Origin of the sequence: Ectopseudomonas chengduensis (assembly GCF_900102635.1) — a bacterium.
GTDB lineage: Bacteria > Pseudomonadota > Gammaproteobacteria > Pseudomonadales > Pseudomonadaceae > Aquipseudomonas > Aquipseudomonas chengduensis.
In genome coordinates, this window is the sequence record NZ_FMZQ01000019.1 from 1 (window position 1) to 56793 (window position 56793).

51 protein-coding genes and 1 pseudogene (1 of these 52 only partly in view) are annotated in these 56793 nt (G+C 63.3%); 24 read left to right on the plus strand and 28 right to left on the minus strand.

What is annotated here, in order from left to right:
* Together BLS08_RS23005 and BLS08_RS23010 are read right to left on the minus strand one after the other, a co-directional pair.
* Nucleotides 1-238: pseudogene (locus tag BLS08_RS23005) on the minus strand (IS21 family transposase); the annotation flags it as partial.
* A 93-nt stretch (nucleotides 239-331) separates the two neighbouring features.
* Nucleotides 332-1501, minus strand: a complete 1170-nt coding sequence (locus BLS08_RS23010; protein ID WP_169886861.1) for a tyrosine-type recombinase/integrase — start codon at nucleotides 1499-1501, stop codon at nucleotides 332-334.
* Between the two features lie 458 nt (nucleotides 1502-1959).
* On the opposite strand from BLS08_RS23010, the gene BLS08_RS23015 reads away from it, so the two are divergent.
* The 7 genes from BLS08_RS23015 (at nucleotide 1960) to egtD (ending at nucleotide 10106) form a co-directional block, all read left to right on the plus strand.
* Nucleotides 1960-2220 carry a helix-turn-helix transcriptional regulator gene (locus BLS08_RS23015; RefSeq protein ID WP_017675732.1) on the plus strand — a complete coding sequence of 87 codons (261 nt, stop codon included), beginning with the start codon at nucleotides 1960-1962 and terminating at the stop codon, nucleotides 2218-2220.
* Between the two features lie 2 nt (nucleotides 2221-2222).
* Nucleotides 2223-3557 carry a type II toxin-antitoxin system HipA family toxin gene (locus BLS08_RS23020; protein WP_017675733.1) on the plus strand — a complete coding sequence of 445 codons (1335 nt, stop codon included), beginning with the start codon at nucleotides 2223-2225 and terminating at the stop codon, nucleotides 3555-3557.
* A gap of 514 nt (nucleotides 3558-4071) precedes the next feature.
* On the plus strand, nucleotides 4072-4842 hold the full coding sequence (locus BLS08_RS23025) for a nuclease-related domain-containing protein (RefSeq protein ID WP_017675734.1): 771 nt from the start codon (nucleotides 4072-4074) through the stop codon (nucleotides 4840-4842).
* Nucleotides 4843-4982: 140 nt separating this feature from the next.
* A complete protein-coding gene (locus BLS08_RS23030; RefSeq protein ID WP_017675735.1) occupies nucleotides 4983-6056 on the plus strand; it encodes a nucleoid-associated protein in 1074 nt (357 codons plus the stop codon).
* 6 nt (nucleotides 6057-6062) lie between these two features.
* Entirely contained in the window at nucleotides 6063-7508 is a 1446-nt protein-coding gene (locus BLS08_RS23035) for a hypothetical protein (protein ID WP_017675736.1), read from the plus strand.
* A gap of 352 nt (nucleotides 7509-7860) precedes the next feature.
* On the plus strand, nucleotides 7861-9141 hold the full coding sequence (gene egtB, locus BLS08_RS23040) for an ergothioneine biosynthesis protein EgtB (protein ID WP_017675737.1): 1281 nt from the start codon (nucleotides 7861-7863) through the stop codon (nucleotides 9139-9141).
* A 2-nt stretch (nucleotides 9142-9143) separates the two neighbouring features.
* Nucleotides 9144-10106, plus strand: coding sequence for an L-histidine N(alpha)-methyltransferase (egtD, locus tag BLS08_RS23045; RefSeq protein ID WP_017675738.1), 963 nt, complete (start codon nucleotides 9144-9146; stop codon nucleotides 10104-10106).
* Between the two features lie 239 nt (nucleotides 10107-10345).
* Here egtD and BLS08_RS23050 read toward each other — a convergent pair whose 3' ends face one another.
* Nucleotides 10346-10504, minus strand: coding sequence for a YqaE/Pmp3 family membrane protein (locus BLS08_RS23050; RefSeq protein WP_003084988.1), 159 nt, complete (start codon nucleotides 10502-10504; stop codon nucleotides 10346-10348).
* Nucleotides 10505-10664: 160 nt separating this feature from the next.
* On the opposite strand from BLS08_RS23050, the gene BLS08_RS23055 reads away from it, so the two are divergent.
* Nucleotides 10665-11300: a LuxR C-terminal-related transcriptional regulator gene (locus BLS08_RS23055; protein ID WP_017675739.1), complete on the plus strand. Its 636-nt coding sequence runs from the start codon at nucleotides 10665-10667 to the stop codon at nucleotides 11298-11300.
* Nucleotides 11301-11303: 3 nt separating this feature from the next.
* Here BLS08_RS23055 and BLS08_RS23060 read toward each other — a convergent pair whose 3' ends face one another.
* On the minus strand, nucleotides 11304-12935 hold the full coding sequence (locus BLS08_RS23060) for a hybrid sensor histidine kinase/response regulator (protein WP_017675740.1): 1632 nt from the start codon (nucleotides 12933-12935) through the stop codon (nucleotides 11304-11306).
* Between the two features lie 196 nt (nucleotides 12936-13131).
* Here BLS08_RS23060 and BLS08_RS23065 point away from each other — a divergent pair, with 196 nt between their 5' ends.
* Nucleotides 13132-13500 (plus strand): hypothetical protein, encoded by a 369-nt coding sequence (locus BLS08_RS23065; RefSeq protein ID WP_017675741.1) that lies wholly within the window; start codon nucleotides 13132-13134, stop codon nucleotides 13498-13500.
* Nucleotides 13501-13507: 7 nt separating this feature from the next.
* On the opposite strand, the gene BLS08_RS23070 is transcribed toward BLS08_RS23065, so the two are convergent.
* The 4 genes from BLS08_RS23070 to BLS08_RS23085 form a co-directional block, all read right to left on the minus strand.
* A complete protein-coding gene (locus BLS08_RS23070; RefSeq protein ID WP_017675742.1) occupies nucleotides 13508-14608 on the minus strand; it encodes a GGDEF domain-containing protein in 1101 nt (366 codons plus the stop codon).
* Nucleotides 14609-14691: 83 nt separating this feature from the next.
* Nucleotides 14692-15987, minus strand: a complete 1296-nt coding sequence (locus BLS08_RS23075; protein WP_017675743.1) for a TRAP transporter large permease — start codon at nucleotides 15985-15987, stop codon at nucleotides 14692-14694.
* Complete coding sequence (locus BLS08_RS23080; RefSeq protein ID WP_017675744.1) at nucleotides 15977-16453, minus strand: TRAP transporter small permease; 477 nt, start codon at nucleotides 16451-16453, stop codon at nucleotides 15977-15979. The genes BLS08_RS23075 and BLS08_RS23080 overlap by 11 nt, the downstream gene beginning before the upstream one ends.
* A gap of 155 nt (nucleotides 16454-16608) precedes the next feature.
* The gene (locus tag BLS08_RS23085) at nucleotides 16609-17610 is read right to left on the minus strand and encodes a DctP family TRAP transporter solute-binding subunit (protein WP_055984768.1); all 1002 of its coding nucleotides are present in this window, start codon (nucleotides 17608-17610) and stop codon (nucleotides 16609-16611) included.
* Between the two features lie 299 nt (nucleotides 17611-17909).
* Between BLS08_RS23085 and BLS08_RS23090 the strand changes: the two genes are divergently transcribed.
* From BLS08_RS23090 to BLS08_RS23100, 3 genes are all read left to right on the plus strand, one after another.
* Nucleotides 17910-19370 carry a sigma-54 interaction domain-containing protein gene (locus tag BLS08_RS23090; protein WP_055984773.1) on the plus strand — a complete coding sequence of 487 codons (1461 nt, stop codon included), beginning with the start codon at nucleotides 17910-17912 and terminating at the stop codon, nucleotides 19368-19370.
* A 685-nt stretch (nucleotides 19371-20055) separates the two neighbouring features.
* Complete coding sequence (locus BLS08_RS23095) at nucleotides 20056-21441, plus strand: GntP family permease (RefSeq protein WP_017675747.1); 1386 nt, start codon at nucleotides 20056-20058, stop codon at nucleotides 21439-21441.
* A 69-nt stretch (nucleotides 21442-21510) separates the two neighbouring features.
* Nucleotides 21511-23064, plus strand: coding sequence for an acyl CoA:acetate/3-ketoacid CoA transferase (locus BLS08_RS23100; protein WP_017675748.1), 1554 nt, complete (start codon nucleotides 21511-21513; stop codon nucleotides 23062-23064).
* 156 nt (nucleotides 23065-23220) lie between these two features.
* Here BLS08_RS23100 and speB read toward each other — a convergent pair whose 3' ends face one another.
* Nucleotides 23221-24186, minus strand: coding sequence for an agmatinase (gene speB / locus BLS08_RS23105; protein ID WP_017675749.1), 966 nt, complete (start codon nucleotides 24184-24186; stop codon nucleotides 23221-23223).
* 52 nt (nucleotides 24187-24238) lie between these two features.
* Nucleotides 24239-25312 (minus strand): polyamine ABC transporter substrate-binding protein, encoded by a 1074-nt coding sequence (locus BLS08_RS23110; RefSeq protein WP_017675750.1) that lies wholly within the window; start codon nucleotides 25310-25312, stop codon nucleotides 24239-24241.
* 141 nt (nucleotides 25313-25453) lie between these two features.
* On the opposite strand from BLS08_RS23110, the gene BLS08_RS23115 reads away from it, so the two are divergent.
* From BLS08_RS23115 to BLS08_RS23135, 5 genes are all read left to right on the plus strand, one after another.
* Nucleotides 25454-26350: a LysR family transcriptional regulator gene (locus BLS08_RS23115; RefSeq protein ID WP_017675751.1), complete on the plus strand. Its 897-nt coding sequence runs from the start codon at nucleotides 25454-25456 to the stop codon at nucleotides 26348-26350.
* A gap of 50 nt (nucleotides 26351-26400) precedes the next feature.
* Nucleotides 26401-26955, plus strand: a complete 555-nt coding sequence (locus BLS08_RS23120) for an NADPH-dependent FMN reductase (RefSeq protein ID WP_017675752.1) — start codon at nucleotides 26401-26403, stop codon at nucleotides 26953-26955.
* A gap of 105 nt (nucleotides 26956-27060) precedes the next feature.
* Complete coding sequence (locus tag BLS08_RS23125) at nucleotides 27061-27636, plus strand: TetR/AcrR family transcriptional regulator (protein ID WP_017675753.1); 576 nt, start codon at nucleotides 27061-27063, stop codon at nucleotides 27634-27636.
* Between the two features lies 1 nt (nucleotide 27637).
* Nucleotides 27638-28516: an alpha/beta hydrolase family protein gene (locus BLS08_RS23130; protein WP_017675754.1), complete on the plus strand. Its 879-nt coding sequence runs from the start codon at nucleotides 27638-27640 to the stop codon at nucleotides 28514-28516.
* 384 nt (nucleotides 28517-28900) lie between these two features.
* Nucleotides 28901-29560, plus strand: coding sequence for an endonuclease (locus tag BLS08_RS23135; RefSeq protein WP_017675755.1), 660 nt, complete (start codon nucleotides 28901-28903; stop codon nucleotides 29558-29560).
* A gap of 84 nt (nucleotides 29561-29644) precedes the next feature.
* On the opposite strand, the gene hutC is transcribed toward BLS08_RS23135, so the two are convergent.
* The 6 genes from hutC to hutI form a co-directional block, all read right to left on the minus strand.
* Complete coding sequence (gene hutC / locus BLS08_RS23140) at nucleotides 29645-30358, minus strand: histidine utilization repressor (RefSeq protein WP_017675756.1); 714 nt, start codon at nucleotides 30356-30358, stop codon at nucleotides 29645-29647.
* Between the two features lie 217 nt (nucleotides 30359-30575).
* A complete protein-coding gene (gene hutH / locus BLS08_RS23145; protein ID WP_017675757.1) occupies nucleotides 30576-32111 on the minus strand; it encodes a histidine ammonia-lyase in 1536 nt (511 codons plus the stop codon).
* A 13-nt stretch (nucleotides 32112-32124) separates the two neighbouring features.
* Nucleotides 32125-33786 carry a urocanate hydratase gene (hutU, locus tag BLS08_RS23150; protein WP_017675758.1) on the minus strand — a complete coding sequence of 554 codons (1662 nt, stop codon included), beginning with the start codon at nucleotides 33784-33786 and terminating at the stop codon, nucleotides 32125-32127.
* Between the two features lie 38 nt (nucleotides 33787-33824).
* Complete coding sequence (locus tag BLS08_RS23155) at nucleotides 33825-35150, minus strand: YjiH family protein (protein WP_017675759.1); 1326 nt, start codon at nucleotides 35148-35150, stop codon at nucleotides 33825-33827.
* A gap of 80 nt (nucleotides 35151-35230) precedes the next feature.
* Nucleotides 35231-36166, minus strand: a complete 936-nt coding sequence (gene hutG / locus BLS08_RS23160; RefSeq protein WP_017675760.1) for a formimidoylglutamase — start codon at nucleotides 36164-36166, stop codon at nucleotides 35231-35233.
* Nucleotides 36156-37373: an imidazolonepropionase gene (gene hutI, locus BLS08_RS23165; RefSeq protein WP_017675761.1), complete on the minus strand. Its 1218-nt coding sequence runs from the start codon at nucleotides 37371-37373 to the stop codon at nucleotides 36156-36158. Before hutI ends, hutG begins: the two co-directional genes overlap by 11 nt.
* 215 nt (nucleotides 37374-37588) lie before the next feature.
* Here hutI and BLS08_RS23170 point away from each other — a divergent pair, with 215 nt between their 5' ends.
* The gene (locus tag BLS08_RS23170; protein ID WP_017675762.1) at nucleotides 37589-38179 is read left to right on the plus strand and encodes a HutD/Ves family protein; all 591 of its coding nucleotides are present in this window, start codon (nucleotides 37589-37591) and stop codon (nucleotides 38177-38179) included.
* 269 nt (nucleotides 38180-38448) lie between these two features.
* Complete coding sequence (locus BLS08_RS23175) at nucleotides 38449-39753, plus strand: OprD family porin (RefSeq protein ID WP_017675763.1); 1305 nt, start codon at nucleotides 38449-38451, stop codon at nucleotides 39751-39753.
* A gap of 59 nt (nucleotides 39754-39812) precedes the next feature.
* Here the strand turns inward: BLS08_RS23175 and BLS08_RS23180 are convergent, their stop codons facing one another.
* From BLS08_RS23180 to bioB, 10 genes are all read right to left on the minus strand, one after another.
* Nucleotides 39813-41591, minus strand: a complete 1779-nt coding sequence (locus BLS08_RS23180; protein ID WP_017675764.1) for an acyl-CoA dehydrogenase C-terminal domain-containing protein — start codon at nucleotides 41589-41591, stop codon at nucleotides 39813-39815.
* A gap of 164 nt (nucleotides 41592-41755) precedes the next feature.
* The gene (locus BLS08_RS23185) at nucleotides 41756-43075 is read right to left on the minus strand and encodes a GGDEF domain-containing protein (protein WP_186351544.1); all 1320 of its coding nucleotides are present in this window, start codon (nucleotides 43073-43075) and stop codon (nucleotides 41756-41758) included.
* A gap of 115 nt (nucleotides 43076-43190) precedes the next feature.
* Nucleotides 43191-44996: a phenylacyl-CoA dehydrogenase gene (locus BLS08_RS23190; protein ID WP_017675766.1), complete on the minus strand. Its 1806-nt coding sequence runs from the start codon at nucleotides 44994-44996 to the stop codon at nucleotides 43191-43193.
* Nucleotides 44997-45165: 169 nt separating this feature from the next.
* Complete coding sequence (locus tag BLS08_RS23195) at nucleotides 45166-45903, minus strand: putative metalloprotease CJM1_0395 family protein (RefSeq protein WP_017675767.1); 738 nt, start codon at nucleotides 45901-45903, stop codon at nucleotides 45166-45168.
* Nucleotides 45904-45957: 54 nt separating this feature from the next.
* Nucleotides 45958-46257, minus strand: coding sequence for a hypothetical protein (locus tag BLS08_RS23200; protein ID WP_017675768.1), 300 nt, complete (start codon nucleotides 46255-46257; stop codon nucleotides 45958-45960).
* Nucleotides 46258-46356: 99 nt separating this feature from the next.
* Nucleotides 46357-47043: a dethiobiotin synthase gene (gene bioD / locus BLS08_RS23205; RefSeq protein ID WP_017675769.1), complete on the minus strand. Its 687-nt coding sequence runs from the start codon at nucleotides 47041-47043 to the stop codon at nucleotides 46357-46359.
* Between the two features lie 60 nt (nucleotides 47044-47103).
* Complete coding sequence (gene bioC, locus BLS08_RS23210; RefSeq protein ID WP_017675770.1) at nucleotides 47104-47964, minus strand: malonyl-ACP O-methyltransferase BioC; 861 nt, start codon at nucleotides 47962-47964, stop codon at nucleotides 47104-47106.
* Entirely contained in the window at nucleotides 47957-48679 is a 723-nt protein-coding gene (locus BLS08_RS23215) for an alpha/beta fold hydrolase (RefSeq protein WP_017675771.1), read from the minus strand. Before BLS08_RS23215 ends, bioC begins: the two co-directional genes overlap by 8 nt.
* Entirely contained in the window at nucleotides 48672-49841 is a 1170-nt protein-coding gene (gene bioF / locus BLS08_RS23220) for an 8-amino-7-oxononanoate synthase (protein WP_017675772.1), read from the minus strand. The genes BLS08_RS23215 and bioF overlap by 8 nt, the downstream gene beginning before the upstream one ends.
* An 88-nt stretch (nucleotides 49842-49929) precedes the next feature.
* Nucleotides 49930-50988 (minus strand): biotin synthase BioB, encoded by a 1059-nt coding sequence (gene bioB / locus BLS08_RS23225; protein WP_017675773.1) that lies wholly within the window; start codon nucleotides 50986-50988, stop codon nucleotides 49930-49932.
* 388 nt (nucleotides 50989-51376) lie between these two features.
* On the opposite strand from bioB, the gene BLS08_RS23235 reads away from it, so the two are divergent.
* From BLS08_RS23235 to rarD, 5 genes are all read left to right on the plus strand, one after another.
* Nucleotides 51377-51670: a hypothetical protein gene (locus BLS08_RS23235; protein WP_017675774.1), complete on the plus strand. Its 294-nt coding sequence runs from the start codon at nucleotides 51377-51379 to the stop codon at nucleotides 51668-51670.
* Between the two features lie 43 nt (nucleotides 51671-51713).
* Nucleotides 51714-52454 (plus strand): ComF family protein, encoded by a 741-nt coding sequence (locus tag BLS08_RS23240; protein ID WP_017675775.1) that lies wholly within the window; start codon nucleotides 51714-51716, stop codon nucleotides 52452-52454.
* A gap of 61 nt (nucleotides 52455-52515) precedes the next feature.
* The gene (locus BLS08_RS23245; protein ID WP_017675776.1) at nucleotides 52516-53280 is read left to right on the plus strand and encodes a TOBE domain-containing protein; all 765 of its coding nucleotides are present in this window, start codon (nucleotides 52516-52518) and stop codon (nucleotides 53278-53280) included.
* Between the two features lie 140 nt (nucleotides 53281-53420).
* Nucleotides 53421-54395 carry a serine/threonine protein kinase gene (locus BLS08_RS23250; RefSeq protein WP_017675777.1) on the plus strand — a complete coding sequence of 325 codons (975 nt, stop codon included), beginning with the start codon at nucleotides 53421-53423 and terminating at the stop codon, nucleotides 54393-54395.
* Between the two features lie 350 nt (nucleotides 54396-54745).
* Nucleotides 54746-55639, plus strand: a complete 894-nt coding sequence (rarD, locus tag BLS08_RS23255) for an EamA family transporter RarD (protein ID WP_017675778.1) — start codon at nucleotides 54746-54748, stop codon at nucleotides 55637-55639.
* A 295-nt stretch (nucleotides 55640-55934) separates the two neighbouring features.
* Here rarD and BLS08_RS23260 read toward each other — a convergent pair whose 3' ends face one another.
* A complete protein-coding gene (locus BLS08_RS23260; RefSeq protein WP_017675779.1) occupies nucleotides 55935-56453 on the minus strand; it encodes a glycine cleavage system transcriptional repressor in 519 nt (172 codons plus the stop codon).
* A 33-nt stretch (nucleotides 56454-56486) separates the two neighbouring features.
* A protein-coding gene (locus BLS08_RS23265) for a GNAT family N-acetyltransferase (protein ID WP_017675780.1) crosses the window boundary here: on the minus strand, nucleotides 56487-56793 show its 3' portion. 143 nt of this gene lie beyond the right edge of the window; 307 of the gene's 450 nt are visible here — the last part of the coding sequence; its start codon lies off the right edge, out of view; it ends in the stop codon at nucleotides 56487-56489.

The window sequence follows — 56793 nt, forward strand, 5'->3', positions numbered from 1 at the left end:
GCGCCTTGGCACTGCGCCGCTGTTGCTTGGGCCGCAGCGAATCGGCTTTTAGCGCCTGCTCCAGCGTGGCGTGAAAAGGGCTGAGTTTGTTGAAGATCGCGCGGCGTTGGTAGACCGGCGGCTTGGCCTCAGGTGCTCTGACCCACTTGCGAATCGTGTTGCGCGCCAACCCGGTGCGCTTGGCTATCTCATGCAGCGACAGCTTGTCGCGGAAATACATCCGGCGAATTTTGCCCATCATTTCCATACTGATCACCCTGTGTTCTCCTGCTCAAAAATTGAGCAGAAGCAGTTGAACACCTGGGTCAGTTTTCAGTCGGCAGAACAGCCTCTACTGGGTCAGTTTTCGGTCAGCGGCAACAAAACTGGACGCGTGAATTGGCTTTTGTCCACCAACACTCCAAGGGTATACGGCCCCTGGAGGCTGCAGGGCACGAACCTGTTCGAGTACCTGCAAGGCCCTGCGGCTTAAGGGAACGAAGTGTGCACGTTTTTTACTGCCACGCCCTTTGCTATCGATGATCTTCAAATACTTCTTTTGAAAGTTGTAGCTGGTCCAGGGCTCACGAATAAACTGGAGGGGACGCTGCCCTGCAGTAGCAAAAGCAAAGTGAAAGACACGCGCCATAATCGCACCAACCGAATCGACCTTTGTAATGGTGTGCCAAAATTGCCTCAGCTCCTTATCAGTCAGAGCGCGCTCGCCAGGTTTTGACGTGTTCGGGACAGTCACTGGATCCGCAGGATTCATCTGAAGCCCATAGCTTTTAGTACTGCTTCGGTCGATATGATGCTCAGCTTTTAGACCAAAATTGAAAGCAGCAACGAGAAACGAACGAACCTTGCCTGCCTGACGTCTAGCTCCCCTGTCCCAGATTGGTTTCAGCAGAAGATTCACATGCTCCGGCCTGACATCCTTGGCCTTCATATTCATGATGTCGAGCCGTTCCTCTTGGCCTTCCTTGCTCACAGCTACAACTTTCTCGCCTTCCAGATCCTTAGACAGCACACGCTCGAACTCCTTGATCTGTGCAGCTGAAACATCATCACGGCGACGGTCTTCGATGTAATCCCGGAACAATTCGGACAAAGTGCCTTTTGAAGCCTCTATTGCAGCAAGTCGCTGCTGCTCATGCAGCTGGCGCTGGCGTTCTGCTTGCTCGACCTCTTCCTCGGCAGCACATCTGGCTAGGTAAGCCTTGATATCACCATGCTCTGCCGCGATCTTTGCGTAACGTACCGCTTGCTCGCGAAGTTCAGTAAGTGAGAGACCGGGGCTCTTGGGTGTTTTCTTGAAGACTCCTAGCTTGATCTTCTGGCCCCCGCCATCGCGGCGGCGGTAGTACCCTTCAACAGCTCCTGAAGCACGGCACTCGAACAGGATTGATCCACTACCTCGGCCTGGCAGTGAATCGGTGGCAGTCTGACCAGGCTTAAGCGCCTTCAGCTCCACATCTGTCAGAAATTTCCTACTACTCGCCTTGCCCGATGCCTCTGCCATTTCTGCGTACCGTTTTGCGTACCGTTTCTTAGGGCATGACCGGCCATACCCAGAACCAAGGGGAAACACCTAACCCCTTGAATTTAGGATAACGCGCTAAATCGGCTTTTTTCGGGAGACGCTGGGAAACGACCAGAAACGTGCTTTTTACCGCCTCATAATCCTTTGGTCCACGGTTCGAGTCCGTGTGGGCCCACCACCTTCAAAGCCGCGCACTGCGCGGCTTTCGTGTTTTTGCACATCTCGTATGTAATGCGCCTATAGCCACCCAGCCCCCCGGAAAAGCTACGCAGCTATTGCCCACAAGCCAAACTGTAGCCCAAGAGCCACAAAAAACGATTACCAAGCGAATTTTGTAGCCCAAAAGACACAAAAATGAATCAGACTGCTTGTATAGCTGTAGCCCACGAGCTACATTTTTCCGCATTACATGTATTTATGATGCCCAGGGGCTACAAATGACCTCTCTCTACGACGTTTCGGAAATGCTGAAACAGGCGCGCGGTGACGCGAAACTGAGCCAGGAAGCGCTGGCCAGTCGTGCTGGCGTCTCGCGCACCACCGTAGCCCGTATGGAAACCCTGGCCAAAGGCGATATGAGTGTCTCGGCGCTGGTTCGCCTGTTGGAAGCGGCAGGTTACGACCTGAAGCTGGTCAAGGCCGGACACCAACGCACGGTCGAAGACATCCTCGACGAGCAACGCTCAGGGAGTGCTTGAGCATGATCCTCGACGTCCACGTCAGCTCACGGCGGGTGGCCAAACTCTCTCGGGAGCGCGATGAATATGTGCTGAAGTACCTACCGGGCACAGCAGCGGAAGACTTTGTCAGCCTGACGATGCCGGTACGAGAAGAAGCTTGGCGCTGGCCGCGCGACCTCTTCCCGTTCTTCCGGCAAAACCTGCCCGAGGGGTATCTGCTGGGCGTTATCCGCGAAGAATTTGGCCCGCTGCTCGATGGTACCGACCTGTCCCTGCTGGGCGTGGTGGGCGGCACCGGCATCGGCAGAGTCTCGGTCACGCCAGAGGGTGTTGAGCCCGGCGTCGAAATGGCGCCGCTGGAGATAGAACAGCTGCTCAAAGCGGAAAACACCAGCGAACGGTTCGCCGCACTGGTGCGGCAATACGCTCGGGTCGCCGTATCGGGGGTCGTGCCAAAGTTCATTGCCACCGACGCCATCGACCCTCGTGAACCGCTGGGCAAGCCGACCCTGCGCACAGGCTTTCACATCATCAAGGGCTCTGACGAAACCACCCCTTTTCTGGGCTTCAACGAGTTCTACACTATGCGCGTACTGGAGCGACTGAACGTCGTGCCGGTCGCTGCCTGCCGCATGTCTGAAGACGGCAAGGTCCTGGTAGTAGATCGCTTCGACGTGGACGAACACGGCATCCCCCGTTATGGCGTTGAGGATGCCTGCGGGCTGCTGGGTTTGCCGCCCCATGAAAAGTACGCTCCCACCACCGAGCGGGTTTGGAATGCCACACGCGCCTACATCCCCGCTGACCGCCTGCAAGCGCAGCGCGAGCACCTGGGCTGGCATCTGCTCACCAACTACGTGGTACGCAATGCCGACTGCCACGCGAAGAACATCGCGCTGTTCTACTCCTCCCTATCTGACGTGGGCTTCACGCCGGTCTATGACCTGGTGACCACTCAGGCCTACCCGCGCTTTGCCAGCAACCCGCCAGGCCTGTCCGTGGGAGGCAGACAAACCTGGACACCGGGTCGATCCCTGGAAACCTTCTTCAAGTCCGTACTGGGCATTGGCCCGAGCAAATACGCGGCCATGCTCGAGCAACTCTGCGAGTCCGCCGTAGAGGTCGGCAAGGAAGTCATCGAAGCCGCAAAGAACGAGCCCGCCTGGCGCGACGTAGCCAAGCATATGGTGCATGCGTGGAACGAAGGCATGGAAACAGTCCGCAGCCCCAAAGCCGCCCCGCACTTTCGTGGCCTCGATAGCGCCATCGAAGACGCCGGCTTCTCCGGCCCGCGCAAACCTGAGCGCAGCAGAGAAGTGATTGGCCGCTCCGAATTGCTGGCGAAGAAGCGCTAACCAGCAAGCGACACGACAGTCCAACGAACATCAGGTGAGAAGACCGTGAGCCAGATAGTCCTTATTCGGCTCACCAAATGAGCCGAATAGGCGCGCTAATCGGCTCATGAACAAAAACTCCTGCCAAATGACCCGGCCTGGACCGGGCAGCTGTCTTGTCGGCCGCGCTCAGCCCTGCGCAATGCCCCCAAACCTGGCGTAACCGCCCAACGGCCATAGGACAATGGTCGCGATCCCCGAGAAGGGTGCCTCTAAAAACGTAGGCGAGGCAGTCAGCACAAGGCAAAAGCAGGCGAGGAACGGTCGGAGTCGCGGGCGACTGTACTTTTGTACATGAGCATTCCGAGCCTGCTTTTAACGCAGTGATGACAACGCAGGTAGTTTTTAGGGGCTCCCTTGAGCCATTGAGAGCAATAAGCCATCATCCAGATCAGTGCCAGGCAACTGGATTTCGGCACGCCTGCTCGCTCGTACAACGAGCGCCACTCAAGCGGCTTTGCTCACGGAAGAAAATATGGACGTCGGCCTTATTCTTCGCCCGCTTATAGACAGCCTGTTCTGGTTGATTCCAGCAGCCCTGCTGATCGGCCTGCTCAAATCGCCCTGGGCCAAGGGGCAGATCGGTGAACTGCTGGTACGCCTGTTCGCCCATTGGCAGCTGGACAAACAGACCTACCGCCGCCTGCACAACGTCACACTGAATACGCCAGACGGCACCACGCAGATCGACCACGTATTCCTCTCGCCTTACGGCATCTTCGTGCTGGAAACGAAGAACATGAGCGGCTGGATCTTCGGCAGCGAAAAGCAGGCGCAGTGGACGCAGAAGCTCTACAAACGCACCTTCAAATTCCAGAACCCGTTGCGCCAGAACTACAAACACCTCAAAGCCCTGGAAGCCACCCTTGGCGTCAGCCCAGAACACCTGCATTCGGTCATCACCTTCGTCGGCGGCAGCACCTTCAAGACCGAAGTGCCGGCCAACGTGACCCAAGGCATCGGCTTTATCCGCTATATCCAGTCATTCCAGCAGCAGGTATTCAGCGAGTCTGAAGTCGACGCCATGCTGCACACCCTGCATACCGGCCGCCGCGCGCCGACCCTCGCCACACATCGCGAGCATTTGCAGAACCTCAAACGCCGTAGCGATCCGACAGCCGAGCGGCAATGTCCGAAATGCGGTAGTGCGCTGCTGATTCGTACCATGAAATCAGGGGCGAAAGCGGGACAGCAGTTCTGGGGATGCTCGGGTTTTCCGAAGTGCAGGACGATGCAGAATCTTTGAGAGATAGAACATGGAGGCCATTGAGTCCCACGCGCAAGAACGAATCTATCCCCTGCTTTTAATACCTGTTTATTGCCTTCATCACCATGAGGGCAGGCAATTCCTCGAAGTACATTAGAAACCTCGAAAGGAGTAGCAACATGGCAGTACCACTGGATGGCGTGTTGAGTCAGGCCCAGCGCGAGAGTTTGGAAATTGTCAGCTTCATCTTCCACATCATCGACGCAGATGCTGGAGAGGATGAAGACGTTATTTTCCTCGACGAGGTGCAACTACAGGCCGCCCAAAAAAAGTTCTTTCTAGATCGGCTGCGTGATATCGCCGAAGGCACGCAATATGTGTTCAAGCAGGACGCCGTACACCTGAAAGAGAAGTGCCAACAGCTGGTTGAGGCGCCGGATAGATTCATCGAGCTTTCACGCCAGATCACCACAGATTTTTCCGGCCGCCACCAAGGGCAAATGTCGGCTGGCGTATTCATCGTATCCATTGTGAAGTACCTAGCGGCCGCACATGATTGGAGGCAGCTAGTTTTCCTAGTAAAAATGGACAAGCAACCCTCGTTTACTTACAGCTACGAGGAAAAGGATGGTCGAAGAGTCGCTGTTATCAATGAGGTTCAAAACTCTCTCAATGAGAGTAAGCACGCCATTCAAAAGAGCGCCTTGATAGATGTCTCTGACCAGTTTGCATGGGATGTACTAGCTTTTGACCGGGTGAAGAAACCGGGATTGGGTGACTACTTTAGAGCTTTCCTCGGGGTAACAGAGCGCCAGCAGGACGCCGTATTAACAAGGACAGCTCATGGCCAGGTACGGAAATGGGCGAAAAAGCTGGCCGCTGAACATCTACCACCCGGGGAGGATCTGAATACCTTTGCGGGAAGGTCGCTCAACTACCTCAATGACCATGACGTCTTTGATACAGACGATTACCTCAACGCTGTGGTACGTGACGAAGATGCTGATCGTAAAGCATTGCTTATGGGGTCTTTGCGGGAGGCTCTTGCCGAAGCTGGCGTCGCAGGGCAACAATTCCGCCCCCAGCCCGCTTCTTTGCGTACTAGAGAGCGAAAGCAGGTCTACCAAACGCTTGAGGGTGTCACTATTTCTTTTGAAGGGAGCGCCGAGGCGGTTGGTATGGCCATCGAGCAGCTAGGTAATGGTCGGGCCCGAGTTACCATTGAAACGAATCGGCTGGACGCCAAAGGTTGAGGAATCATGCCCGCTATAGCGGATCTACTTAAAGCGACCCTTGAATTGCGTGGCCATGCCACGCAATTCTTTGATGAGAGCTTTCGCCTAACGGTGGAGGGCGAGTCGCTGAGTGGGGCCGTGAAAGCAGCTCTTCAACAGATTGATTCGCTAGCCAGACAACTCAATATTGAGGCACCTATTGTCATGATCTCGGGTGCGGCAGTGGATACAGCCGAACTGGCATCGGACACTTTCGATGACGAGCCATGGAGGTTGGTCTTTGGCAAGTCTCCACTTGCTCAGAAAATGTGCGCCCGGGACGACGAAAATACGCTGTTGTTCTTCACGACTGACGGCTTCCTGGAATGGGTGGGGCGTCTTGATCCGTTCCAATACCCCGGTAAAAATGAGCCTGACCTCGCTCGCCCGACGACGATTCGAGTCAACGGACTGACCGCTGCATTTGGTGGACCGTTGCTTTGGGTATTACCACCGACGGAGCAGGTGTCGAGCATCCCGACCAACAAACTACCTGATCAGTCAGATGTCCATGGGTTGATCCACACCAATGCAGTGAAGCCTCTTCGGGTTTGCCCAAGCGCCTATGCACTGACCTGGGGAGATATCGGCAGCCCTACGGCTCAGCCTCTGGTTCGTTTGAGTGCATGCGCCCTAGCTGCGTGCCTAGTTCAAGAGCTTAAGCACACTGACGATGGCTATGACGCCACCCTTCGGGGTACCAAACGGCTTTCATTGCCGCTCTACGACAGCAGACAAGAGGTAAGTGCTGAGGCTCTTTCCCAGCTGGCAGAAGCCGTCTGCTGGGTCTATGAGGAGCGCCCCGAGACCCGCCTCAGACTTGTCATGGATCGACTGTCCATTGACATCGAGCATGGCCAAACGCTTTTAGCGGGAACAGAGAAATACCTTGCAGTAGCACTACAACAAGCCCGCGACAGCTACACCTTTGTGATTCTTGACCGTAAGGATGCCTATCACAAAGAGGTTCGCGAACTCATGAAGGACATGAAATCCCAAGCTGATCTCTACGCTTCCAAGGTCCGGGATCTGGTGAGCTCGCTTACCCGAGACATTCTCAGCGTTTTGGTTTTCATTGGGTTTTCATTCATAGGTAAGTTCGATCAGAGAAACATTCACGTTCTGCTAGAAAGCACCGAGCTGTCCCTGCTGGTTAAATTTCTGGCGGGCTACTTATTGCTTTCTTGCGTTCTTCAATTCATCTCGCATCTCCGAGATGCAAGCCTTGCTTATGAAGAGAGCAGAACCTGGCTTGATGTGCTACAGCATTACTCCTCTCGATCTGACAAGCAGGATCGATTCCTCACACCGATAGACAGGCGCCGAGTAACTCTTTTCGTCGCGATGGGAATTATTGGCGTGATCTACGCCATCCTGATTCTGGTTACTTGGAACCTCCCCTTTACAGTCGAGCTGCTGCTAGCCCAGTAGCAAGAGGTTAAAAGTCCCGCTCGCCACACACCACCCATCATGACGTCGTATTCGTTTCTGGCGCCCATTCACCAACTCAATCGAGCTCGCCAGTCATCGTTTCACGAACAATCGAGGACAGGCCACGTTTACCTCAGGCTGAAATGCGACTCCTGATGACAGATTCGCTAGCACAAAGCTGCACATGAATGGCTCAGCGCACACCTGATCGCTACCATCAGCATGAGATGTATAAAGTAGCCCTCCTCCCCCCTGCCACGTAACCGCCACATTCTCCCTGAACCTTTGCCCTTATTGCCCGGTCGGCTTTAAGTACCGTCGCGCTCCGCGGCGCCAGCAAAGGATGCGTGTTATGCGAGACCGCACCAGCAGGATCGCCGTTTCACCGCCGCACCTCGAACAGCTATGGCAGCGTTACCAGCGGGTGCGCGCTGCCAGTGAGCGGCTCTGTGAGCCGCTGGAGGCCGAGGATTATGTGATCCAGAGCATGGCAGACGTCAGCCCGCCGAAGTGGCATCTGGCGCATGTCACCTGGTTCTTCGAGGCCTTCGTACTGCAGCCCTTTCTGCCGGGCTATCGCCCGCTGGATGAGCGCTACGACCATCTGTTCAATTCCTATTACAAGACCCACGGCACGCCCTTCGAGCGGGCGCGGCGCGGGTTGTTGTCGCGGCCGACGGTAAGCGAGGTGTACGCCTATCGCAGCCATGTCGATCTGGCCATGGCGCAGTTGCTCCAGTCAGGCAGCGAACTTGCCGACGAGGTGCTGCAGCGGGTCGAGCTGGGGCTGGAGCACGAGCAGCAGCATCAGGAGCTGCTGCTGATGGATATCAAGCACATCCTGGCGCAGAACCCCTTGCGCCCGGTCTATCGTCACGACCTCAAGCCGGGTGGCGCTACTGCAGGCGAGTTGCGCTGGGTCGAATTTCCCGCCGGGCTGCGCCATGTCGGCCATACCGGCGAGGGCTTTGCCTTCGATTGCGAGCGGCCGCAACACCGGGTATTCGTCGAGGCCTTTCAGTTAGCCAGCCGACCGGTGAGCAATGGCGAGTACCTGGAGTTCATCCGCGATGGCGGTTATCGCAGCACGGCGTTGTGGCTGGCGGACGGTTGGGACCATATCCAGCGCGCAGGCTGGCAGGCGCCGCTGTACTGGCAACGCGAGGGCGACGACTGGCTGGAGCTGACCCTGGGCGGCCCGCGCGCGCTGGATCTGGATGCGCCGGTTTGCCACCTGAGCTACTTCGAGGCCGAGGCCTTCGCCACCTGGGCGCAGGCGCGTTTGCCACGCGAGGAAGAATGGGAAGTGGCCGCGCAGGACGAACCGCTATGGGGCAACTTCGTCAAAAACGATCACCTGCAGCCGGTGGCGGCGGGCGCGGGTGATGGCCTGCAGCAGCTCTATGGCGATGTCTGGGAATGGACGGCCAGCGCATACCGGCCCTACCCCGGCTTTCGGCCGCTGGGCGGCAGCCTGGGTGAGTACAACGGCAAGTTCATGTCCGGGCAGATGGTGCTGCGTGGCGGCAGCTGCGCCACGCCTGAAGACCACGTGCGCCCCACCTATCGCAATTTCTTCTACCCCACCATGCGCTGGCAGTTCTCCGGCCTGCGCCTGGCCAAGGAGCTCTGAGCATGGCATTGGCAATCCGTACCCACGAACAATCCCTGAGCCCGGAACAGGAAAGCCTGCGCGAAGAAGCGCTGCGCGGCTTCGCGGCCAGCCCGAAGACGATGTCACCGAAGTTCTTTTACGATCATCGCGGCTCGCATCTGTTCGAGCTGATCTGTCAGCAACCGGAGTACTACCCGACGCGTACCGAGGAAACCATTCTGCGCCTGGCGGCGCGCGATATCGCCGAGCTGGCCGGGCGCAACGCCAGCCTGGTGGAGCTGGGCAGCGGCGCCAGTCGCAAGATCCGCCTGCTGCTCGAAGCCCTGCGCCCGGCGCGTTACCTGGGCATCGATATCTCCCGCGAGTTTCTGCATAGCAGCACCCGTCGCCTGGCCGCCGACTATCGCTGGCTCGACGTGCACGCGCTGTGCGCCGACTTCAGCCAGCCCTTGAAGCTGCCCGCCGAGGCGCTTGGGCAACGGCCGTTGGCGTTCTTTCCCGGCTCCAGCATCGGCAATTTCGACCCGGATGAGGCCCGCGCCTTTCTGCGCAACCTGCATCAGGCACTGCCGGCAGGCAGTGGCTTGCTGATCGGCGTGGATCTGGTGAAAGACCGCCAGGTGCTGGAGCGCGCCTACAACGATGCGGCCGGAGTGACTGCACTGTTCAACCTCAACCTGCTCGAGCGCATCCGCAACGAGCTGCACAGCGATATCGACCCACGCCGCTTTCAGCATCGGGCCTTCTATAACGAAGCCGAGTCGCGCATCGAGATGCATCTGGTCAGCCGGCAGGCGCAGCGAGTACGCATCGAGGATCGCGTGTTCGACTTCGCCGCTGGCGAAACCCTGCACACGGAGAACTCCTACAAGTACACGCCCAGCGGTTTTCGTGATCTGGCGGGCGCATGCGGCTTCGCCTCGGTCGCCATGTGGCGCGACCCGGCGCAGCTGTTCAACGTGCATTTTTTGCGGCGGGAGTGAGGGACGGCGAAAAACCCACCGTAGCGTAGGGTGGGTTAGCGGCGCCGAATGCCGAGTATTCCAGACGCAGATGAAGGTGGTGCGCCGCGTAACCCACCAGACGATGGACCGCGTTGCGCCGATGGTGGGTTACGCCGCAGCCGACACTGCGAGTCGATCGGCAATGTCACAGGCGGCTAACCCACCCTACGCGAGCAGCGCTCGGCGCCGCTTGCCCAAACACATCAGCCAATAAGGCCTCAGCGTTTGGCGATGATGTACACCGCGTGGACGATGCCGGGGATGTAGCCGAGCAGGGTGAGCAGGATGTTCAGCCAGAAGGCGCCGCCAAAACCGACCTGGAGAAACACGCCCAGCGGCGGCAGCAGGATGGCGATGAGGATACGAATAAGGTCCATGCGGTACTCCTTTACATTCCATAACGGGGTACCTGAATAGACTCTGAGCAGCGCCTGGCAGTTCAGTCGCGGCGAGCAAGTCAGCGGCAATACTGAGAACCAGACGCTGGCGTCGCCAGGGATATGACTTTAGTCTGGCGCCAAGATGGAAGCGCCCCACATGCCTGAACAATCACAACAAGAACGCATCATCGTCGCCGACGACCACCCGGTTTTCCGCGATGGCCTGTGTCGTATCGCCCAGCGCGTCTTCCCTATGGCGTGCATTCTCGAAGCCGGTGACATGGATGAAGTGCTGAGCCTGGCGCAAGCCAGCACGGCGCCAAGCCTGTTCATGCTCGACCTGCTGTTCCCCGGCCAATCACCGCAAGCCATCAGCGCGTTGCGCCAGACCTTTGCGCGCAGTTCGATCGTGATCGTGTCGATGGTCGACAACCGCGAGTTGATCGATGAAGTGATGAGCGCAGGTGCGGACGGTTTCATCGGCAAGGCGACGCCGCCGGATGAAATCGCCGATGCCTTGCTGGCCGTGCGCGCCGGCGAGTTCGTCCTGACCCTGGGACCCGCCGGCGTGCCGGCCTTCGCCGAGGATCGTCATCTGCTGGAGCAACTGACGCCACGTCAGCAGGAGGTCTTGCGGCTGGTGGTGCGCGGCCTGTCGAACAAGGAAATCGCCCGCGAGCTGGCGATCTCGCCCTTTACCGTACGCATCCATGTGTCCTCGCTGCTGCGCACGCTGGACGTCAGCACCCGCGCCGCAGCCGCAGCCAAGGGGGCCAAAGCCGGGCTGGTGTGAGCATCACGCGGTCTTGAGCTTGAGCTTCAAGGCCACCAGCAGCGAACGCAGCTCGGCGGGCTGCACCGGTTTCGACAGGATCGGAATATCGCTGTCGCCCACCTGCTCCTGCACACGACGCACGTCGTGCCCGGTCATGATGATCGCCGGCACCTTGCGTCCACTGCTGCGCCGCACGTGCTGGATGCAGTCGGCCCCCGACGCTTCGGTGCCGAGGTCGAAGTCCGTCACCACCAGATCGAAATGCGCAGAGGCATCAGGCAGCGTGCTGAAGGTGGCGACTTCGCAGCCCCACTTCTGCAGCAAGGTGGCGGTGGCCAGCAGTACGTTCTGGTCATCCTCGATCAGGCACACGCGCAAGCCATCGAGCATGCGCGGCGTCTGCAGGCTGCTGCCCTTGGCTGAGGACATCGCGCGCGGCGCCTCGACGCGCTGCAGGCCGTCGATGACCGCCCGCGTGCCGCGAGCCTCCACGGAGTGAATGCTCACGCGCATGTCCATCAGCGCGCCCAGGCGCCTGACGATGGCCAGGCCCAGGCCCATTCCCTCGACGTCGCTGTCTCGCTCCTGGCGCACGCGATAGAACTCTTCGAAGACGCTGTCGAGATGGCCGGCGGCGATGCCGCGCCCCTTGTCGTAGATCTCGATGGCAACGCCTGGCCCGCGAGGGCGGCAGGCGATCAACAGCGGTTTGCCCGGCGCGTATTTCAAGGCATTGGACAGCAGGTTCTGCAGCATGGTGGTGAGCAGCACCGGGTCGGCCCGCACGTGCAGCGGCGGGCAACGCAGGCGCATCTCGACCCCGGCCCAGCGCGCCGCCTCGGCATTCTGCTGGATGAGTTGCTGCAGCAGGCTGCGCAGTTCCAGCGACTCCAGTTGCGGCACCACCTTGCCGCTGTCGAGCGAGTACATATCGAGAATGGTGCGGAACAGGCGTGCGACGCTGTGCAGTGATTTGTCGATGTTCTCCACCAGGCGCCGCTGCTCGGTACCCAGGCTGCTGTCGCGCAGGCAGGCGGTGAACAGGCTGATGGAATGAATGGGTTGACGCAGGTCGTGGCTGGCCTGGGCGAGAAACTGCGACTTGGCCCGGTTGGCAGCCTGCTCGGCCTCGGCCGCCTGGCGCGAACGCTTGAGCAGGGCATGCATGTAGGCCGGCGCCAGCAGGGTGGTGAGCAGCAGTGTGACGATCAGGTAGGGCTGCGATTGCCAGTGCGCCGACAGGCTGGCGGCCACGCTCAGCGACAGCAGCGCCATCAGGGTGGCCAGCAGCAGGTAGCCGGAACCGTAGCGCAAGCCATAACCGATGGTGACCCACAGCAGAATCGCATAGACCGGCAGCATGGCCGCGCCGCCAAGCGCCATGGTCACCGCGATACCGGCGTAGTCGGTGAGCATGGTGATCAGCCGGCGCCCGCGATAGTTGCCCGGACGCCGCCGGATATCGAACCAGATCAGCGTGGCGACGACACTGAAGACGCACTCCAGGAGGAAGATCTTCCATACCAGCGCCGGGTTGATCAGCGACAGATGGTAGAGGATCACGATGTAGCAGGCCGCGACCGACATGAAGATCATCCGCACCCCGGCCTGGGCGCGTTCGGTGTCATACGCGGCGGAGACAGTCCCGGACATGACGTTTCCCTGCTGATTACAGCTCATGTTGTGGTGTCGGCACCTTAGGCCGGAGCCTGCGACCGGCGCAAGGAACTGTTTGGCAGGCAAAGAGGCACTAGTACACCCGTACTATTTCGTGCGGCCCCACCCATTCCTAGAATCCGGGCAACGCCTCGGCACTGGGTCGGGGCCCGGTCATAGAAGGGAATGTCTGATGAACATCAAAGGAACCCTGGGCGTCCTCATGAGCGCCACCGTGCTGGCCTCGCTGAGCGGCTGCCTGGCGCAGAACACGCAAACTCAGGGGCTGCAGAATACCCAGCTGGCCAACGATCCATGTGCGCCGAGCGCGACCAGCAACCTGATCGCCACCGGACGCAGCTTGCTGGATATGGCCAATACCGTACTGGAGACGCAGCAGAGCTTCAATGGCAACACCGCGACCTATGCCAAGCGTATGGAAGTTGCGGAGAACGCGCAGAAGGTCAACCAGGGCCACAACGTGCTGAATAACGTCGAGAACCTGGCGGGTGCCGGCCAGCAGCCCTGCGTACCCGCCGCACCTGCCAACGCAGCACGCTAGCCGGCCCTCAAAGGCGCACGTCGAATTTGTCCAATAGCAGCTCGGTCGGTATGTCGGCGCTGACCAGCTGGTTGCGTCCGCGCTGCTTGCCGCTGTACAGGCGACGATCAGCGGCGCGGTAGAGCTCGGCGGCGCTGCGTCCGTCCACGGGCCAGGTGGCCAGGCCGAAGGTGGCGGACAGCGCGATCGGCTCACCGTCGTACTCAAGCGGCTGTTCGGCGATCTGCTTGCGCAGTTTTTCCACCAGCGGGTCGGCGCCGGTGCTGTCGGTATGACGTAGCAGCAGGCCGAACTCCTCCCCTCCCAGGCGACCGAGAAAGTCGGTCACGCGCAGGCGCTGCTGGAGGATCTGACAGATGTGCTGCAGCGCCATGTCGCCCGCCGCGTGCCCCCACTGGTCGTTGACCTGCTTGAAGTGGTCGACGTCGAGCAGCACCAGTACCAGATGCCCGTTGCTGCGTTCGGCCTCCTGAATGCTGCGTTGCAGGGCGTGCTGGAAGCTGCCGCGGCTGGCCACGCCGGTCAGTGAATCGGTCTGCGCCAGGCGCTGCAGCTCCTCGTAGGCCTGCATGCGCAAGCCATCGTAGATATGCACGAACACCAGGATCAGCACGCCACACAGGGCGGCATTGCCCAGGTCGATCAGGCCGTGTGTGTCCAGGGTCAGGTGATTGTCGGTGAAGTACAGCAAAAGCCCGGCGCACATGAACGGCGCGGTGAGCAGGAAGGCGCGCTGCTTACCCAGCAGCAGGTAGGCCAGCAGCGGGATCATGTACAGCCAGACGAACGCCGCCGCTGAGGCGTCCGGCATGACGATGATGTAGAGGATGAAGCAGAAGGTCGGGATCAGATACAGGTAGATCCACAGGTACAGATGGCGAGCGCGTTCGATGCGCCAGGCGCCGAACAGCAGCAAGGCGGTGCACAGCACTTCGAGGATGGCGAAGGGGTAGTTGCCGGCCAGGGCCTGCAGCACGGCGAAGCCGCCCAGGGTCAGGCCGGTGGCGAGCAGGATGGTGCGCATCAGCTTGCGTTTGCCCGACTCGCGCAGCCCTTCGCAGTGCCCTGCGCCTACATCCCTGTGATCGTTATAGTTGCCGTCACTCATCTTGGTGCCCAGCGCTGCCGCCCTCAGCGGTGCGCAGCCCCCCGCTGCGCACCATCTGGCAACTATAGACGGCCTGGCCTGTTTTACACCGCATAACCCAGCACGCGCGGCAGCCACAGGGCGATTTCCGGGAAGATCGCCACCAGCAGCAGGGCGCTGGACATCACCACGACGAACAGCGCCGCCCAGCCGACGGTCTGTTCCAGGCGTATCTTGGCCACTTCCGCCGTGACCATCAGGTTGATCGCCACCGGCGGGGTGAACTGGCCGATGGCGATGTTCATCGCCAGCAGGATGCCGAACCACACCGGGTTCCAGCCGAAGTGCTGCATCACCGGAATCAGGATCGGCATCAGGATCAGGTAGATGGAGATGGCATCGAGCAGCATGCCGGCCAGCAGCACCGCGAGCATCACCAGCGCCAGCAGCACCCAGCCGTTGTCCGACAGCGAGATCAGCCATTCGGCCAGATGGCGGAAGGTACCGAGCATGGTGCCGGCCCAGGCGAAGATGCCAGCCAGGGCGATGATCAGCATGACCACACCGGAGATCACCCCGGCTTCGCCACACAGACGCCAGAGGCTGCGCCAGTCCAGTTCGCGGGTGACGAACAGGCCGATCAGCACGCCGTAGGTCACGCCGACCACGGCGGCTTCAGTGGGCGTGAACAGGCCGCTGCGCAGGCCGCCGAGAATCAGCACCGGGGCGAACAGCGCTGGCAGCGCCTGCTTGAAGCTTTCCCCGAGCGGTGGCCGCTCACTTGATTCCGGCGACTCCCAGCCGTAGTGACGCGACAGCAGCCAGGCCGGTACCAGCAGCACCAGGCCGACCAGAATGCCGGGGAACAGGCCGGCGGCGAACAGCGCACGCAGGTCCACGCCCGGCACCACGATGGAGTAGAGAATCAGCGCGATGGACGGCGGAATCAGGATCGCCGTCGAGGCCGAGGCGGCGATCAGCGTAGCCGAGAAGGGTTTGGGATACCCCGCCTTGGTCATGCTCGGCAGCATCACCATGGCCACGGCGGCGGCATCGGCCGGGCCAGAGCCACTCATGCCGCCCATGATCAGGCACACCAGCACCGCGACCATGGCCAGGCCGCCATGACGCGGGCCGATCACCGCCTGGGCGAAGCGCACCAGCCGCAGCGCCACACCGGCCTTCTCGAACACCAGGCCGGTGAGGATGAACAGCGGAATGGCGATCAGCGGGTACTTGGCCACGCCGTTGTAGGTGTTGGTGCCGAGGGTCGCGAGCATGTCCGGCGACAGCCCGGCGATGATGCCGATGGCGCCGGAGAGGCCGAGGGCGAAGGCCACCGGCACACCGAGCGCCAGCAGCACGGCGAAACTGAGGATCAGCCAGAGATCAGGGCTCATCACTGATTCTCCCGCGCAGGCGATCGACGGTCATCTGAGTTAGGCGCACGAACAGCAGCAGCGCCAGGACCGGCAGCCAGATCACGTACCACCAGTTGGGCAGGCCGAGGCCGGGCGACTCGGAATCCCACTGGAATTCCTCCCAGGCGAACTGGCCGCCATACCAGCACACCAGCCCCAGCACCAAAACGCCGGCCAGCCACTGCAACAGGATCAGCGGCGTGCGCAGGCGCGGGAACAGGCGCTCGAGCAGGCCGATACGAATGTGCCGGTTGCTGCGCATGGCCACCGAAGCACCGGCGAAGGTGAGGATGACCAGCAGGAACACCGAGATTTCCTCGGTGAAGGCAAAGGATGCATCGGTGAAATAACGCACCACGACGTTGGCCAGGCTGATCAGGCTGATGATCACCAGGGCCAGGGTGGCGAGCACGCGCTCCAGCGGCGCGTCGACTTGCTTGCTCATAAGAACCTCGAACGACCGGAGCAAGGCGCGCCAGTGGTAACACCCCTGCCCTCTCCCCCGGGCCCTCTCCCGCATGCGGGAGAGGGGAGCAGAGCGGGCTGCGGGACATCCACCACTACGCCCCGTAGTGTGGGCTTGCGGTCAGATAAAACGAATCAGGGCTGGGCCACGGCCTTGCGCGCGGCATCCATCAGCGCATCGCCGATACGCGGTGCCCATTTCTCATGCACGCTGGCGGTGGCTTCGACGAAGGCCGCGCGCTCGGTGTCGCTCAGTTCGATCACTTCCACGCCGCGCTCACGCACGTCGCCCAGGCGCTGCGCCTGGGCGCCACGCGACAGCTCGATCTCCCACTTGCCGGCGTCGATGGCCGCCTGGCGCAGCAGTTCGCGATCTTCCTCAGGCAGGGATTTCCATACGCGCTGGTTAACGGCGAACACCAGCGGGTCGGCCATGTAGTCCCACAGGGTCAGGTACTTCTGGCCCACCTGGTCGACACGTGCCACGTCGAATACCGACAGCGGGTTTTCCTGGCCGTCCACCGCGCCGGTGGTCAGTGCCGGCTTGGCATCGGCCCAGCTCATCTGCGTCGGGTTGGCGCCAAGGGCGGTGAAGGTGTCCTGGAACAGCGGCGAGCCAACCACGCGGATCTTCAGGCCCGTCATATCGGCCGGGCTGCGCACCGGCTTGGCCGAGTTGGACAGCTGGCGGAAGCCGTTCTCGCCCCAGGCCAGCGGCACGATGCCGCGCTGTTCGATGGCAGCGAAGGCCAGCTTGCCGGCTTCGCCCTGGGTGATGGCGTCGAGGTCGGCATCGTTCTTCATCAAAAACGGCAGGGAGAACAGGTTGAGTTCCGGCACCTGCGGCGACCAGTTGATGGTCGAGCCCACGGCCATGTCGATCAGGCCGGAGCGCATGGCGGAGAATTCCTTGGTCTGGTCGCCGGCGACCAGTTGCGCATTGGGGTACACGCGCAGGGTGATGCGCCCCTCGGAGCGCTCGTTGACCAGATCGGCCCACTTCTGCGCGGCCTGGCCCCAGGGGAAGGCGTCCGACAGTACGGTGGAAACGGAGTATTCACGCGCCTGCGCGGTGGCGCACAGGGCGGTCAGCGCAGCGCCAGCGGCGAGCGCGGAGAAGAGTCGCTTGAGTTTCATCGGGGCGTCCTTGTATGGATCTTGGTCATTGTCGTTGTGGCACCGGCAAAGCGGTGCGGATCCAGCGGCGAGCGGATGGCTCGCCTGGCGCGCCTGGTCGGCACGCGAAAGGGACACGGCAGGTGTCACGGCTGCCGGGCAGGCCTTGTGGGCGATCGGCAGGTGCCGGCGGGTTACGCGCGGCCGCCCAACTATTCCAGAAGCGCGCAGCGAATGCCATTGTCTGATGACTGTTGACGTTGCCCGGCCTGATCGGCGCTGCCCATAATCACCGGGATCTCATTTTCGGACACTCGCCCATGGCCATTTCCCGCGACGACCTCGACCAGCACGGTCTGATCATCGGCGTGTCGCCCGAACGCTTTCGCGCGGTGGCCATGCCGCTGCTGTTCGATCACCTCGATGCGCAGTGCGAGGGCACCATCGCGGTCAATCGCCAGGCACGCATCGTCTGGATCAACGACAAGTACGCGCAGAAGGTCGGCATCGCCGATGCGCGCACGGCACTGGGCAAGGAGATCGAGGAAGTGCTGCCGGCCAGCCGCCTGCGCGAGGTGGTGGAAAGCGGCCAGCCGAGCATGCTCGATCTGATGGCCTTCGGCAGCGAGCACTTCGTGGTCACCCGCATACCGCTGCGCGACGAGGACGGCACCCTGGTCGGCGCCCTGGGCTTCGTGCTGTTCGACCGCGCCCGCCACCTCAAACCGCTGATGGCCAAGTACGCCAACCTGCAGACGCAACTGCTCGCCACCCAGCACGAGCTGGCCAAGGCGCGTCGGGCGCGCTACACCATCGCCGGGTTCATCGGCGCCAGCAGTGCGGCCAGCGAGGTAAAGCGCCAGGCCCGCCGTGCTGCGCAGCTCGACTCCACCGTGCTGATTCGCGGCGAAACCGGCACCGGCAAGGAGCTGCTGGCGCAGGGCATCCACAATCTGTCGCCGCGCGCCAACGGCCCATTCGTCGCGGTCAACGTCGCAGCGATTCCGGAGACCCTGGTCGAGGCCGAGCTGTTCGGCACCGCACCCGGCGCCTTTACCGGCGCAGACCGTAAGGCGCGCATCGGCAAGTTCGAAGTGGCCAACGGCGGTACGCTGTTTCTCGACGAGATCGGCGATCTGCCGCTGCCGTTGCAGGCCAAGCTGCTGCGCGTTTTGCAGGAGCAGGAGGTGGAGCCGCTCGGCTCCAATCAGGTCAAGCCGCTCAACGTGCGGGTGATCGCCGCGACCCATATCGACCTGGAAGCCAAGGTGGCCGCCGGGCAGTTCCGCGACGATCTCTACTACCGCCTCAACGTGCTGGCCCTGCGCGTGCCGCCACTGCGCGAGCGTGCCAGCGACATTCCCGCACTGATCGAACACCTGCTCGATGACCTGGCCAACCGCTCCGGCCTGGCGCCCATGGAGCTGACAGACGATGCCCTCGCCCTGCTCTGCGCACAGCTGTGGAAGGGCAATGTGCGTGAGTTGCGTAACCTGCTGGAGCGGGCGCAACTGGCGGCCGATGGGCGACTGGATGGCGAAGTTTTACGTGGTTTGCTGGTCGATCCGGTGGCGCCAAGCGCGCCTACGCCCGTTGCGCCAGTGATGATGAGCACGACGCAGACGCTGGCCGAACAGTTGGCGCAGGCCGAGCGCCAGGCGTTGCAGGCGGCACTGGCGGCAACCGATGGCAATCGCCAATTGGCCGCCGAGCGCCTGGGCATTTCCCGCGCTGGTTTCTACGCCAAGCTGGCGCAGCATGGGCTGGGTCGCCGGGGCTGAGCGCCTCACCCTGTAGGAGCCGGCTTGCCGGCGATGCGCCCCCGCAACGCTTCTCCACAACAGTCGCGGCTAAAGCCCCTCCCACAAAAGCGTGGCGGGCCGCAATCGCGTATCCCGGATGAAATCCGGGAGCAGGCGCCCACAAAAGCCCCGGATTGCATCCGGGCTACGGTATTGATTGCTGGTCGTGGGAGCGGCTTCAGCCGCGATTGTCACCGAACCGGAAATCGCTTCGCGGCTAAAGCCGCTCCTACAGAAACCGTTGCCGTCCGCAATTTGTAGCCCGGATGAAATCCGGGGCCTGCCCTTTATGCAATCAACAATTGGCGGGTTGCACCCGCCCTACATCGCCGGTAGGGCGGGTGAAACCCGCCGGATGGGAACCGGGCGAGCGCAATTATGAAAACCATCAATGTCCAATTTCCTGGACTAAAAATCAGCGGACCATCCAAAAACCTGGACTAAATCCATAAATATGGACACCCACGATCCTCGCCCTCTCGACTCAAATCGCGCACTCAAGCCTGAAACCCTCGTTGCAGAGGCCTTCAACCCCTATCGACCAAAGTCTCACCCCACCCTGGCACGACTCTGGCTCTATATCCGGCAAAGGCGCGCTGCCGCATCCGCGCCTTCCCGATAGAACGGCCTCGAGCCGCTAGAACAACAACAAAAGGAACCACCCATGGGTACCCTCGGTATTCTGATTTCCCTCGCATTGTTGATGTACCTCGCCTATCGCGGCATCAACGTCCTGATCCTCGCTCCACTGCTGGCCCTGCTGGCGTTGCTGTTCGCCGGCGACATCGCTCTGCTGCTGCCCACCTACACCCAGGTGTTCATGAAGGCCATGGGCGGCTACGTGATCCAGTTCTTCCCGCTGTTCCTGCTGGGTGCACTGTTCGGCAAGTTGATGGACGACTCGGGATCAGCGCGCGCTATCGCCCATGGCATCGTCGCCAAGGTCGGCAGCGAGCGCGCGATCCTGGCCATCGTGCTGGCCTGCGGCATCCTCACCTACGGCGGTGTGTCGCTGTTCGTGGTGGCCTTCGCCGTGTATCCGATTGGCGCCGCGCTGTTCCGCGAGGCGGGCATTCCCAAGCGCCTGATCCCCGGTGCCATCGCCCTCGGCTCGTTCACCTTCACCATGACCGCGCTGCCCGGTACACCGGCTATCCAGAACGCCATTCCCAACCCCTTCTTCGGCACCGACGCCTTCGCGGCGCCGGGCCTGGGGGTGATCGCCGGCCTGATCATGTTCGGCCTCGGCACCTGGTGGCTAACCGCGCAGTCGCGCAAGCTGATGGCCGCGGGTGAAGGCTACGGCGAGCACCGCGACGACCCGGTCGTCGAAGAGCGGCGCGACATTCCCGGCTTCTGGCTGGCGCTGCTGCCGATCTTCGTGGTGATCGCGCTGAACTTCCTGATGGCCAAGCAGATTCTGCCGGCCGTCGACACCAGCTACCTGGCCAAGCCGGAATACGGCGGTCTGCAGGATGCCAAGTCGCTGATCGGCATCTGGTCGATCATCGTCGCCCTCGGCGCCGCCATCGTGCTGCTGATCGCCATGCACTGGAAGCGCTGGATGGACCTGAAGAAGAGCGTCAACGACGGCGCCTTCGGCTCCATGCTGCCGATCCTCAACACCGCCGCCGAGGTGGGTTACGGCACGGTGATCGCCTCGCTGGCCGGCTTCGTCATCATCCGTGACCTGGTGCTGGGCGTCTCCAGCAACCCGCTGATCTCCGAAGCGGTGGCGGTGAACATCCTCGCCGGCATCACCGGTTCCGCCTCCGGCGGTATGTCCATCGCCCTGAAGACCCTCGGCGCGCAGTACCTGGAAATGGCCAACGCCGCCGGCATCAGCCCCGAGCTGCTGCACCGCGTCGCCGCCATGGCCTCGGGCTGCATGGACACCCTGCCGCACAACGGCGCGGTGATCTCGCTGCTGGCGATCTGCAAGCTCACCCACCGCGAGTCGTACAAGTTCATCTTCGTCAACACCGTGGCCTTCCCACTGGTGGCGTTGGTTGTGGTGATCACCCTGGGCACCCTGTTTGGAAGCTTCTGACGAGCATGGCGCCCTCGGGCGCCGTGCTGTCCATATGCCGTGTTGTTCAATCGCTTTCGAGTACCCGCAATGAGCAAGATCATGACCGCCGCCGAAGCCGTGGCGCGTATCCCGGACAACGCCAACCTGGCCACCGGCGGCTTCGTCGGCATCGGTTTCGCCGAGCAGATCGCCATCGCCCTGGAGCAGCGTTTCGTGGCTGAACAGGCGCCGCGCGATCTGACCCTGGTGTATGCCGCCGGCCAAGGTGACGGCAAGGGTCGCGGCCTCAACCACCTGGCCCATGAAGGCCTGGTGCGCCGGGTGATCGGCGGCCACTGGGGCCTGGTGCCGGGGTTGCAGAAGCTGGCGGTGGACAACCGCATCGAGGCCTACAACCTGCCGCAGGGGGTGATCTCCCAGCTGTTTCGCGACATCGCCGCCGGCAAGCCGGGACAGCTGTCGCGGGTAGGCCTGGGCACTTACGTCGACCCGCGCCACGGCGGCGGCAAGCTCAATGCACGCACCACTGCCGATCTGGTGCGGTTGATGCCCATCGATGGCGAGGACTACCTGTTCTACCCGACCTTCCCGATCAACGTCGGCATCGTTCGCGCTACCAGCGCCGACCCTGACGGCAACCTCAGTTTCGAGCGCGAGGCGCTGACCATCGAGAGCCTGGCCATCGCCATGGCCGCGCGCAATAGCGGCGGCCTGGTGATTGCCCAAGTCGAGCGGGTGGTCGAGCGCGGCTCGCTCAACCCACGGCAGGTGAAGATTCCCGGCATCCTGGTGGATTGCGTGGTGGTGGCCGAGCCGGCCAATCACCAGCAGACCTTCGCCACCGCCTACAACCCCGCCTTCGCCGCCGAGACCCGCGTACCGGTGGACAGCCTGACCCTGATGCCGCTGGACGTGCGCAAGCTGATCGCCCGCCGCGCGGCGCTGGAGCTGAAAGCGGACGCGGTGGTGAATCTCGGCATCGGCATGCCCGAGGGTGTGGCGGCGGTGGCCGCCGAAGAGGGCGTGATCGAGCGCCTGACGCTGACCGCCGAGCCCGGCGTGATCGGCGGCGTGCCGGCCTCGGGCCTGGACTTCGGCGCAGCGAGCAATCATAGCGCCTTGCTCGACCAGCCCTACCAGTTCGATTTCTATGACGGCGGCGGCCTGGATATCGCGTTTCTTGGCCTGGCCCAGGCCGATGCAGCGGGCAACCTCAACGTGTCCAAGTTCGGCAGTCGCCTTGCGGGAGCCGGCGGTTTCATCAACATCAGCCAGAACGCCAAGCAGGTGGTGTTCGTCGGCACCTTCAGCGCCGGCAAGCAGGACATCCGCATCGAAGACGGCCAGCTGCGCATCGTCCAGGACGGCGAGCTGCGCAAGTTCGTTGCCGAGGTGGAACACCGCACCTTCGCCGGCCGCCTGGCCGCCGAGCGCGGCCAGCCGGTGCTCTACGTCACCGAGCGCTGCGTGCTGCGCCTGACTACCGAAGGGCTGGAGCTGATCGAAGTGGCGCCGGGCGTGGATATCCAGCGCGACATCCTCGCGCGCATGGACTTCGCCCCCATCGTGCGCCAGCCGAAGCTGATGGATGCGCGGCTGTTCCGGCCCGAGCCCATCGGCCTGGCGCAATGTCTGGACTGATGCCAGGACACTCTTTGAGCGTGAACTCACGGGCCTGAACAGGCCCGTTTTTTTGCCAGAAACTTATCGCGAATCGTAGGGTGGACCACGCTTCACCGGTCCACCATAGGTAAACGACGCGAATACCCCGGGTGGAAATGAACAGCGATTTCAACCCTAGGTCCTTTCATCCAGCTTATGCCGCGCGGCATACAGGCAGATCATCTCCATCGCCAGGGCGGCGCCGGCCAGCGCGGTAACCTCGGCGTTGTCGTATGGCGGTGCCACTTCCACCACGTCCATGCCGACCAGGTTGATACCGCGTAGACCGCGCAGGATCTCCAGCGCTTGATGGCTGGAAAGGCCGCCGCACACCGGTGTGCCGGTGCCGGGGGCGAAGGCCGGGTCGAGGCAGTCGATGTCGAAGGTCAGGTACACCGGATGCTCGCCCACCCGCGCGCGGATGCGCTCGGCGATCTGCTCCGGCGTGCTACGGTGTACCTCGCGGGCATCGAGCACCTGAAAGCCCATCACGTCGTCGTTGGTGGTGCGCAAGCCGATCTGCACCGAGCGCGCCGGGTCGACCAGGCCTTCACGCGCGGCGTGATAGAACATGGTGCCGTGGTCGATACGCTTGCCCTCCTCGTCCGGCCAGGTGTCGCTGTGCGCGTCGAAGTGGATCAGCGCCAGCGTGCCGTGCTTCCTGGCATGCGCCTTGAGCAGCGGATAGCTGATGAAGTGGTCGCCGCCCAGGGTCAGCAGCGCGCTGCCGGCCTCGAGAATGCGCGTGGCGTGCGCCTCGATCAGCGCCGGGGTGTCCTGCGGCGTGCCGTGGTCGAAATAGCAGTCGCCGTAGTCGACGCAGGCGAGCAGGTCGAAGGGGTCGAACTCCCAGGGAAAATGCCGCGCCCAGGCCGACTGGATCGAGGCAGCGCGGATCGCCCGCGGGCCGAAGCGGCTGCCGGGCCGGTTGGTGGTGGCGGTGTCGAACGGTACGCCGCTGATGGCCAGGTCCACGCCGGTGAGGTCACGGCTGTAGCGCCGGCGCATGAAGCTGGTGATGCCGGCGTAGGTGGGCTCGGCGGCGGTGCCGTAGAGGCTGGCGCGGGTGATGGCCTGGTCGTTGTCGAAGGCTTGGTCCATGGTCGAATACTCGTTTCGGTGATGTTCGCGAGCAGAGCTCGCTCCTACAGACTCAGTACTGGCTGCGGAAGGCTGTCCACAGGCGGGTGCGCTGACGATGCTCGCGCAGGCTCAGCACCTGCTCGGCGAACAGGCGTGCGCGCACGGCTTCGGGCGGGTAGATATCCGGGTCACCGCTCACCGCCTCGTCCAGCAGGGGCGTGGCGGCGTGGTTGGCGTTGGCGAAGAACAGTTCGTTGGTCAGCTCGGCGATGGCCTCGGGTTGCAGCATGAAGTCGATGAACGCACGGGCGTTGCCCGGATGCGGCGCGTCGGCGGGAATGGCCATGGTGTCGAACCAGATCAGCGTGCCTTCGCGCGGAATGCGGTAGAGCACCTCGAACGGCTGCCCGGCCTCGACAGCACGCGCAGCGGCCGTGCCGGCGTCACCGGTGTAGGTCAGCGCCAGGCAGGTCTCGCCCTTGGCCAGGTCGTCGATCTGCCGGGCATTGCCGATGTAGCGCAGGTTCGGTTGCAGCGCCGCGAGCAGAGCGCTGGCCGCGTCCAGATCGGCGCCTTTGGTGCTGTAGGGCGGCTTGCCCAGGTAATTGAGGGCGATGGCGATCACCTCCTGCGGCGAGTCGAGCACGGAGATGCCGCAATCCTTGAGCTTGCTGGCGTACTCGGGCTTGAACAGCAGGTCGAGGCTGTCCAGCGCCACGCCGGGCAGGCGTCGTTCCACGGCCTGCTTGTTGATCGCCAGGCCCACCGTGCCCCAGGTGTAGGGCACGCCGTACTGATTGCCGGGGTCTACGCTGGCCAGCTTGGCCAGCAGTTCGGGGTCGAGGTTGCCGGCGTTTTGCAACGCCCCCACCGGCTGCAGTGCCTTGGCCTGGATGGCGCGCGACAGGCCGCTGGAAGCGGGAAAGACCAGGTCATAGCCGCTGCCGCCGGTCATCAGTTTGCTCTCCAGCACATCGGTGCTGTCGAAGGTGTCGTATTTGACGCGGATGCCGGTTTCGGCCTGGAAGCGCGCAAGCGCCTGCGGCGCCACGTAGTCGGCCCAGTTGTACAGATTGAGCTGTTTCGGCTCGGCCATCAGCGGTGTGGCGATAGCCAGGAGCAGCAAGCTTGCAGCAAGACGCATGGTGGGTTCCTCGGGCAGATGCGGTTGGCCGCGCCTCTCTGCTGGAGGCTAGGCATGTCGGCATCCTGCACCCGGCGTTGCTTCGGATAAATTCGAAGTGTTCTACTCCAACATCGACAGCCATCAATGTATGGAGCACACATGCTCAGCCAACTGCGCGACCTCGACCTGCAACTGCTGCGGCTGTTCGTCACCGTGGGGGAGAGCGGCGGCTTCAGCGCCGCGCAGGGTGAGCTGGGCATCGGCCAGTCGACCATCAGCACACAGATGGCCAAGCTGGAAACCCGCCTGGGCTTTCGCCTGTGCGAGCGCGGCAAGGCCGGCTTTCGCCTGACACCCAAGGGCGAGCAGGTGCTGGCTGCCACACGCAAGCTGTTCGCCGCCATCGAGACCTTCAAGGGCGAAGCCCAGGGCATGGCCGACAAGCTGCTCGGCGAGCTGCGCATCGGTCTATCGGAGGCGCTATCGGACGAGGTGATCGAGCGTATCGGCAAGGCCGTCGGACGTTTTCGCCAGCGCAACCAGGCGGTGCAGATCGAACTGCTCAGCGCCATGCCCGCCGAGCTGGAGCGACGCCTGCTGCAGGATCAGCTGCAACTGGCCATCGGCTATTTTTCCGGCAGCCAGACGGCGCTGGATTACCAACCACTGTTCGAGGAGCGCCAGCGCCTGTACTGCGGCAGCCAACATCCGCTGTTCGCGCGGCAAACGCTGAGCGCCGACGACCTGCAGGACTGCGACCGGGTTGTGCATCCCTATCGTTTCATCGCCGCCGACGAGCCCTGGCAGGGCGGTAGCAGCAGCGCCCGTTGCGAGCAGGTCGAGGGCAGCCTGGCGTTCATCCTCTCCGGCGCGCACCTGGGCTATCTGCCCGAGCACATTGCCCAACCCTGGGTGAACCGCGGTGGCCTGCGCGCGCTGCCCGGCACCTGGGATTTCACCGTGCAGTTTCGCCTGGCCAGTCACCGTGGCCATCCGCCCAGCGAGGCGCAGAAGGCCTTCAGCGAAGATCTGCTGGATGCATTCAGCACCTGCTGAAACATCCGGGGTCTATAGTGGTTGTTCCTTCCTCACCTTCTGGAGTACACATGAGCAAGACTTACAACGTCGCCGTACTGGTCGGCAGCCTGCGTAAAGCCTCCATCAACCGCAAACTGGCCCTGGCGCTGGCCGATCTGGCACCAGCCTCGCTGAATCTGGAAATCCTCGAGATCGGCGACCTGCCGCTGTACAACGAAGACGCCGACGGGGATACCGCTCCGGCCTCCTACGCGCCGTTTCGCAGCAAGCTCAAGGCGGCCGACGCGGTGCTGTTCATCACCCCCGAATACAACCGCTCGATCCCGGCGCCGATGAAGAACGCCATCGATGTCGGCTCACGCCCGTATGGCCAGAGCGGCTTCAGCGGTAAACCAGGCGCCGTGCTCAGTGCCTCGCCGGGCGCCGTTGGTGGCTTTGGTGCCAACCATCACCTGCGCCAGTGCCTGGTGTTCCTCGACGTGCATGTGCTGCAGCAGCCGGAGGCTTATCTCGGTGGCGCCGGCAACTTCTTCGACGAGAACGGCGTACTCAGCGACGGCATCAAGCCGTTCCTGCAGAAATTCATCGACGCCTATGCCGCCTGGGTAGCCAAGCAGGCCTGATACCTCGCGCCGCCCACTGGGCGGCGCTCCACTATGCCGATATGCCCTCATCTACGGCCTGAATGACACTGGCAGCTAGACCGACCGGTCTACATAATCCAGGCCATGACCAAGACTACTCGCGACAAACTGATCGACGCCATGATCGATGCCCTGCAACGCAAGGGTCTGCATGGCGTTGGTTTGAACGAACTGCTGGCCGCCGCCGATGCGCCCAAGGGCAGCCTTTATCACCACTTCCCGAACGGCAAGACCGAACTGGCCGTGGCCGCCATCGAGCGTGTCGGCCAGCGCGCCGAGCAGGCGTTCGCTGCGCTCTTCGAGCGCCAGTCCGATCCACTCGATGCGCTGACTATCTGGCTACAGAGCGCGCTTGGCCAGTTGCAGGAAAGCGCCTTCGAGCGCGGCTGCCCGCTAGCCACCGTGGCCCTGGAAAGCGGCCCGCAAGATCATGAAATTCGTGCAGCCCTGGCCAATGCCTTCGCCGCCATTCGCCAGGCACTGCAGCAGCAGTTGCAACGTCATGGTTACCCACAGCCAGAAGGGCTCGCGGCCCTATTCGTCGCGCTCTACGAAGGCGGTCTGCTGCAAGCGCGAGTCGCCGGCAGCAGCGAGCCGCTGAAACAGGCCGTCGCCACCCTGCTCCACCTGACCCGCCAGCACCGCATGGAGCCTACCTGACATGAGCACGAGCATTCGCCGCGAAACCCAGCCCCTGCTAGCCCTCGACGACTATCCGTTGGCCGCCACGCGCTACCACGCAGAGCGCCCCCAGGCACAATTGCTGATCGCCGGCGCTACCGGCGTGCCGCAAGGTTTCTATCGGCGCTTCGCTGAGCATGCCGCCAGCCGTGGTTTCAACACCATGACCCTGGACTACCGCGGCATCGGCCAGTCCAAGCCAGACAGCCTGCGTGGTTTCGAGATGGAGTATCTGGACTGGGCCCATATCGACCTGGCCGCCGCGGTGGATCAACACCGGCACGCCGAGCGCCCGCTGTTCATGATCGGTCATTCGTTCGGCGGTCACGCCTTTGGCCTGCTGCCCAACCATGATCAGGTCGCCGGCTTCTACACCTTCGGTACCGGCGCCGGTTGGCACGGCTGGATGCCCAGGGCCGAGCAGGTGCGCGTACTGGCCATGTGGCGCCTGATAGGCCCGCTGATGACGCGCTACAAGGGCTACCTGGCCTGGAGCAAACTGGGCATGGGCGAGGATCTGCCGCTAGGCGTGTACCGTCAGTGGAAACGCTGGTGCCGCTTCCCGCGCTACTTCTTCGACGACCCGCAGATGCCGGGGCTGGCCGAGCGCTTCGCCCAGGTGAAGACACCGATGGTGGCGCTCAACAGCCTGGACGATCTTTGGGCACCGCCCGCATCACGCGATGCCTTCATGGCCGCCTATGTGAATGCGCCCTACCAGGCGCGCACGCTCGACTCGCAGGCAGAGGGCCTGGGCGCTATCGGTCATATGGGGTATTTCCGCCCTGCGGCGCAGCGTCTGTGGGACGAGACGCTGGATTGGTTCGAGCAATTGCGCGTCGAACAACGAGCAGCTTGAGCAGGCCGCTGAAAATCTCTGGGCCAGAAAAAAGAAAACCCCGCGATTGCGGGGCCTTGCAGACTGTTGTCCTGACATCCTTGATCTGCTCACCATCCTGGCGGCTGTCCAGCGTGTCCCTGTTCGTCTAGGCGCTTCCTGCGCTGAATCCATATGCAGCAGAGTACGCTCGTACCTGATCGACCGACAGTGGCGAAAATCGTGACATCGTGTAAGCCATGGCTTACACGCATTCTCCCTCTGTCAGCCGTCTGACTTTGCTCGGGCCATTCCAGATTGGGAGAAAGCATTTGGCCATGTTTTTTGTGACGTACGTCTTGCTAGACTGCATCTTGTCCTACAAAAACAACAGACTCCGACAACGGCAGTCACTGGGGCTAGAGTATGCGCGCAGTCACCTTGCTTCTTGGTTGCCTGGCAACCTGCATCAGCAGCTTCTCCCTGGCCAATGGCCAGACCCAACTGGGCGACGTCAAACAGGCCATCGATCAGGCGTTCTGGCAGGATCTTTACGGTAATGGCGGCACCACGCTCTATTGCGGCCAGACCTTCGCCCGCGAAAGCGGCACCCTCACTGCCAGCCCGATCTACAGCAGCAAGCAGCTCAAGAGCGCGATGCGCTGCGTCACCGACCGCCAATGCACCATCATGAACCCGCGCTATCCGTACATCGTCGCCGACCTGCACAACTACTACCCGGCGCTGAGCCGCGTGGAGCTGGCACGACGCAATGCCCAGTTCGCCGAACTGGCCGATGACGTGCCGAGCAAGTTCGCCGATATCGGCTGCGACCTGAAAACCAGCTTCCAGCTGGTGGAGCCACGTGACGAAGCCAAGGGCAATATCGCCCGGGCGATCTTCTACATGCACATCGAATACGGGTTGCCCATCGTCGGCCTGGTGCCGATGTACAAGGCCTGGCACCGCATGGACCCGCCGGATGCCGAAGAAAAGGCACGCAACGACAAGATTGAGGTGCTGCAGGGCACGCGCAATCGCTTTATCGACGATCCTGCGCTAGTGGATCAGCTGATCAGCGACTGACCCCGAGCACAGTGGCAGGGGCTTTAACTGCGACGAAACCACTGCGCATCGCCGGCAAGCCGGCTCCTACGGTTTGTGGAAAGCCTACGCTCTGCGTTTGTGCAGCGAGCGCAGTTTGTAGCGGTCACCGGGATGGATCAGCCGTGCATAGCTGATCAGGTGATCGTCCGACCAGGTGCGGCGGATCACGCTCAGGCAGGGCATGGCCGGGTCAATCTGCAGCAGCTCGGCCGTGCGCGCATCCACCAGTACCGCTTCAACCACATGCTCGACATCCGAGATCGGACAGCTGGCGACCAGCACCTCGTTGGGGGTGACCTGGGTGAAGTCGCTCTGCAGGTAATGCGGCACCCAGCGCGGGTTGACGAAGCGGTCCTCGAGCTGGATCGGCAGACCGTCCTGCAGGTGCACGAGGATGCTGTGAAACACCTCGCCGCCCAGGCGCAGCCCCAGACGCAGGGCCACTTCGTCATCGGCGGCGATGGCCTCGCAGCGCACCACTTCGTTGCTGTAGGCATGGCCGCGACCGCGCACTTCGCTGGCAATGTTCATCACCTCGTGCAGCGGCGACTCGGCCTTGCGGTCGGTGACGAAGGTGCCGAGCCCGGCCTGACGCACCAGATAACCCTTCTGCACCAGATTCTGGATCGCCTTGTTGGCGGTCATGCGGCTGACGGCGAAGTCGCGCGCCAGCTGTTCCTCGGGCGGGATCTGGTGGTTGACCGGGTAGGCGCCGCCGTGAATGCGCTCGAGGAGAAAATCCTCGATGGCCTTGTAGCGCGGGGTGGGACTGGTCACGGCTGCTCCTTGGATATGCCCGGTGCGCGGATGATACATCAGCCATACGAGTGATCTCGCAGGAGCCCCGCCTCGGGGCGAAAGCGGTCGCGGCCGCTGCGCAAGACCTGCGGCGTAACCAGCATTCGCCGCAGAGCGCGGCTCCTACAAAGACCGTAGCCCGGATGAAATCCGGGAGCCCAAAGATCGAGCTCCGGATCGCATCCGCGCAACGCGATCACCCCACCGAAGGCAGCATGCCGGCCGGCAGCAGCGGCGTCAGCACGCGCTCGGCGAGCAGAGCATCGGCGGCGGCGATGTCCGGGGCGAAGAAGCGGTCCTCGACGTAATACGGCACCTTGGCGCGCAGCGCCTGACGCGCCTGTTCCAGCGCCGGTGTGCTCTTCAGCCCTTCACGGAAGTCCAAGCCCTGGCAGGCGCCGAGCCATTCCACGGCCAGCACGCCACGGGTGTTGGCGGCCATGTCCCACAAGCGTTTGCCGGCAGCCGGGGCCATGGAAACGTGGTCTTCCTGGTTGGCCGACGTCGGCAGACTGTCGACGCTGTGCGGGTGAGACAGTGCCTTGTTCTCGCTGGCCAGGGCCGCAGCGGTGACCTGGGCGATCATGAAGCCGGAGTTGACCCCGCCATTGGCCACCAGGAACGGCGGCAGCTGCGACATGTGCTTGTCCATCATCAGCGAGACGCGGCGCTCGGACAGCGAGCCGATCTCGGCGATGGCCAGGGCGATATTGTCGGCGGCCATGGCCACGGGTTCTGCGTGGAAGTTGCCACCGGAAATCACCTCGCCTTCGGCGGCGAACACCAGCGGGTTGTCGGATACCGCGTTGGCCTCGACGCCGAGCACCTCGGCGGCCTGACGCAGCTGGGTCAGGCATGCGCCCATGACCTGCGGCTGGCAACGCAGCGAGTACGGGTCCTGCACCTTGTCGCAGGCGGCGTGGGAGCGGCCGATCTCGCTGCTGTCGCCGAGCAGGTGGCGGAACGCCGCTGCTGCGTCGATCTGCCCGCGCTGGCCACGGGCGGCATGGATGCGCGCATCGAAGGGCGAGCGCGAACCCAGCAGCGCCTCGACGCTGAGCGCGCCGCAAACGCTGGCGGCAGCGTACAGGTCCTCGGCCTCGAACAGCCCGCGCAGGGCGTAGGCGGTAGACACCTGGGTGCCGTTGAGCAAGGCCAGGCCCTCCTTGGCGGCCAGGGTCATCGGCTCCAGGCCGGCGATGGCCAGCGCCTCGGTGGCCGGCAGCCATTCACCCTTGTATCGCGCCTGGCTTTCGCCGAGCAGCACCAGCGACATATGCGCCAGCGGCGCCAGGTCACCGGAAGCGCCGACCGAGCCTTTCAGCGGAATGTGCGGGTAGACCTCGGCGTTGACCAGGGCGATCAGCGCGTCGATCACCTGGCGGCGGATGCCGGAGAAACCGCGCGCCAGGCTGTTGATCTTCAGCAGCATGATCAGGCGCACCATGGCGTCATCCAGCGGCTGACCGATGCCGGCGGCGTGGGACAGCACCAGCGAACGCTGCAGCTTTTCCAGGTCGTCGTTGGCGATGCGGGTCGAGGCCAGCAGGCCGAAACCGGTGTTGATGCCGTAGGCGGTGCGGCCCTCGGCGATGATCTGGTTGACGCAGGCGACGCTGGCGTCGATGGCCTTATGGGCGCCGGCGTCCAGAGTCAGTTGCACAGGCGCCTGGTAGGCGGCGCGCAGGTCGGCCAGGGTCAGTTGGCCGGGTTTCAGGTTAAGCGTATTCATGGAATCTCTTTCCTCAGCCGATCATCGGCAGGTTCAGGCCCTGCTCGCGGGCGCAATCGATGGCGATCTGGTAACCGGCATCAGCGTGACGCATCACGCCGGTGCCCGGGTCGTTGGTCAGCACGCGGGCAATGCGCGCGGCAGCTTCGTCGGTGCCATCGCAGACGATGACCATACCCGAATGCTGGGAGAAGCCCATGCCGACGCCGCCGCCGTGGTGCAGCGACACCCAGGTGGCGCCGCTGGCGGTGTTGAGCAGGGCGTTGAGCAGCGGCCAGTCGGACACGGCATCGGAGCCGTCCTGCATCGCTTCGGTCTCGCGGTTGGGGCTGGACACCGAGCCGCTGTCCAGGTGGTCGCGGCCGATGACTATGGGCGCACTCAGCTCACCCGAACGCACCATCTCGTTGAAGGCCAGGCCGAGCTTGGCGCGCAGACCCAGGCCGACCCAGCAGATACGCGCCGGCAGGCCCTGGAAGCTGATGCGCTCGCGGGCCATGTCCAGCCAGCGGTGCAGGTGGGCGTCATCCGGGATCAGTTCCTTGACCTTGGCGTCGGTCTTGTAGATGTCCTCGGGGTTGCCGGACAGCGCCGCCCAGCGGAACGGGCCGATGCCTCGGCAGAACAGCGGGCGGATGTAGGCCGGGACGAAACCGGGGAAGTCGAAGGCGTTGCTCACGCCCTCTTCCTTGGCCATCTGGCGGATATTGTTGCCGTAGTCGAAGGTCGGCACGCCCATCTTCTGGAAGTCGAGCATGGCCTGCACGTGCACGGCCATGGACTGCTTGGCGGCCTTGACCACGCCAGCCGGGTCGGTGGCTGCACGATCCTTGTACTCGGCCCAGCTCCAGCCGATCGGCAGGTAGCCGTTGAGTGGATCGTGGGCGCTGGTCTGGTCGGTGACCATGTCCGGGCGCACGCCACGGCGTACCAGCTCCGGCAGTATCTCGGCGGCGTTGCCCAACAGGGCGATGGAGATGGCCTTGCCTTCAGCGGTGTACTTGGCGATGCGCGCCAGGGCGTCGTCCAGATCGGTGGCCTGCTCGTCGACATAACGGCTGCGCAGGCGAAAATCGATGCTGGTCTGCTGGCATTCGATGTTCAGCGAGCAGGCGCCGGCCAGGGTGGCGGCCAGCGGCTGGGCGCCGCCCATGCCGCCCAGGCCTGCGGTCAGCACCCAGCGACCTCTGAGGTTGCCGGCGTAGTGCTGACGACCGGCTTCGACGAAGGTTTCATAGGTGCCCTGGACGATGCCCTGGCTGCCGATGTAGATCCAGCTGCCGGCGGTCATCTGGCCGTACATGGCCAGGCCCTTGGCATCCAGCTCGTTGAAGTGCTCCCAACTGGCCCAGTGCGGCACCAGGTTGGAGTTGGCGATCAGCACGCGCGGTGCGTTGCTGTGGGTCTTGAACACGCCGACCGGCTTGCCGGATTGCACCAGCAGGGTCTCGTCGTCATTCAGGTTGGTCAGGCTCTCGACGATCTTGTCATAGCACTCCCAGTTGCGTGCGGCGCGGCCGATGCCGCCGTACACCACCAGCTCCTTGGGATTCTCGGCCACGTCCGGGTCGAGGTTGTTCATCAGCATGCGCAGCGGCGCTTCGGTCAGCCAGCTCTTGGCAGTGAGCGTGGTGCCACGCGGGGCGCGGATTTCGGTGTCGCGGAACTTGGTCATGTTGCGGGCTCCTGTGGGAACGGGTCAGTGGTGGGCGGTCAGAGCCAGCCCAGAAATTGGGCGAGGTAGGCCAGGGGGATGGCCAACAGCAGGCTGAGCAGGGTGCGCTGCAGCCAGATCAGCAGCAGATGGCCCAGGCTCAGGGGAATTCGCGTGGCCAGCACGCAGGGAATCGAGGCAGACAGAAACAGCACGCTGCTGACCGAAACGATGGCGGTGACGAACTTCACCAGCACGTCGGCATCCTTGAGCAGCATCGCCGGCAGGAACATTTCCGCCAGGCCGGCGGAGATGGCGCGGGCCACCTGCATCGGCTCGTCCAGGCCGAACAGCCAGGTCAGCGGGTAGAGCAGCACGCCGAGGGCATCGAACAGCGGCGTGTACTTGGCGGCGAGCAAGCCGAGCAGGCCGACGGCGAGAATGCTCGGCAGGATGGCGGCGGTCATGCGCAGGCCATCGACGAAGGTTTCGCGCAGCGCCGAGCCCAGCGATGGCGCATTGCTGGCCTGCTGCATGCCGGCGCGCCAGGCACTGCCCAGGCGGCTTTCACCGGGTTGCAGCTGCGCCTCGGGCGTAGATTCGGACGGCAGGCGCGACAGCGGGTAGATGCGCGCGCTGATCGCGGTGACGGCGAAGGTCACCGCCATGGCGCCCCAGAAATACAGGTTCCACTGACCCATCAGGCCCAGGGTCTTGGCGATGATAACCATGAACGGCGCCGAGACAGTGGAGAAGCCGGTGGCGATGATCGCCGCCTCGCGCACGCTGTAATGGCCCTGCTGGTACATGCGGTCGGTGATCAACAGGCCCACCGAGTAGCTGCCGACGAAGGATGCCACGGCGTCGATGGCCGACTTGCCCGGTGTGCGCCAGATCGGCCGCATCACCGGCTGCATCAGCACGCCGATCAGCTCCAGCAGGCCGAAGCCGATCAGGAACACCAGCGCCAGCGAACCCAGCGGCACGATTAGCGCCAGGCTTAGCACCAGCTTCTCGAACAGAAACGGCAGCATGTCCGGCTGGTACAGCGCCTGCGGGCCGAGCTGCAGCAGATAGGCGGCGCCGATCAGCAGGCCGAACACCTTGAGCACGCTGAACACCGTGTGGGTCAGGCTGCGCCGCCAACTGCCGTCGAGCCAGGGAGCGACCGCGCCGTAGAGCATGAACAGCAACGCCACGCCGACCACCAGCGGCCGCGCGTGCAGTTGCAGGGCGCTGGCGGCGTGGTCGAGGAGGATGGTCGAGCGCCCGGCGATCTCGAACGGCACGAAGAACAGCAACAGGCCGATCAGGCTGTAGCCCAGCAGGCGCGCCAATGCGCGCGAGCGCGACACGCCAGCGCTCAAAGGCAGGGACTCAGACATGACGCGGCTCCTGGCCGCAGCGGGCGGTAATGAACATCGGGGTTTCCTCGTAGTTGTTGTTGTGCGGGAAAGCGTCGAGCTCAGAGGCTGAGCAGATGAATCAGCCGCGCCGCCACCTTGGCGGTGCGGTTGTCGATGTCGTAGTCGGGGTTGATCTCGGCCAGGTCTGCCAGGCGCAGCTTGCCGCTGGCCTTGAGCCGTTCGAGCAGCGGCTCCAGCAGCTCAAGGCGCACGCCACGGGCTGCTGGCGCGCTGACGCCCGGCGCCTCGCAGGCCGGCAGCACGTCGATGTCGATGGTCAGATAGAGCGCGTCGCACTCGGCGGCGAAGGCGTCCAGCTCGGCGCCGATGCTCTCCAGGGTCGACTCGCGAATCTGGTGATCCTCGCGCACCAGCACGTTCAGCTCGGCCGCACGAGCGAACAGCGCGCGGGTGTTGCTGGCGCGGCTGACGCCCAGGCAGGCGTAGCGGAACGGCCAGCCGCGTGCGGCACACTGCTCGGCGATCTGCGCGAAGGGTGTGCCGGAGGAATGCACATGGGCCGGGTCGCGCAGGTCGAAATGGGCGTCGAAATTGATGATGCCGATACGAGGGGCAGGATTGCCAGACAGATGCTCGGCCAGGCCCGACCAACTGCCGAAGGCCACTTCATGACCGCCACCGATTACCAGCGGCAGATGGCCGACATCCAGCAGCGCGCAGACGTTACGACCGAGGCGGGCCTGCGCCGCTTCCAGGTCGCCGTCTTCGCAGGTCACGTCACCGGCGTCATAGGCCGGTGCCTGACGATGCCAGGCCAGGTTGGCCAGCGCCTTTCGTACGCTTTGCGGCGCAGCGGCAGCACCGACGCGGCCATGGTTGCGGCGCACGCCCTCGTCGCAGGCGAACCCCAGCAGGGCCAGGCCCGGCTGGCTGTCTTCGGCGAGTGCGCGGATGCGCTGGTGCCAGCGCGCGCTGTCGGTTTCCGGGTCGGTACGACCGCTCCAGGCAGCCATGCTGTGACGATCAGCGAGCATGAGTAATGGCTCCGTTGAAAACGCGCTGACGCAGGCGCCCGGCCTGCACCGCGTAGGCCAGTTCGGCCGGTTGCTGGATATCCCACAGGCACAGATCCGCTGGCGCGCCGACCGCGATGCGGCCGAGGTCGGGCAGGCCGAGGGCGCGGGCGCCATGGGCGGTCATGCCGGCCAGGGCTTCGCGCGGGGTCAGGCGAAACAGGGTGCAGGCCAGGTTGGCCATCAGCGTGGGCATGCAGATCGGCGAGGTGCCGGGGTTGGCGTCGCTGGCCACGGCCATCGGTACGCCGTACTGGCGCAGCAGTTCGATGGGCGGCAGCTGGGTTTCGCGGAGCACGTGGAAGGCGCCGGGCAGCAGAACAGCGACGGTGCCGGCCTCGGCCATGGCGCGCACGCCGGCCTCATCCAGGTATTCGATATGGTCGACAGACAGCGCACCGTAACGTGCGGCCAGGGCGCTGCCGCCCAGATTGGACAGCTGCTCGGCATGGGCCTTGATCGCCAGACCATGGGCCTGAGCGGCCTGGTAGATACGTTCGCACTGCGCCGGGGAAAAGCCGATGCCTTCGCAGAACACGTCCACCGCATCGGCCAGGCCTTCCGCTGCGGCGGCCGGAATCATCTCGTCGCAGACCAGGCTTACGTAGTCGTCGGCGCGGCCGGCGTATTCCGGCGGCAGCGCGTGGGCGCCGAGCAGCGTGGTGAGCACGCGCACCGGGCGCAGCTGGCCGAGGCGACGGGCCACGCGCAGCATCTTCAACTCACTTTCGACGGTCAGGCCGTAACCGGACTTGATCTCCACCGTGGTCACGCCATCGGCCAGCAGCGCATCGAGGCGCGGCAGGCTGGCGGCGATCAGCTCGTCCTCGCTGGCCGCGCGAGTGGCGCGCACGCTGCTGAGGATGCCGCCGCCGTTGCGGGCGATGGTTTCGTAGCTGACGCCTTCCAGGCGCTGCTCGAACTCTCCAGCGCGGTTGCCGGCATAAACCAGATGGGTGTGGCAATCGACCAGGCCTGGGGTCATCACGCCGCCACGCCCAGCTTCGACTGCACCCTGAGCCAGCGCCTCGTCGAAGGTGCGTGACGGCCAAAGACCGGCAATGCGACCGTCCTCGACCAGTACGTTCATCGCCTCGTCCAGCTGCGCCAGGCCATCGAAGACCTGCACATCGCGCCAGAGCTGTTTCGAGGTGGAATGCATCGGCATGGGATTCTCCCGGCTTGTTTTGTATATACAATATGAGTGGATCGAATCGGCGTCAAGCTGTCAGCAACGGCCTGACCTTATGATCACAAGACCTGGCAAGACGGCTTGATACCCTGAATAGAGCGTTACCGGCCTCTATTTGGAGACATCTTCGCCGACCCTGTGATCGGAACCGTTTGTCGCCTAGCCTTTATGTATATACATTTGGAGAGATCATGCCCTGCACCCTGCTCGACCCCACAACTGCCCGCGCAATGCCCTGGAAGAACGGTGGCGGCTCCACCGTGGAATTGGCTATTTCGCCAGCGGATGCCGGCCTGGAGGATTTCGCCTGGCGCATCAGCACTGCGCAGGTGGCGGTGGATGGTGCCTTTTCCAGCTTCCCGGGCATCGACCGCAGCTTGGCCGTGCTCGCCGGTAACGGCGTGTGCCTGCAACGCGCCGACGGGCAGCGCGAAATGCTGCTCAGCGGTGGCGCCATAGCCGTGTTCGGCGGTGAAGAAGCGATCAGCGCCCATCTGCTGGACGGCCCGATCACCGATCTCAACCTGATGACGCGACGCGGCGTCTGGAAGCATGAGTTGCAGTTGCTTGAGTGGCAGGGCGAACAGGCGCTGCAGAACGATGCCGAGATTTTGCTGCTGTGGAATGCCGCGCCCGAAGCTCTGCACTATCAACTGCCAGAGGGCGGTCAGCAGGTGCTGGCAGCACACAGTGGTGTGCTGCTGGAGAACGAGCAGGGGCGCCTCACACTGGAAAGTGATCAGCCATCGCTACTCTACGTTAGCCGAATGCGCAGAGGCTGAGCACCAGAAGAACTGCGGGACGCCAAAAGCGACGCCCACACGATGCCAATGCGCCATCGCGTCGGTATCTGACCGCTGACCGTCGCTCTCACCCATTACCTCCCCCCTCACCTCCGTACCCTCCCCCGGGTTCGCCGAATGCGAACTCGGGGGATTCGCTGCTTCACGGCCAGCACATCGGCCCTTTCAACACTCTCGCCAACCAAGGGAGGACGCGACACCCCTTTCTCTGCCGCCAACGATGTCTAAAAACATACGGAGAGCAAGCCATGTCATTTCGCAGAAAAACACTACTGGCCCTGGCCATCAGCACCGCAACGGGGGCACCACTGGCCTTGGCCAGTCAGGCCGAAAGCCAGGGTTTCATCGAAGACAGCCACCTGAAGTTCATGACCCGCAACCTCTACTGGAATCACGATCGCCATGGCGGTGCTGATGACCGGCGCGAATGGGGCCAAGGTTTTCGCCTCGACTACACCTCCGGCTATACCCAGGGCACCCTTGGCTTCGGCGTCGACCTGAGCGCCTATTCGGCGATCAAGCTCGATGGTGGTCGTGGATACTCTGGACAGGCGGGCGTACTGGTACCGGATGGCGAAGGCACCAAGGACGCAGCAGGCTCTGCCGGCGCCTCGGTGAAGATGCGTCTGTCCAACACCGAACTGCGTTATGGCAACAACCTGCGTCCTTACAACCCGGTTTTCGCACCGGCCGATGCGCGCCTGGTTCCGGGCACCGCTACCGGATTCTGGCTGACCAGTTCAGAGTGGGCAGGCCTGGACCTCGAAGCCGGACACATGACCGCCTCCAAGGACTTCAACAGCACAAACAACGACGATGATTTCTACGCATCCTACGCTGGCGTCAGCACGGATACCGTGGACTTCGTCGGCGGCAACTACGCAATCACCGACAACCTCAGCGTCAGCCTCTATGGCTCGGAGTACAAGGACATCTGGCGTCAGTACTACGCCAACACCAACTACACCTACTCGCTGAGTGACGATCAGAGCCTGAACTTCGACTTCAACATCTATCGCTCGAATGACGAAGGTCGCAAGCTGGCCGGCGAGATCGGCGTCACCGCCTGGTCGTTCGCCGCTGCTTACACCGTCGGCGCGCACACCTTCAAGGTTACCCACCAACGCATCAATGGCGACCAGCCATTCGACTACCTGGGCATGGGGCCAGGCACTTTCCATGATTCCATCTACCTGGCCAACTCCTCGCAACTGGTGGATTTCAACGGCCCGAACGAACGCTCCTGGGGTCTGTTCTACGACCTCAACATGGCCAGCTATGGCGTGCCCGGTCTGACCTTCCACGCCCGCTACATCCGTGGTACCGACGTCGATGGCAGCAAGATGGATCCGAGCAGCCCCTACGCCTATTACGCTGACAGCGAAGACCACTGGGAACGTGATCTCGCCGTGGGCTATGTGGTGCAGAGTGGCCCGGCCAAGGACCTGTCCTTCAAGTTGCGTCAGGCCACCCACCGTATCGGCAACGGCAAGTCCGACGTGTCCTCAGATCAGTTTCGCCTGATCATCGAGTTCCCGTACGAGATTTTCTGACCCTGTAAATGCACAAGCCCCGGCACTCAGGCCGGGGCTTGCGTACGCACCACACAGGATCAGAACTGCGCAGCATCCAACAGATACAGCGACTCGCTACCGGCCTTGATCGACGTACTCAGCGAGTGAATGCGCGGCAGCAAGCGGGCGAAATAGAAGCGCGCGGTACCCAGCTTGCTGGCGTAGAACTCGTCCTGCCCTTCCTTGCCCAGCGCGGCACGCGCCATCAAGGCCCACATGTAGGCATAGGCGGTGTAGCCGAACACATGCAGGTACTCCACCGAGGCCGCACCGATCTCGTTGGGGTTGCCCTTGGCACGATCCAGCACCCAGGCGGTCAGCTCGTCGAGGTTCTGCACGGCCGCCGCCAGCGGCTTGGTGAACTCGTCGAGATTGGCATCGGCCGAAGCGACGAAGGCCTTGATCTCGTCGGCCAGGTGCTTGTAGAAGCTGCCGCCGCTGCCAACGATCTTGCGCCCCATCAGGTCCAGCGACTGGATGCCGTTGGTGCCTTCGTAGATCTGGGTGATGCGGCAGTCACGCACCAGCTGCTCCTGGCCCCACTCACGGATGAAGCCGTGGCCGCCGAAGATCTGCTGGCCATGCACGGTGGTTTCCAGCGCCATGTCGGTGAGGAAGGCCTTGGCTACCGGCGTCAGCAGCGCCACCAGCTCGTCGGCGCGCTTGGCGGTGTCCTTGTCCTCACTGTACTTGGCGGTATCGAGCTGCATGGCGACGTAGCTGGAGAAGGCGCGACCACCCTCGTTCAGCGCCTTCATGGTCAGCAGCATGCGGCGCACGTCCGGATGCACGATGATCGGGTCGGCGGCTTTGTCTTTGGCCACCGGGCCGGTCGGCGCGCGACTCTGGATGCGCTCGCGGGCGTATTCGATGGCGCTCTGGTAGCTGCGCTCGCCCAGGGCCAGGCCCTGGATGCCAACGCCCAGGCGCTCGTAGTTCATCATGGTGAACATGGCGTTAAGGCCCTTGTTCACCTCGCCGACCAGGTAGCCGGTGGCGCCGTCAAAGTTCATCACGCAGGTGGCCGAGGCCTTGATGCCCATCTTGTGCTCGATGGAGCCGCAGCCCAAGGCGTTCTTCTCGCCCAGCGAGCCGTCGGCGTTGACCATGACCTTGGGCACGATGAACAGCGAAATGCCTTTCGGGCCCGCCGGCGCGTCCGGCAGCTTGGCCAGCACCAGGTGGATGATGTTCTCGGTCAGGTCGTGCTCGCCACCGGTGATGAAGATCTTGGTACCGCTGATCTTGTAGCTGCCGTCGGCCTGGGGCTCGGCCTTGGTGCGAATGATGCCCAGGTCGGTGCCGGCATGCGGTTCGGTCAGGCACATGGAACCGGCCCAGACGCCGGCGTACATGTTCGGCAGGTACTGCGCCTTCAGCTCTTCGCTGGCGTGGTTGAGGATCGACAGGCAGGCGCCGGCGGTGAGCATCGGGTACAGGCCGAAGGACAGGTTGGCCGAGTTGACCATCTCCTCGACCTGGGCGCCGATCACCTTGGGCATGCCCATGCCGCCGAACTCCGGCGAACCGCCGACACCGACCCAGCCACCCTCGGCGTAAGTCTGGTAGGCTTCGGGGAAACCGGCCGGGGTTTTCACCGCGCCGTTGTCCCAGGAGCAGCCTTCTTCGTCACCGCTACGGTTCAGCGGGGCGATGCTGCCGGCGGTGACTTTGCCAGCTTCTTCCAGGATGGCACTGGCGGTATCGGCATCGACCACCTCGGCCAGGGCCGGCAGCTCGGCCCAGAGCTTGGAGACTTCGAATACTTCATTGAGCACGAAGCGCATGTCGCGCAGGGGGGCTTTGTAATCGGCCATGACACATCCTCGAAAACGGACTTACGTGAGAGGGCCGAGTTTACTTGAACAACTTTATAGAGACATAGGGTCTTGTTGTGACCAGTAATTCACATCCAGTCACTAACTATCTGATTGACTGAGGCCAAGGAAAACCTCTGCTGACCGCTCGTCTGCCAGCGCAGCTATTCGCGCCCGGAGGCCAGCTTCACAGCCCCGCGACGCTGGCCGACGCTACGGATGCAATTGCGCCCGGCGGCCTTGGCGCTGTACAGCGCCTTGTCCGCCTCCTTGATCACTTCCTGCGGCGTGCGTTGCTCGGCCTGACGTTCGGCGACGCCCATGCTCACGGTCACCGACACCTCGCTGGCGGCCTTGCCAGCCCGGCGCTGCTTGCCTTCACGGTCATCACGCGGGCGGTTTTGCGGATCGCGCAGTTGCATGCGGTACTGCTCGATGGCCATACGCACTGCCTCGATGTGCGGTAGGGATTGCTCCACGCTCTTGCCGGGAAACAGCAAGGTGAACTCCTCACCGCCATAGCGGTAGGCCTTGCCGCCACCGCCAACCTTGCGCAACTGACCGGCGACCAGACGCAACACCTGATCACCGACATCATGGCCGTGGGTATCGTTGAATTTCTTGAAGTGATCGACGTCGACCATGGCGATCACATAGTCACGCCCCAGGCGCTGCAGGCGCTCGTTGAGCGCCCGCCGGCCCGGCAGCCCGGTGAGTTCGTCGCGGAAGGCCATCTGGTAGGCCTCGTGCGCCACGGCAGCCACCAGCATGAGCATCACCATGCTGATCATCACCTGCAACGCGTTGGCCAGGATGAACACCTGCGGCAACATCCACAGCAGACCGCACAGCCCCACCAATTGCGCCGCGTGCAGCGGCCTGGGCTTGCGCAGGTACTGCACTGACAGAGCGATGAAAGCGAGCAGGAACGCCAGATAGACCAGTTGCGCCAGGTTCATCCAGGCACCATGCAGCGACGGCCAGTGAATCTGTGCCAGCCAGTCGGCGATACCCTGTGGATAACGGCGCGCCAGACCAAAGGCCACCGCGCTGACCGCCAGCAGCACCAGGGCGCGGGCGAGCATGTCCTGCGCCAGGTGCGAGCGCTCCTCCCAGCAGCCGTAGAGGGCATAGAGCAGCGGTAGCAACAGACAGATCATATGGAAGACCAGAGCCGCATCGTCGCGTATCTGGCCATTGTCACGGAAGTGATCGACCTGGATATCCAGCAGGAAGTAGCCGACATACAGCGCCAGCAGCAGAAACACCTCGCGCTGACGGCCATAGACCAGACAGAACGCACCGCCGAGCAACAACAGCAGCGTCGGCAATACATTGAACAGGGAGATGAAGAACTCGCTCAGCCCTGGCAGCAGAGCAGCCACTATCCCACCGGCCAGCAAAGGCAGCGACGAGAAGAAGTGACTGAGGCGCAAATTGGCCGGACGGATCACGCTGACATCCTGGGCGAGAGATGAAGGCATTCTGCCTGCTTCGCCTGTTGAAAACAGCGACAGGATGCGACATTCCCTTCAGTACCCGGCGCAAAAACGACAACGCCGCCCCAGGGGGCGGCGTTGTGGTTCAACCGATCAGGTCTTAGAAGCCGAGCGCGAAGTGCTCTTCATCCATTTCCATCAGGTTGCTGGCGCCCGACAGCATGGCTTCGACATGCGTGCGGGTACGCGGCAGGATGCGCGCGAAGTAGAAGCGAGCGGTCTGCAGCTTGGCTTTGTAGAAAGCCTCGTCATCAGTACCGGCAGCCAGCTTCTCGGCAGCCAGACGCGCCATGTCGGCCCAGAAGTAGGCCAGGCAGGCGTAGCCGGAGTACATCAGGTAGTCCACGGAGGCGGCACCGACTTCCTCGCGATCTTTCATCGCGGCCATGCCGATCTTCATGGTGATGTCGCCCCACTCCTTGTTCAGCTTGGCCAGAGGTTCGACGAATTCCTTGACGGAATCGTTGCCTTCGTTGGCCTGGCAGAACTTGTGCACGATCTTGGTGAAGTTCTTCAGGGCGCCGCCCTGAGTCATCAGCACCTTGCGGCCCAGCAGGTCGAGCGCCTGAACGCCGGTGGTGCCTTCGTACATCATGGAGATGCGGCAGTCGCGCAGGTTCTGCTCCATGCCCCACTCGCTGATGAAGCCATGGCCGCCGTAGATCTGCATGCCGTGGGAAGCGGCTTCGAAGCCCACTTCGGTCATGAATGCCTTGGCGATCGGAGTCAGGAAGGCCAGCAGTTCGTCGGCGGCCTTCTTCTCTTCTTCGTTCTGGCTGTGCTGAACGATGTCCACCTGCTTGGCGGTGAAGTAGACCATGGCGCGGTTGCCTTCGGCGAACGCCTTCATGGTCAGCAGCATGCGGCGTACGTCCGGATGCACGATGATCGGGTCAGCGGCTTTTTCCGGCGCTTTCGGGCCAGTCAGCGAACGCATCTGCAAACGCTCGCGAGCGTACTTGATGCCACCCTGGAAGCCGACTTCGGCATGGGCCAGGCCTTGCAGCGCGGTACCCAGACGAGCGGTGTTCATGAAGGTGAACATGCAGTTCAGGCCTTTGTTGGCCGGGCCGATCAGGTAGCCGGTGGCGCCGTCGAAGTTCATCACGCAGGTGGCGTTACCGTGGATGCCCATCTTGTGCTCGATGGAACCGCAGGAAACGGCGTTGCGCTCGCCTACGCCGCCTTCGGCATTGGGCAGGAACTTCGGCACGATGAACAGCGAGATACCTTTGGTACCGGCCGGTGCATCGGGCAGGCGGGCCAGAACGATATGGACGATGTTATCGGCCATGTCGTGCTCACCAGCGGAAATGAAGATCTTGGTGCCGGAAACCTTGTAGCTGCCGTCGGCCTGCGGTTCGGCCTTGGTGCGCAGCATGCCCAGGTCGGTGCCGCAATGCGGCTCGGTCAGGCACATGGTGCCGGTCCACTCGCCGGAAACCAGCTTGGTCAGGTAGGTGTGCTTCTGCTCGTCGGTACCGTGAGCACCGATGGTGTTCATCGCACCATGGCTCAGGCCCGGGTACATGCCCCAGGACCAGTTGGCCGAGCCGACCATCTCGCTGATGGCCAGACCGAGGGATTCCGGCAGACCCTGGCCGCCGTGCTCGACGTCATGCGCCAGGCTCGGCCAGCCGCCTTCGACGAACTGCTGATAGGCCTCTTTGAAGCCGGTCGGGGTTTTCACGCCGGATTCGCTCCAGGTGCAGCCCTCGGTGTCACCCACACGGTTCAACGGCGACAGCACCTGCTCGCAGAACTTGGCGCCTTCTTCGAGGATGGCGTCGACCATGTCCGGAGTGGCGTCCTGGCAGCCAGGCAGGCTCTGGTAGTGCGCTTCATAGCCCAGCAGCTCGTCACGAACGAAACGAATGTCACGCAAGGGGGCCTTGTAGTCAGGCATAACGGTAAACCTCTGCGGTGGATTCCTAGTAGTTGGGGTGACCGTCTTGGCGGTCGCTCTCGGGATCACTCCCGGCTGCCTGGCCACGAGGCTGCGGCCGAAGCAATCAAACAGGCGTTTGAAACATACGTTTACGCCAACCCCTTGTCAAGCGCTGCCAATCGGCCGGCTACGCGACCAGATCGATGCGAGGCTCCGGCGCTGGCAACTCACCCAGACGCCGATACAGATCAAGATTAGGCGCTGGCGGCAAAGCCTGCTGCGACTGCTCGGCGGGCTGCTCATCCGCTTGTCTGGCTTCTTCACGTGCCTTGCGCTGCTCGACGGCGTTGGTGGCTTCCTCTCGCCGCTGCTCGGCTAGTTCGACGCGCGCCTGCGCCGCCTGCGCCTGAGCCAGAGCAGCTACACGCAGGTCCTGCGGGGAAGGTTCGATGGGTGCGAGTGCTGCGCGCAGGACGATTTCCATCTTGCGCAACGTCGCTTCGGGATCATTGGGGATGGGAGCGGTATCGATGCTGACTTCGCCGGAAACGGCGTAACGCTGCCCATCAGGGCCGCGCTTGAAGCTGTAGGTGGGCGCACCGGCGTATTGCCCACCCACGGCCGCGTGCGCCTGCTCGTGGGTGCGCACCTCGCGGTCACGCTGCACGAGATCGGCGATTTCCAGCTGCTGCTGGCGCTGCTCCTGGGGGCTTGGCTCGGCCTCGCCTGCAGGTGTCGATGAATTGGTATCGCGATCCGCCTCCTCTCGGCCGGAAGCAGCGGAGTCGGCCTGTTGCTCCTGTGGCGCGGCGACGGGCGCCTGGTCGGCACGGGCAATATCAGGGGAAACATCGGACGACAGCGGTCTCGCCGAACTGGCGGACGGCGCGGGAGTGAATGGTGGCAGGCTACTGCCGATCTGCATGAGCGCCCTCCTGCCCCTCCGCTGGCCGCATCCGCGCGGCCGCGGTGAGACGATTTAAGCGCGGGTATCGATCAGGGTGCCCAGCACCTCGTCAGCCGTGTCGACGACGCGCGCATTGGCGCGCACTTCGTTTTCACCGACACGCAGTGCAACGAGGCTTTCGGTCAGGTCGGGACGGCTACGCTCGGCAACCTGCGAGCTCGGGTTGACCTGATTCTGCGGCGGAGTCTGCGTGGTCTGCTGAGAAGGGTTGATGGTGTTGCTGGCGATATCACCGGCTGCCTGCTCGACACGGCGTTGCCCGGCCTGAATACCGTTCAAACCCGAATTGAATGCGTTGGCGGAGATTTCCATCGGCAGCCCCCTGAGGGATATAGAACCTAATGGCGTGTATTGAAGCAGAAAACGGCTAAAAAACGTACAGGCAAAAGGCTATGGTCACTTTACTGTTTATTACCAGTCTGCCAACAACTCGAGATTGAGGTGCTGCGCCACCGCCGCGGCCGTCGCTTTGCCCAGGTGCGGCACACGCCCCAGACAGGGTGCTGGCAGCCGCTCGCTGAGGGTGGCGAGATTGTCTTCCAGGCGTGAGGTCTTCGGCTCGACGATATTGGCCACCCAGCCGGCCAGCCTGAGCCCGTCCCGCTCGATGGCTTCGGCACTGAGCAATGCATGGTTGATGCAACCCAGGCGCACACCCACCACCAGAATCACCGGAATGCCCAGCGCCATCGCCAGGTCTGACAGGTTTTCCTCGCCGGCCAGCGGTACGCGCCAGCCGCCTGCGCCCTCCACCAGAGAGAAGTCCGCGCCCTTGGCCAGGATCGCCCGTACTGGCGGCAGCAGACTGGCGACATCCAGTTTGACGCCCACTTCGCGTGCCGCCAGGTGCGGGGCAATGGCCGGCTCGAAGGCCAGCGGGTTGACCTCTTCATAGCGCAGCGGCAACGAACACTGGGCGAGCAAAGCCAGCGCGTCGTCGTTGCGCAGCCCATCGGCGGTTCGCATGCAACCGGAAGCGACCGGCTTGGCCGCTACGGTGCTCAGACCCTGCTGGCGCGCCGCATGGAGCAGACCAGCGGCAATAGTGGTCTTGCCGATTTCGGTATCCGTTCCGGTGACGAAGTAGGCTTGGGTCATCTGATCTTCCCGTGGGAGCGAGCTTTGCTCGCGAAGCGTGTTGGCGAGCGAGGCTCGCTCCTATGAAGGTTTCTGCAGCACGCCGTACACCACCTGGTAGGTCGCCGGCAGTCCTTGAGGTTGACGAAAACGCTCGTAAGCCTCGATCAGCGCACGAATGCGTGAGCGCCCGGTCAATCCGCCCGGTCGCCCCGGATTGAGGTTGTGCGCGCCGAGGTCCTTGAGTGAGGTGGTCAGGCTGCGCAGATCCGGGAAATGCAGCACCTCGGCCTGACGCTGTAGCGTCAGCGGCTGCAGGCCGCTTGCCGCGCACAGCTGCTGGTAATCCTCGAAGCGGCGAAAACGATTGACGTGGACGAAACCATCGACCGCCAGCCAACTGTCACGCAGCTCCTGCAGGGTACCGACGCACAGGCTGGAGAACGCCAGCACACCACCGGGGCGCAACACCCGCTGCGCTTCGCTCAGCACACGCGGGAAGTCGGCACACCATTGCAGCGCCAGGCTGGAGAACAACAGGTCGACGCTGTCGCTCTGCAGCGGCAGAGCCTCGGCATCGCCAGCGATGAAATGTGCAGCACCGCCCTGCGGGCGGGCGTGGCGCAGCATGCCCTCGGCGATATCCACAGCCAGCCCTTCGCCTTGTGCATAACGCTCGGCCAGGGCTCGGGTGAAATAACCTGTGCCGCAACCCAGGTCCAGCCAACGACGTGGCCGCAGCGAGGTCGGCAACCGCGCCAACAGTTGCGTGCCAACATTGCGTTGCAGCTCGGCCACTGCATCGTAACTTTCCGCCGCGCGGGAAAAGGATGCCGCGACCTGACGTTTGTCCGGCAACGCCGCATCACCGTAGGGTGCATCGTGCGCAGCAAGGGATTGGTAGAGCGGGTCCGTACCACTTACCCCACGCAGCTCAGACATCGTTGGCCTCGCAGATGAAATCGAGCATCAAGGCCGCCAGAGCATCCGCCTGGTCAAGTACGAAGGCGTGACCACAAGCTTCCAGCACGTCCACCTCACCCGTTGGCAACAGCGCCAGCAGCGCGTCACCAGCCGCTGCAGGCACCAGCGCATCCTGCTCGGCCAGCAGGTGCAATTGCGGCCCGGTGAAAGCTGCCAGCGCCGCGCGATTGTCCAGACTCGCCAACAGACGCAGCCCGGCCAGCAAGGATGGCTCGTCGCTGGGCGCCAGATGGTTCTGCAGCTGTCGTGACAGACCGCGCGTGTCGGCGCAACCTTGGGCACAGAGCATGGCGAAACGCTTGAGGGTAGCGCCGGCGTTCTCCTGGCAGCCCTCATAAAAGGCTGCGTAAGTCTGCGCCGGCATTGCCGTCGGCCAGGCAGCGCTGGCGACGAAACAGGCGTTACTGGCCAGGGTGATCAGGCCACGGCAACGCTCGCCGCGCCGTGCCGCCAGGGCAGCGGCCAGCATGCCGCCGAGCGACCAGCCGGCCAGCCAGCAATCATGTGGCAAACGCGTATCCAGCTCGTCGAGCCAATCGGCCGCCGCCGCACTGCTCAGGCGCGGCAAGGCCGGCACCTGCACCTGCATATCGCCACCCAGCGCCTTGGCCAGCGGCTGCAGCAAGGCGCCGTCCAGACCCCAGCCCGGCAATAGAATCAGCGTCTCACGCATCGCTCTGCACCTGCGGCCAGCACTCGGCAAGCGCTTCGAGCAGCAGCTCAAGCTGCGCATCGCTGTGCGCAGCGGACAGCGTCACGCGCAAGCGGGCACTGCCAGCAGGCACGGTCGGCGGGCGGATGGCGCCCACCAGCAGGCCGCGATCCTTGAGCAGGGACGAGAGTTTCAGCGCCCGCGCGCTGTCGCCCACCAGAATCGGCTGAATCGGCGTGGGACTGTCCATCAGGCTCAGGCCGATTTCGGCGGCGCCCTGACGAAAGCGTGCGATCAGTCGGTTCAGATGCTCCCGACGCCAGTGTTCACTGCGCAGCAGTTCCAGGCTCTGCAGCGTGGCGCAGGCCACCGCTGGCGGCTGACTGGTGGTGTAGATGTAAGGGCGGGCGAACTGGATCAGGGTCTCGATCAGTTCCTCGCTGCCGGCGACGAAGGCGCCGGCGGTACCAAAGGCCTTGCCCAGGGTGCCGACCAGCACCTGCACGTCATCCTGGCCCAGACCGAAGTGCTCGACGATACCGCCGCCGGTGACGCCCAGCGGGCCGAAGCCATGGGCATCGTCGACCATCACCCAGGCCTGCGTGGCGCGCGCCTCGGCACACAATGCAGGTAGATCGGCCAGGTCACCGTCCATGCTGAACACGCCATCGGTGACCACCAGACAGTTGCCTGTAGCCTTGCGCAGGCGGTTGGCCAGGCTCACTGCATCGTTGTGCAGGTAGCGAGAAAAACGCGCGCCGCAGAGCAGGCCGGCATCAAGTAGCGAGGCGTGGTTGAGACGGTCCTGCAGCACGCTGTCGCCCTGCCCGAGCAAGGCGGTGACGACCGCCAGATTGGCCATGTAACCGGTAGAGAACAGCAACGCACGCGGCCTGCCGGTGAACTCGGCCAGTGCTTCTTCAAGTTCATGGTGCGGCGTGCTGTGGCCGATAACCAGATGCGAAGCGCCACCACCGACGCCCCATTTTTCCGCGCCCTGCTGCATGGCGCGGATCACTTCAGGGTGGTTGGCCAGGCCGAGATAGTCGTTGGAACAGAAGGCCAGCAGCTCCTGATCGTCCGCGCGCACCTGCGGCCCCTGCGGGGTCTGCAACAGCGGGCGTTGGCGGAACAGATCGGCGGCCTGACGCTCGGCCAGGCGGCTAGCGAGATCGAAACTCATGCACGTTTCCCGTAGGAGCGAGCGTCGCGAGCGAAAAACCAGGGCAGGAGGTCATTCGCGAGCAGAGCTCGCTCCTACATAAAAGGAATCAGGCCGACGCGGCGTTGTAGAACAGCTTGGAATCGCGCTGCTCGACCAGCGCCTGCTCGATGGCCGCCTGGTGCACCTCATCGGCATGCTCTTCGCGCTCTTCGGGTTTGATGCCAAGGCGCTTGAACAGGGCCATGTCCTTGTCCGCCTGCGGGTTGGCGGTGGTCAGCAGCTTCTCGCCGTAGAAGATCGAGTTGGCGCCGGCCATGAAGGCCAGGGCCTGCATCTGCTCGTTCATCTGCTCGCGGCCGGCGGACAAACGCACGTGGGACCTGGGCATCATGATTCGCGCCACGGCCAGGGTACGGATGAAGTCGAACGGATCGACGTCCTTCTCCTCGGCCAGCGGCGTGCCCTTGACCTTGACCAGCATGTTGATCGGCACGCTTTCCGGGTGCTCCGGCAGATTCGCCAGTTGGATCAAGAGCCCTGCGCGATCGTCCACCGACTCGCCCATGCCGAGGATGCCGCCGGAACAGATCTTCATCCCCGCCTCGCGCACGTAGGCCAGGGTCTGCAGGCGTTCGCCGTAGGTGCGGGTGGTGATGATGTTGCCGTAGAACTCCGGCGAGGTATCGAGGTTGTGGTTGTAGTAGTCCAGCCCTGCTTCGGCCAGCGCCTGGGTCTGCTCCTGGTCGAGGCGACCGAGGGTCATGCAGGTTTCCAGGCCGAGCTTTTTCACCCCTTTGACCATTTCCAGCACGTAGGGCATGTCCTTGGCCGACGGATGCTTCCACGCCGCGCCCATGCAGAAGCGCGTGGAGCCGATGGCCTTGGCCTCGGCGGCGGCCTTGAGCACCTTCTCCACCTCCATCAGCTTTTCCTTGTCCAGGCCGGTGTTGTAGTGGCCGGACTGCGGGCAGTACTTGCAGTCTTCCGGGCAGGCGCCGGTCTTGATCGACAGCAGGGTGGAGACCTGCACGCGGTTGGCGTCGAAGTGCGCGCGGTGCACCGTCTGCGCCTGGAACAGCAGGTCGTTGAACGGCTGCTCGAACAGCGTGCGAACCTCGGCGAGGCTCCAGTCGTGGCGGGTGGTGATTGCAGCGGTTGCGCTCATCTGAGAAGTCCTTCGACGCTTGGTGGCATCTGTTGTCAGGCCCACACGGGGCATTCGGGCTTTGGCCATCATAAGTGGCGATTGGATGCTGTCAACCACAACAAAGACACAGGTTTACATGTGATCAATTATTGATCAATAGAACTTATGTCATGGCACAAGGCCAAATGCTTACCAGGCCGCTGAAAAACGTAGGCGACGACTGCATGGATGCAGGAGGTAGAGCGGAGCAGGAAGCCCGAGCCGAGGCAGCCAGTGCAAGGCAAAAACAGGCGAAAAAGCGGAGTTTACGAGCTGTAAATGAGCATTTTGAGGCTGTTTTTAACGCAGCAATGGCAACGCAGGTAGTTTTTCAACAGCCTGTTACCCCTCCAACAGGATGTTCTGCATGCAAGTAGAAGGTTTTTTCGAAGGACTCGGCGAAGCGCTGGGCCGTGCCATCCGTTTCATCGTCGATATGCTGTCCGGCGTGCTGGGCGCCATGGCCGACGCCATCGACGACTTTCTCCAGGGTATGGCCAGGGCCATTGGCATGGACGTGTCGATTTTCAGCATCATCCTGCTGATCATCGGCCTGCTGTTTCTGTTCAGCGGCGCTCGTTCACTGTTGCGCGGCTCGATCATCGGCGGGGTGATCTGGCTGTTTCTCGGTCTGATCGTAATGGGCTGGCTCATCCGCTGACGCTGACTAAACTTCAGGCACCACTGCTCATGGACGAGCCGCCATGCCTCCGTTTGATCTCACCGTTCTGCAACGCCTTGCCTGGTTACGCCAACGCCGCCATTGCCAGCTCTGCGACGAAGCCACCGATCACCCCACGCACAGCATCTGCACGGCTTGCGAATCCGAACTGCCCTGGCTCGGGGCGCAATGTCAGATCTGTGCGGTGCCATTGCCGGCACACGGCATGATCTGCGGCGCCTGCCAATCGAAACCACCGAGTTTCAGCCGCGTGGAAGCGCCCTGGCGCTATGCCTTTCCCGTCGACAACCTGATCACCCGCTTCAAGCACCAGGCGCAATGGCCGCACGGTCGTCTGCTCGCCGAACTGCTGGCCGAACACCTTAGCCATGCCTATGACGAAGGCCTGCCACGACCACAGGCGCTACTGCCGGTGCCGCTGGCCCGCAAGCGCCAGCGACGACGCGGCTTCAATCAGGCACAGATGCTCGCCGACTGGCTGGGCGCCAGCCTGCACCTGCCGGTGCAACATGAATGGCTCCAGCGCCGCGTCGATACACCCGCACAGCAAGGGTTGGATGCCGCAACGCGCAAGCGCAATCTGCGTCAGGCCTTCAGTCTGGAACTGCAAGCCAAGGTCGCCGGCGCTCATCTGGCGCTGGTCGACGATGTGCTCACCACCGGCGCCACGGCGGGGGTGCTCGCCCACCTGCTGCGTCGCGCCGGCGCCCTGCGCGTCGATGTGTATTGCCTGGCACGCACGCCACGGCCGGGCGATGGCTGACTTGACGCGCCAGGCGCAGTCACGCACCGTGCCCAGCATTCTCCCTGGCCACGCCTGAACCATGTCGCAGCTCGATTCCATCGCCCAATTGCTCAGCCGCCGCCCGAAACGCCTGGCGCTGCTCGAGCAGATTGCCGAACAAGGCTCCATCACCCGCGCCGCCAAGGCCGCCGGGCTGAGCTACAAGGCCGCCTGGGACGCCATCGATGAGCTGAACAACCTGTCCGAGCAGCCCCTGGTCAGCCGCAATGTCGGCGGCAAAGGTGGCGGTGGCGCACGCCTGACGCCAGCAGGCGAGCGCCTGCTGGCACTGCAACAACGCCTGCAGGCGCTGCAGGTGCAACTGCTGCAGGCCGCCGGTGACGACGCCGACCTGGAGCTGCTCGGCCGCCTGATGCTGCGCACCAGCGCGCGCAACCAACTGACCGGCCGCGTGCGCGCGATTCACGCCCACGGGCACAACGATCTGATCGACATAGAACTACCAGGCGGCAGCCGCCTGCAGGCGCAGATCACCCATGACAGTACGGAAAACCTGCAGCTGAGCGAAGGCAGCAGCGTGGTCGCGCTGATCAAGGCTGGCTGGCTGGAATTGCAGCCACTACAGGCTCCCCGTGCAGAACAGCACAACGCACTCGAAGGCCGTATCGAACAGATTCTGCCGGCCAGCGATGGCCCCAGCGACGTGCGCATCGGCCTGCCTAATGGTCAGACCCTGTGTGCCCTGCTCGAATCCGTTCGCCTGGCCGAGCTGGGCCTGCGCGTCGGCGATCCGGTGCGCGCGCAGTTCGCCGCCAGTCAGGTGCTGCTCGGCACGCAGCTGTAGGGCGGGTGCACCCCGCCAGTCATTTCAGCGGCGGGTTGCCCCCGCCTTACTGCAAGACTAATAACGCCAACGGCGGGTTACACCCGCCCTAGGTTTAGCGCAAGCCGGTAGACTGGGCGCCCACTCACGCGGAGCCGCTCATGAGCCATCCTTTTTCCACCCTCACCCCGGATCTGGTGCTCGATGCCGTGGAGAGTCTTGGCTACCTCAGCGACGCCCGCGTATTGGCACTCAACAGCTACGAGAACCGCGTCTATCAAGTCGGTATCGAGGACGAAACGCCGCTGATCGCCAAGTTCTATCGCCCGGACCGCTGGAGCGATGCGGCGATCCGCGAGGAGCACAGTTTCAGCGCCGAGCTGGCCGAGCATGAGGTCCCGGTGGTAGCGCCCCTGGAGCGCGATGGCGAGACACTATTCGAGCACGGTGGCTTCCGTTTCGCCCTGTTCCCGCGCCGGGGCGGTCGCGCACCCGAGCCGGGCAACCTCGAGCAACTGTACCGCCTCGGCCAGTTGCTCGGACGCATGCACGCCATCGGTGCCAGCCGTCCTTTCGCTCATCGCGAAACCCTGGCGGTGGACAACTTCGGCCATGCGGCCCTGGCCTCCCTGCTCGACGGCGGCTTCGTGCCGCGCAGCCTGCTGCCCGCCTACGAGTCGGTAGCGCGCGATCTGCTCGCCCGCCTCGATGAACTGTTCGCCCGCGTGCGCTACACGCCGATTCGCCTGCACGGCGACTGCCACCCAGGCAACCTGTTACACCGCGACGACGCCTTCCATGTCGTCGACCTCGACGACTGCCGCATGGGCCCGGCGGTGCAGGATCTGTGGATGATGCTGGCCGGCGAGCGTCATGAGCGCCTTGGTCAGTTGGCCGAACTGGTCGACGGTTATCAGGAATTCCATGACTTCGCCGCCCGCGAGTTGCCACTGATCGAGGGCCTGCGCGCCCTGCGTCTGATGCATCACAGTGCCTGGATCGCCCGCCGCTGGGACGACCCGGCATTCCCCCTGGCCTTCCCCTGGTTTGCCGGCGAGCGCTACTGGGGCGATCAGATTCTCGCCCTGCGCGAACAGATGGCAGCTCTGGATGAAGAGCCGCTGCGACTGTTCTGAGCCGATGACATCCGGGACCGCAGTTCCCGGATTGCATCCGGGCTGCGCACTGAAGCTTTTGCGGCTGAAGCGGAATGCCGCCCAGCCGCTCCTACAGGTGTTCACCGGCCCCGTAGGAGCGGCTTCAACCGCGATGCTTTCGGTTCCATCCCAGGGCTCCGGATTGCATAAGGGTTACCAGCGACCGCGCCCCCCCCGTATGACCAATACAGTTGCGCACGCCGCGTAAAGTTTGCCTTACGACTTTGCCGGCGCTTTGGTATACGGAAAAAGCTGAACGAACAGACAAGGCGGCGGACAGAGCGCTAGAATTTCGCGGCAACCGTTAGCTGCCTAACCAAGGATTCTCGATGGCTACCGCCAACCCGCAACGCGGGTACGTTCTGGGCCTTACCGCCTACATCATCTGGGGCCTGTTCCCGCTCTACTTCAAAGCCCTGCAAAGCGTCCCGGCGATGGAAATCATCGTGCACCGCGTGCTCTGGTCCGCGCTGTTCGGTGGCCTGTTGCTGCTCGTCTGGAAGCACCCTGGCTGGTGGCGCGAGCTGCGCGACAATCCCAAACGCCTGGCAGTGCTGGCCGGCTGCGGCCTGCTGATCGCGACCAACTGGCTGGTGTACGTGTGGGCGGTAAACAATGACCGCATGATCGAGGCCAGCCTGGGCTACTACATCAACCCGTTGATCAACGTGTTGCTCGGCCTGCTGATTCTCGGCGAGCGCCTGCGCCGCCTGCAGTGGCTGGCCGTCGCCTTGGCCGCGCTGGGCGTGCTGCAGCAGCTATGGCAGGTCGGCAGCCTGCCCTGGGTGTCGCTGGTGCTGGCGCTGACCTTCGGTTTCTATGGATTGATTCGCAAGCAGGCGCCCGTGGCGGCACTGCCCGGGCTGGTGGTGGAAACCTGGCTGCTGGTGCCGGTGGCGCTGGCCTGGCTGGCTCTGCACCCTGCGGCGATGAGCAGCCAGGCAAGTTTCTGGACCAGTAGCGAAGCACTATGGCTGGCCGCCGCCGGGCCGATCACCCTGGTGCCGCTAGTGTGCTTCAACGCCGCGGCGCGGCATCTGCCCTACACCACGTTGGGCTTCCTGCAATACCTGGCTCCGACCCTGGTACTGCTGCAGGCCATCCTGCTGTTCGATGAACACTTCTCGCCGAGCACCCTGCTGGCGTTCGCCTGCATCTGGGCCGGGCTTTTTGTATACAGCCTGGATATCTGGCTGAACCTGCGCAAGCGCTCGAACGGTTAACCCGGCGGTGCGCACGGCGCACCCTACGATTCCGCGCCGAGCATCCTCGTAGGGTGCGCTGCGCGCACCGGCTTCTCTTTCACTGAACAAAAAATATCCATCCACCGCCAGGCCGCGCCAGCCTTGGGGCGGCGTCTTTCACCCCCGGCTTATCCACAGATCCATCCCCGGCATTTGTGCACAAGACATTGATCCTGTTGAACTTTTAGCCAGCCAATGAAAAACCCCGGGGCACTAAGCTGTGCGCCGGGGCTCCCCAGTTTATCCACAGGCTGATCCACCTATACCGGGGATATCAATCCTCGGCGCGCAGGTTCAGCTCCACCATCAGATCGTCGGCCAGGGTCTCCAGACGCGCCTGCAACTGCTCCAGGGGCAGCGTCTCCGGCACGGCCAGCAGCGCTTCGGCGGTGAACAGCAGTTCGCCGCTCATCGGCGCCGGCGCCACTTCGGTCAGCAGGCTCTCCAGGTTGACGCCCTGCTCGGCCAGCACGCGGGTGATGTCGCGGACAATACCGGGACGGTCGTTGCCCACCAGCTCCAGACGAATCGAGGTGAAACGCCCACCCGGCTCGCTACCGCTGGCCGCCAGCTGCACGCGGATGCCCTGGGCGCTCAGCGCTTCCAGGTCCTTGATCAGACCGCCGTGCGCCTCGGCCGGCACATCCACGCGCACGATTCCGGCGAACTGCCCGGCCATGCGCGCCATGCGGCTTTCCAGCCAGTTGCCCCCATGATTAGCCACGCAGCCGGCCAGACGCTCGACCAGACCCGGTTGGTCCTCGGCAATCACCGTCAGTACCAGATGGTCCATGTACTACCTCACTCGTTCACAGGATTGGGAAGGTCAGCCGCGTAGCGACAACCAGTAGGTGAAGAACTGCTCGTCACGCACGTAGCCAAGACGCTCGTAAAGGCGCTGGCCGGCCAGATTGGTCCTCGCCGTTTCCAGTTGCAGACCGCAGGCGCCGGTCGCCTCGGCATGCGCGCGGGCGGCATTCATCAGCGCCTCGCCAACGCCCAAGCGGCGCGCGCTTTCATCGACATATAGATCGCTGAGCAACCAAGCCGGTTCCAGCGCCAACGAAGAATGAAAGGGATAGAGCTGCACGAACCCCTGTGCGGCGCCCTGCTCGCTCCGGGCGATGAACAAC

Excerpts from the sequence above, each read along its gene's own strand:
- BLS08_RS23010 (WP_169886861.1), bottom strand. The coding sequence starts at position 1,501 with ATGGCAGAGGCATCGGGCAAGGCGAGTAGTAGGAAATTTCTGACAGAT.
- BLS08_RS23015 (WP_017675732.1), top strand. The coding sequence starts at position 1,960 with ATGACCTCTCTCTACGACGTTTCGGAAATGCTGAAACAGGCGCGCGGT.
- BLS08_RS23020 (WP_017675733.1), top strand. The coding sequence starts at position 2,223 with ATGATCCTCGACGTCCACGTCAGCTCACGGCGGGTGGCCAAACTCTCT.
- BLS08_RS23025 (WP_017675734.1), top strand. The coding sequence starts at position 4,072 with ATGGACGTCGGCCTTATTCTTCGCCCGCTTATAGACAGCCTGTTCTGG.
- BLS08_RS23030 (WP_017675735.1), top strand. The coding sequence starts at position 4,983 with ATGGCAGTACCACTGGATGGCGTGTTGAGTCAGGCCCAGCGCGAGAGT.
- BLS08_RS23035 (WP_017675736.1), top strand. The coding sequence starts at position 6,063 with ATGCCCGCTATAGCGGATCTACTTAAAGCGACCCTTGAATTGCGTGGC.
- egtB (WP_017675737.1), top strand. The coding sequence starts at position 7,861 with ATGCGAGACCGCACCAGCAGGATCGCCGTTTCACCGCCGCACCTCGAA.
- egtD (WP_017675738.1), top strand. The coding sequence starts at position 9,144 with ATGGCATTGGCAATCCGTACCCACGAACAATCCCTGAGCCCGGAACAG.
- BLS08_RS23050 (WP_003084988.1), bottom strand. The coding sequence starts at position 10,504 with ATGGACCTTATTCGTATCCTCATCGCCATCCTGCTGCCGCCGCTGGGC.
- BLS08_RS23055 (WP_017675739.1), top strand. The coding sequence starts at position 10,665 with ATGCCTGAACAATCACAACAAGAACGCATCATCGTCGCCGACGACCAC.
- BLS08_RS23060 (WP_017675740.1), bottom strand. The coding sequence starts at position 12,935 with ATGTCCGGGACTGTCTCCGCCGCGTATGACACCGAACGCGCCCAGGCC.
- BLS08_RS23065 (WP_017675741.1), top strand. The coding sequence starts at position 13,132 with ATGAACATCAAAGGAACCCTGGGCGTCCTCATGAGCGCCACCGTGCTG.
- BLS08_RS23070 (WP_017675742.1), bottom strand. The coding sequence starts at position 14,608 with ATGAGTGACGGCAACTATAACGATCACAGGGATGTAGGCGCAGGGCAC.
- BLS08_RS23075 (WP_017675743.1), bottom strand. The coding sequence starts at position 15,987 with ATGAGCCCTGATCTCTGGCTGATCCTCAGTTTCGCCGTGCTGCTGGCG.
- BLS08_RS23080 (WP_017675744.1), bottom strand. The coding sequence starts at position 16,453 with ATGAGCAAGCAAGTCGACGCGCCGCTGGAGCGCGTGCTCGCCACCCTG.
- BLS08_RS23085 (WP_055984768.1), bottom strand. The coding sequence starts at position 17,610 with ATGAAACTCAAGCGACTCTTCTCCGCGCTCGCCGCTGGCGCTGCGCTG.
- BLS08_RS23090 (WP_055984773.1), top strand. The coding sequence starts at position 17,910 with ATGGCCATTTCCCGCGACGACCTCGACCAGCACGGTCTGATCATCGGC.
- BLS08_RS23095 (WP_017675747.1), top strand. The coding sequence starts at position 20,056 with ATGGGTACCCTCGGTATTCTGATTTCCCTCGCATTGTTGATGTACCTC.
- BLS08_RS23100 (WP_017675748.1), top strand. The coding sequence starts at position 21,511 with ATGAGCAAGATCATGACCGCCGCCGAAGCCGTGGCGCGTATCCCGGAC.
- speB (WP_017675749.1), bottom strand. The coding sequence starts at position 24,186 with ATGGACCAAGCCTTCGACAACGACCAGGCCATCACCCGCGCCAGCCTC.
- BLS08_RS23110 (WP_017675750.1), bottom strand. The coding sequence starts at position 25,312 with ATGCGTCTTGCTGCAAGCTTGCTGCTCCTGGCTATCGCCACACCGCTG.
- BLS08_RS23115 (WP_017675751.1), top strand. The coding sequence starts at position 25,454 with ATGCTCAGCCAACTGCGCGACCTCGACCTGCAACTGCTGCGGCTGTTC.
- BLS08_RS23120 (WP_017675752.1), top strand. The coding sequence starts at position 26,401 with ATGAGCAAGACTTACAACGTCGCCGTACTGGTCGGCAGCCTGCGTAAA.
- BLS08_RS23125 (WP_017675753.1), top strand. The coding sequence starts at position 27,061 with ATGACCAAGACTACTCGCGACAAACTGATCGACGCCATGATCGATGCC.
- BLS08_RS23130 (WP_017675754.1), top strand. The coding sequence starts at position 27,638 with ATGAGCACGAGCATTCGCCGCGAAACCCAGCCCCTGCTAGCCCTCGAC.
- BLS08_RS23135 (WP_017675755.1), top strand. The coding sequence starts at position 28,901 with ATGCGCGCAGTCACCTTGCTTCTTGGTTGCCTGGCAACCTGCATCAGC.
- hutH (WP_017675757.1), bottom strand. The coding sequence starts at position 32,111 with ATGAATACGCTTAACCTGAAACCCGGCCAACTGACCCTGGCCGACCTG.
- hutU (WP_017675758.1), bottom strand. The coding sequence starts at position 33,786 with ATGACCAAGTTCCGCGACACCGAAATCCGCGCCCCGCGTGGCACCACG.
- BLS08_RS23155 (WP_017675759.1), bottom strand. The coding sequence starts at position 35,150 with ATGTCTGAGTCCCTGCCTTTGAGCGCTGGCGTGTCGCGCTCGCGCGCA.
- hutG (WP_017675760.1), bottom strand. The coding sequence starts at position 36,166 with ATGCTCGCTGATCGTCACAGCATGGCTGCCTGGAGCGGTCGTACCGAC.
- hutI (WP_017675761.1), bottom strand. The coding sequence starts at position 37,373 with ATGCCGATGCATTCCACCTCGAAACAGCTCTGGCGCGATGTGCAGGTC.
- BLS08_RS23170 (WP_017675762.1), top strand. The coding sequence starts at position 37,589 with ATGCCCTGCACCCTGCTCGACCCCACAACTGCCCGCGCAATGCCCTGG.
- BLS08_RS23175 (WP_017675763.1), top strand. The coding sequence starts at position 38,449 with ATGTCATTTCGCAGAAAAACACTACTGGCCCTGGCCATCAGCACCGCA.
- BLS08_RS23180 (WP_017675764.1), bottom strand. The coding sequence starts at position 41,591 with ATGGCCGATTACAAAGCCCCCCTGCGCGACATGCGCTTCGTGCTCAAT.
- BLS08_RS23185 (WP_186351544.1), bottom strand. The coding sequence starts at position 43,075 with ATGCCTTCATCTCTCGCCCAGGATGTCAGCGTGATCCGTCCGGCCAAT.
- BLS08_RS23190 (WP_017675766.1), bottom strand. The coding sequence starts at position 44,996 with ATGCCTGACTACAAGGCCCCCTTGCGTGACATTCGTTTCGTTCGTGAC.
- BLS08_RS23195 (WP_017675767.1), bottom strand. The coding sequence starts at position 45,903 with ATGCAGATCGGCAGTAGCCTGCCACCATTCACTCCCGCGCCGTCCGCC.
- BLS08_RS23200 (WP_017675768.1), bottom strand. The coding sequence starts at position 46,257 with ATGGAAATCTCCGCCAACGCATTCAATTCGGGTTTGAACGGTATTCAG.
- bioD (WP_017675769.1), bottom strand. The coding sequence starts at position 47,043 with ATGACCCAAGCCTACTTCGTCACCGGAACGGATACCGAAATCGGCAAG.
- bioC (WP_017675770.1), bottom strand. The coding sequence starts at position 47,964 with ATGTCTGAGCTGCGTGGGGTAAGTGGTACGGACCCGCTCTACCAATCC.
- BLS08_RS23215 (WP_017675771.1), bottom strand. The coding sequence starts at position 48,679 with ATGCGTGAGACGCTGATTCTATTGCCGGGCTGGGGTCTGGACGGCGCC.
- bioF (WP_017675772.1), bottom strand. The coding sequence starts at position 49,841 with ATGAGTTTCGATCTCGCTAGCCGCCTGGCCGAGCGTCAGGCCGCCGAT.
- bioB (WP_017675773.1), bottom strand. The coding sequence starts at position 50,988 with ATGAGCGCAACCGCTGCAATCACCACCCGCCACGACTGGAGCCTCGCC.
- BLS08_RS23235 (WP_017675774.1), top strand. The coding sequence starts at position 51,377 with ATGCAAGTAGAAGGTTTTTTCGAAGGACTCGGCGAAGCGCTGGGCCGT.
- BLS08_RS23240 (WP_017675775.1), top strand. The coding sequence starts at position 51,714 with ATGCCTCCGTTTGATCTCACCGTTCTGCAACGCCTTGCCTGGTTACGC.
- BLS08_RS23245 (WP_017675776.1), top strand. The coding sequence starts at position 52,516 with ATGTCGCAGCTCGATTCCATCGCCCAATTGCTCAGCCGCCGCCCGAAA.
- BLS08_RS23250 (WP_017675777.1), top strand. The coding sequence starts at position 53,421 with ATGAGCCATCCTTTTTCCACCCTCACCCCGGATCTGGTGCTCGATGCC.
- rarD (WP_017675778.1), top strand. The coding sequence starts at position 54,746 with ATGGCTACCGCCAACCCGCAACGCGGGTACGTTCTGGGCCTTACCGCC.
- BLS08_RS23260 (WP_017675779.1), bottom strand. The coding sequence starts at position 56,453 with ATGGACCATCTGGTACTGACGGTGATTGCCGAGGACCAACCGGGTCTG.